Annotated in this window: 39 protein-coding genes and 4 tRNA genes (1 of these 43 running past the window's edge); 7 read left to right on the forward strand and 36 right to left on the reverse strand. The window is 34.5% G+C overall.

Going from position 1 to position 56,170, the window contains the following annotated elements; genetic code table 11:
* On the forward strand, nt 1-104 hold the 3' portion of the coding sequence (locus ACFX5E_RS11810; RefSeq protein WP_379855361.1) for a hypothetical protein. The gene continues 487 nt to the left of window position 1, outside the view; only the last 104 of its 591 coding nucleotides appear in the window; its start codon lies beyond the left edge, outside the window; it ends in the stop codon at nt 102-104.
* Between the two features lie 101 nt (nt 105-205).
* Here the strand turns inward: ACFX5E_RS11810 and ACFX5E_RS11815 are convergent, their stop codons facing one another.
* Nucleotides 206-433 (reverse strand): CDGSH iron-sulfur domain-containing protein, encoded by a 228-nt coding sequence (locus ACFX5E_RS11815; RefSeq protein WP_113665273.1) that lies wholly within the window; start codon nt 431-433, stop codon nt 206-208.
* A 323-nt stretch (nt 434-756) separates the two neighbouring features.
* Between ACFX5E_RS11815 and ACFX5E_RS11820 the strand changes: the two genes are divergently transcribed.
* Complete coding sequence (locus tag ACFX5E_RS11820; RefSeq protein ID WP_379855362.1) at nt 757-5,160, forward strand: HYR domain-containing protein; 4,404 nt, start codon at nt 757-759, stop codon at nt 5,158-5,160.
* A gap of 521 nt (nt 5,161-5,681) precedes the next feature.
* Here ACFX5E_RS11820 and ACFX5E_RS11825 read toward each other — a convergent pair.
* The 6 genes from ACFX5E_RS11825 to ACFX5E_RS11850 form a co-directional block, all read right to left on the reverse strand.
* Complete coding sequence (locus ACFX5E_RS11825; RefSeq protein WP_379855363.1) at nt 5,682-7,214, reverse strand: C40 family peptidase; 1,533 nt, start codon at nt 7,212-7,214, stop codon at nt 5,682-5,684.
* Between the two features lie 710 nt (nt 7,215-7,924).
* Nucleotides 7,925-8,245 carry a panthothenate synthetase gene (locus ACFX5E_RS11830; RefSeq protein WP_379855364.1) on the reverse strand — a complete coding sequence of 107 codons (321 nt, stop codon included), beginning with the start codon at nt 8,243-8,245 and terminating at the stop codon, nt 7,925-7,927.
* Nucleotides 8,246-8,442: 197 nt separating this feature from the next.
* Nucleotides 8,443-10,710 (reverse strand): aconitate hydratase, encoded by a 2,268-nt coding sequence (locus ACFX5E_RS11835; RefSeq protein WP_379855365.1) that lies wholly within the window; start codon nt 10,708-10,710, stop codon nt 8,443-8,445.
* A gap of 123 nt (nt 10,711-10,833) precedes the next feature.
* Complete coding sequence (locus ACFX5E_RS11840) at nt 10,834-13,605, reverse strand: bifunctional aconitate hydratase 2/2-methylisocitrate dehydratase (RefSeq protein WP_379855366.1); 2,772 nt, start codon at nt 13,603-13,605, stop codon at nt 10,834-10,836.
* A 399-nt stretch (nt 13,606-14,004) separates the two neighbouring features.
* Nucleotides 14,005-14,958 carry an AAA family ATPase gene (locus ACFX5E_RS11845; protein ID WP_379855367.1) on the reverse strand — a complete coding sequence of 318 codons (954 nt, stop codon included), beginning with the start codon at nt 14,956-14,958 and terminating at the stop codon, nt 14,005-14,007.
* Between the two features lie 80 nt (nt 14,959-15,038).
* Nucleotides 15,039-16,466, reverse strand: a complete 1,428-nt coding sequence (locus tag ACFX5E_RS11850; protein WP_379855368.1) for a peptidylprolyl isomerase — start codon at nt 16,464-16,466, stop codon at nt 15,039-15,041.
* A gap of 740 nt (nt 16,467-17,206) precedes the next feature.
* On the opposite strand from ACFX5E_RS11850, the gene ACFX5E_RS11855 reads away from it, so the two are divergent.
* Together ACFX5E_RS11855 and ACFX5E_RS11860 are read left to right on the forward strand one after the other, a co-directional pair.
* Nucleotides 17,207-18,646, forward strand: a complete 1,440-nt coding sequence (locus ACFX5E_RS11855) for an alpha-amylase (protein ID WP_379855369.1) — start codon at nt 17,207-17,209, stop codon at nt 18,644-18,646.
* Between the two features lie 189 nt (nt 18,647-18,835).
* Nucleotides 18,836-20,425 (forward strand): peptide chain release factor 3, encoded by a 1,590-nt coding sequence (locus tag ACFX5E_RS11860; protein ID WP_379855370.1) that lies wholly within the window; start codon nt 18,836-18,838, stop codon nt 20,423-20,425.
* Nucleotides 20,426-20,505: 80 nt separating this feature from the next.
* Here the strand turns inward: ACFX5E_RS11860 and ACFX5E_RS11865 are convergent, their stop codons facing one another.
* The 20 genes from ACFX5E_RS11865 to ACFX5E_RS11960 form a co-directional block, all read right to left on the reverse strand.
* A complete protein-coding gene (locus ACFX5E_RS11865; RefSeq protein ID WP_379855371.1) occupies nt 20,506-20,859 on the reverse strand; it encodes a hypothetical protein in 354 nt (117 codons plus the stop codon).
* A gap of 237 nt (nt 20,860-21,096) precedes the next feature.
* Complete coding sequence (locus ACFX5E_RS11870) at nt 21,097-21,408, reverse strand: DUF3467 domain-containing protein (protein WP_379855372.1); 312 nt, start codon at nt 21,406-21,408, stop codon at nt 21,097-21,099.
* Nucleotides 21,409-21,418: 10 nt separating this feature from the next.
* Entirely contained in the window at nt 21,419-25,732 is a 4,314-nt protein-coding gene (gene rpoC / locus ACFX5E_RS11875; RefSeq protein ID WP_379855373.1) for a DNA-directed RNA polymerase subunit beta', read from the reverse strand.
* A gap of 245 nt (nt 25,733-25,977) precedes the next feature.
* On the reverse strand, nt 25,978-29,790 hold the full coding sequence (rpoB, locus tag ACFX5E_RS11880) for a DNA-directed RNA polymerase subunit beta (protein WP_103999665.1): 3,813 nt from the start codon (nt 29,788-29,790) through the stop codon (nt 25,978-25,980).
* A 272-nt stretch (nt 29,791-30,062) separates the two neighbouring features.
* The gene (gene rplL, locus ACFX5E_RS11885) at nt 30,063-30,431 is read right to left on the reverse strand and encodes a 50S ribosomal protein L7/L12 (protein WP_039109063.1); all 369 of its coding nucleotides are present in this window, start codon (nt 30,429-30,431) and stop codon (nt 30,063-30,065) included.
* Nucleotides 30,432-30,521: 90 nt separating this feature from the next.
* Nucleotides 30,522-31,034: a 50S ribosomal protein L10 gene (gene rplJ, locus ACFX5E_RS11890; protein ID WP_073203487.1), complete on the reverse strand. Its 513-nt coding sequence runs from the start codon at nt 31,032-31,034 to the stop codon at nt 30,522-30,524.
* A 22-nt stretch (nt 31,035-31,056) separates the two neighbouring features.
* Nucleotides 31,057-31,746 carry a 50S ribosomal protein L1 gene (rplA, locus tag ACFX5E_RS11895; protein ID WP_379852063.1) on the reverse strand — a complete coding sequence of 230 codons (690 nt, stop codon included), beginning with the start codon at nt 31,744-31,746 and terminating at the stop codon, nt 31,057-31,059.
* A 13-nt stretch (nt 31,747-31,759) separates the two neighbouring features.
* Entirely contained in the window at nt 31,760-32,197 is a 438-nt protein-coding gene (rplK, locus tag ACFX5E_RS11900) for a 50S ribosomal protein L11 (RefSeq protein ID WP_035619182.1), read from the reverse strand.
* 67 nt (nt 32,198-32,264) lie between these two features.
* Nucleotides 32,265-32,816 carry a transcription termination/antitermination protein NusG gene (gene nusG, locus ACFX5E_RS11905; RefSeq protein WP_379855374.1) on the reverse strand — a complete coding sequence of 184 codons (552 nt, stop codon included), beginning with the start codon at nt 32,814-32,816 and terminating at the stop codon, nt 32,265-32,267.
* A gap of 10 nt (nt 32,817-32,826) precedes the next feature.
* Entirely contained in the window at nt 32,827-33,024 is a 198-nt protein-coding gene (gene secE, locus ACFX5E_RS11910) for a preprotein translocase subunit SecE (protein ID WP_073203496.1), read from the reverse strand.
* 18 nt (nt 33,025-33,042) lie between these two features.
* Nucleotides 33,043-33,113, reverse strand: a tRNA-Trp gene (locus ACFX5E_RS11915).
* 56 nt (nt 33,114-33,169) lie between these two features.
* Complete coding sequence (tuf, locus tag ACFX5E_RS11920; RefSeq protein WP_103999660.1) at nt 33,170-34,357, reverse strand: elongation factor Tu; 1,188 nt, start codon at nt 34,355-34,357, stop codon at nt 33,170-33,172.
* Nucleotides 34,358-34,411: 54 nt separating this feature from the next.
* A tRNA-Thr gene (locus ACFX5E_RS11925) sits at nt 34,412-34,483 on the reverse strand.
* An 84-nt stretch (nt 34,484-34,567) separates the two neighbouring features.
* Nucleotides 34,568-34,648, reverse strand: a tRNA-Tyr gene (locus ACFX5E_RS11930).
* 33 nt (nt 34,649-34,681) lie between these two features.
* Nucleotides 34,682-34,755 (reverse strand) — tRNA-Thr (locus tag ACFX5E_RS11935).
* Between the two features lie 90 nt (nt 34,756-34,845).
* On the reverse strand, nt 34,846-35,148 hold the full coding sequence (gene hpf / locus ACFX5E_RS11940; protein WP_103999765.1) for a ribosome hibernation-promoting factor, HPF/YfiA family: 303 nt from the start codon (nt 35,146-35,148) through the stop codon (nt 34,846-34,848).
* Between the two features lie 34 nt (nt 35,149-35,182).
* Nucleotides 35,183-36,076 (reverse strand): tyrosine-type recombinase/integrase, encoded by an 894-nt coding sequence (locus ACFX5E_RS11945; protein ID WP_379855375.1) that lies wholly within the window; start codon nt 36,074-36,076, stop codon nt 35,183-35,185.
* Nucleotides 36,077-36,146: 70 nt separating this feature from the next.
* The gene (gene rpsU / locus ACFX5E_RS11950) at nt 36,147-36,341 is read right to left on the reverse strand and encodes a 30S ribosomal protein S21 (RefSeq protein WP_035670421.1); all 195 of its coding nucleotides are present in this window, start codon (nt 36,339-36,341) and stop codon (nt 36,147-36,149) included.
* A gap of 155 nt (nt 36,342-36,496) precedes the next feature.
* Nucleotides 36,497-37,666, reverse strand: coding sequence for an acyl-CoA dehydrogenase family protein (locus tag ACFX5E_RS11955; RefSeq protein WP_379855376.1), 1,170 nt, complete (start codon nt 37,664-37,666; stop codon nt 36,497-36,499).
* A 53-nt stretch (nt 37,667-37,719) separates the two neighbouring features.
* Nucleotides 37,720-38,604, reverse strand: a complete 885-nt coding sequence (locus ACFX5E_RS11960) for a ComEA family DNA-binding protein (RefSeq protein ID WP_379855377.1) — start codon at nt 38,602-38,604, stop codon at nt 37,720-37,722.
* A gap of 279 nt (nt 38,605-38,883) precedes the next feature.
* On the opposite strand from ACFX5E_RS11960, the gene ACFX5E_RS11965 reads away from it, so the two are divergent.
* Entirely contained in the window at nt 38,884-40,362 is a 1,479-nt protein-coding gene (locus ACFX5E_RS11965) for an amino acid permease (RefSeq protein WP_379855378.1), read from the forward strand.
* Nucleotides 40,363-40,439: 77 nt separating this feature from the next.
* Here the strand turns inward: ACFX5E_RS11965 and ACFX5E_RS11970 are convergent, their stop codons facing one another.
* From ACFX5E_RS11970 to ACFX5E_RS12000, 7 genes are all read right to left on the reverse strand, one after another.
* Complete coding sequence (locus tag ACFX5E_RS11970) at nt 40,440-40,667, reverse strand: PspC domain-containing protein (RefSeq protein ID WP_379855379.1); 228 nt, start codon at nt 40,665-40,667, stop codon at nt 40,440-40,442.
* 63 nt (nt 40,668-40,730) lie between these two features.
* A complete protein-coding gene (locus ACFX5E_RS11975) occupies nt 40,731-42,002 on the reverse strand; it encodes a DUF2851 family protein (RefSeq protein WP_379855380.1) in 1,272 nt (423 codons plus the stop codon).
* A 130-nt stretch (nt 42,003-42,132) separates the two neighbouring features.
* Complete coding sequence (locus tag ACFX5E_RS11980) at nt 42,133-42,615, reverse strand: 3'-5' exonuclease (RefSeq protein WP_379855389.1); 483 nt, start codon at nt 42,613-42,615, stop codon at nt 42,133-42,135.
* A 261-nt stretch (nt 42,616-42,876) separates the two neighbouring features.
* Nucleotides 42,877-44,238: a pyridoxal-phosphate dependent enzyme gene (locus ACFX5E_RS11985; protein ID WP_379855381.1), complete on the reverse strand. Its 1,362-nt coding sequence runs from the start codon at nt 44,236-44,238 to the stop codon at nt 42,877-42,879.
* Nucleotides 44,239-44,444: 206 nt separating this feature from the next.
* Nucleotides 44,445-46,403: a putative porin gene (locus tag ACFX5E_RS11990; protein WP_379855382.1), complete on the reverse strand. Its 1,959-nt coding sequence runs from the start codon at nt 46,401-46,403 to the stop codon at nt 44,445-44,447.
* A 255-nt stretch (nt 46,404-46,658) separates the two neighbouring features.
* On the reverse strand, nt 46,659-48,209 hold the full coding sequence (locus ACFX5E_RS11995) for a RagB/SusD family nutrient uptake outer membrane protein (protein WP_379855383.1): 1,551 nt from the start codon (nt 48,207-48,209) through the stop codon (nt 46,659-46,661).
* Nucleotides 48,210-48,213: 4 nt separating this feature from the next.
* Nucleotides 48,214-51,321, reverse strand: coding sequence for a SusC/RagA family TonB-linked outer membrane protein (locus ACFX5E_RS12000; RefSeq protein WP_379855384.1), 3,108 nt, complete (start codon nt 51,319-51,321; stop codon nt 48,214-48,216).
* 179 nt (nt 51,322-51,500) lie between these two features.
* Here ACFX5E_RS12000 and ACFX5E_RS12005 point away from each other — a divergent pair, with 179 nt between their 5' ends.
* Nucleotides 51,501-52,160, forward strand: coding sequence for a ribonuclease HII (locus tag ACFX5E_RS12005; RefSeq protein WP_379855385.1), 660 nt, complete (start codon nt 51,501-51,503; stop codon nt 52,158-52,160).
* Nucleotides 52,161-52,384: 224 nt separating this feature from the next.
* Here the strand turns inward: ACFX5E_RS12005 and lipB are convergent, their stop codons facing one another.
* Both lipB and ACFX5E_RS12015 read right to left on the reverse strand, forming a co-directional pair.
* Nucleotides 52,385-53,083 carry a lipoyl(octanoyl) transferase LipB gene (gene lipB / locus ACFX5E_RS12010; RefSeq protein WP_379855386.1) on the reverse strand — a complete coding sequence of 233 codons (699 nt, stop codon included), beginning with the start codon at nt 53,081-53,083 and terminating at the stop codon, nt 52,385-52,387.
* A gap of 251 nt (nt 53,084-53,334) precedes the next feature.
* Entirely contained in the window at nt 53,335-54,081 is a 747-nt protein-coding gene (locus tag ACFX5E_RS12015) for a hypothetical protein (RefSeq protein ID WP_379855387.1), read from the reverse strand.
* Between the two features lie 206 nt (nt 54,082-54,287).
* Between ACFX5E_RS12015 and lysS the strand changes: the two genes are divergently transcribed.
* The gene (gene lysS, locus ACFX5E_RS12020) at nt 54,288-55,997 is read left to right on the forward strand and encodes a lysine--tRNA ligase (RefSeq protein ID WP_379855388.1); all 1,710 of its coding nucleotides are present in this window, start codon (nt 54,288-54,290) and stop codon (nt 55,995-55,997) included.
* Nucleotides 55,998-56,170 lie beyond the last annotated feature (173 nt).

Below are 56,170 nucleotides of genomic sequence, written 5' to 3' on the forward strand. Positions count from 1 at the left end.
GTTTTGGCTATTTATTTTTGTTGTTCTACTCCAAGTGGGTGGCTAAATATTACAAGAAAACAGTGCAAAAAAGTGAAGAATTGTTGCAGGAGTTACAGCAGTGACAAATTAGTTGGATTGAATTCAATAACAAACAGTCCCAAAAAAGAAAAAGCTAAATCAGTAACGATTTAGCTTTTCTTTTTTAATTGAATTAAAAACGATATTACTTTGTTTTTACCGGTGGCAAATCAAATGCGGCTGATTCATGCTCAAAACCATTGCGGTGGGAACCATCACAAAAAGGTTTGTTTGCTGATAATCCGCAACGGCAAAGACCCAAAGCCGTTCTTCCTTCTAATCCGTATGTTTTTCCTTCGCAGTCTGTTATTTCGAAATCACCCTCTATTTTGATTGATCCGTTACGATTTATTGTTAGTTTAGTTTTGCTCATAATACTATTTAATTTTTTAGAGTTCAAAGATGCAAAATATATGCTGACAGCTTAGAATTAGCGCTTTTTTTATTATTCAAAAAAACTAATTTACATTAATTCTATATTATTCGAAATAGAATCTAATCCGTCTGCGGAAATTACACCCAAAAGTCAAGCATAATTGAAACCTATCTAATTATCAGTTTTATAGATATAAACCTTCACATTAATAAAAAATAATTGGAATTTTTTCTAAAAATATAACAAATCATCAAACAAATAACAGTATCTTAACATTAGGGGTTATATATTTGGTACTTAAACCAAAACCTTAATAACAAATGAAACAATTTTACCAAATTCGCCATTTTTTGGCCTTTCTAAGTATTTTTTGTTACTTCAGTGGATCCTTATTTGCCCAAGGAACATCTCCTGTACCGCAAAACATACCTTATTTCCAAGATTTTTCTACTTTACCATCCTCATCAATTACTTATCCTTATGGATTTCAGGGCTGGACCGCTGGTTTAGCTCCTGGAAGTTCGTACAACACGAGCGCCACTTTGGTTGCTGACCGAGCTCTGCTAGCCGGTAGTTCGGCTTCAACGACAACTGGTGGCTTTCATAATTACAATGGGAAAATTGGTTTTTTAAATAGCGGCTCTTTAGATTTAACCATCGGATTAGCCATCAATACTATCGGTAAATCTGCTATCGAAGTACAATTTGACGCTATGGTGATTCGCAATCCTTATAATATTCCGCCTGCTGTTGCTAATACAAGAATAAACGAAATGGTTTTGCAATATAGAATAGGAAATACATCGGTGTTCAACACATTGCCTTCTACTTCCTATTTAAGTAATTCTGTAAAACAAACAACTTCAGGAATTACTTCGCCTTTAAATCCTATTACTATTAAAGTGATTTTACCTGTTGAATGTAACAATCAAGAAGTAGTACAATTAAGATGGATTTCTAAACAAAATTCTGGAGGTGGCTCACGTCCATCTTTTGCAATTGATAATATCAGAATCCAAAATGATATTACTCCACCTACAAATATGGTAGGATTTCCGAAAATAGATAATATCCTTTCGGATGGTTTTGATTTCTCTTCCCAAATAAATGAAATTGGTAAAACCTATTTCGTCGTCCTAGCTGGTGGTAGTTCAAAACCAACTCCTACTCAAATAATTGCTGGATTAGATTCAAACGGAAATACAGCGTTTAAGTCTGACTTTTTGGACGTTACAAATGAAAGTATAGTATACACAAAAAACATAACGGACTTATCTTTAGGTACTGACTATGTAATTTATTCTATTTCACAAGATGCTTTTGGAAACATACAAACACAAGCAAATCAGATTAATGTTAAAACCTATAATATTCTAACTCCTAAGTTATTGCCTTCAATAAACAATCTTAATTTTGGATTTTCAGAACAAAATTTTGATTCAAAAACATTAAGTTATCAATTGCAGTATGCAAATCTTACTGATGTAGTTACGCTAACTGCTCAAGGTAATTTCAGCATTTCTAAAAATGCGAATGATACTTTTCAATCGACTTTGACTTTTGACGCCACCGATTTAGCGGTCAATAGCAGCACAACTGTTTATGTGCGATTTACGCCTAATGCACTTGGTGCTTTTTCAGGCTCTATCATCCACCAATCTACTGGTGCTGCCAATAAAACATTACTTTTAACAGGAACAGGGATTAATCCATACCTCCAAAATTTCAATGATGTCAATGTATTAAACAATAGTGGCTGGAAGGCCTATAGCATAAGTGGCGACAAAGTTAAATGGGCTAGCACAACCACTCGTTTTAACAGTTCTCCAGCTGCGGTGTTAATGAACGGATATGCGGAAACCGGAGCAAGTAAAGACTGGTTGATTTCGCCAAGTTTACGTTTGGACAGTTTTGATAAATTTCCTTTATTGTCATTTTATGCCCGTAAATTCTATGCTGGTACCAATTTGAAGTTAATGGTATCTACAGATTATGATGGAATAAGCAATCCGGAGACGGCTACATGGACCGCTTTGGAAGGTGATTTTCCAACTACAACAGGTGTTTTCAAACAATCTAAATATATCAATTTAGAGGCCTATAAAACAAACCATACTTATGTGGCATGGGTTTATGAAACGCCAACGAATGACGCAAACAACTCAGCCGAATGGACCATTGACGATGTTAATATTACTAATGAAGCAACATTTTTGGCTTCAAATCCAAATTTAAATTTTGGAGAAGTAAGTCCAAATACCATTTCAGATAGTCAATCTTTTATTTTCATGGCTGGAGGTTATGGAGATGTAACGATCACAGCTCCTTCAGATTATCAATTATCTGTTGATAATGTAAATTTTGTTTCAAAAGTAGTTGTTTCACAAGCGGAAGCACTTGCAGGAAAAACTATTTATGCTCATTTCGCACCCACTTCTAAAGCCTTAAACCTTTCAGGTTCATTGATAATCACCGCAACTGGATTGAACCAAAAAATAGGTTTCTTTACTGGTTCTTCTTTGCCAAAAACAGAAACTTTTGATATTGTAAGTTACAATTTAGAATTTTTCGGAAGTAACGTTGTTGGTTCCACTGGAAGTGAATTTGGACCAATAGACGATGCGTTGCAAATTGAAAACGTTGCCAAGGTTATGAATAAACTGAACGCGGATGTTTATGTAGTTCAAGAAGTTTCTGATGAGCCTTCATTAGACCTATTGATTCAAAAAATAAGCATTAACGGAAAAACATTTGACAAAAGCGTTTCTCCAGCATGGTCTTATTCATTTGCTCCGGCAGATCCCCTATTTCCACCTCAAAAATTGGTAGTGCTTTACAATACTCAAACTACCAAAGTAAACAAAACACGTGTTATGTTTAGCGATTTGTATGATGACATTCGTGCCGGAAAAACAACATTACCTAATTATCCAAGCAGCAGTTCTAGCTTTTTTGCTTCAGGACGTTTGCCTTATTTAGTTAATGTGGAAACCAACATTAACGGAGTTAAAAAAGAAATAAACCTTATTGATATTCACGGTCGTGCCAATAGCGGAACCGATATTTCAAAATACAACATGCGTAAATATGATGCTGAATTTTTGAAAGACAGTTTGGATGCAGAATATCCAAATGCGAACTTTATGATTTTGGGTGATTATAATGATGATGTGGATGTATCTGTTATTAGTCCTAATCCATCATCATATCAAAAAATGGTAGAAGATACTGATCGTTACAATGCATTAACATTAGAGATCAGTAAAGCGGGAGCCTATAGCTACTTAGGTTCTGGAGGGTTTTTAGATCATATTATTGTATCTAATGAATTAACGAGTGAGTACGTACCGAATTCAGTTGCCGTTTATGACCCAAGATTAGATATTGCTAATTATGTTAATACTACATCTGATCACGGACCTGTAATTGCACGTTTTGAACTTAAAAAGAAGGAACAAACTATCAATTTTCCATCGATTGCTGTTAGCGAAAGTATTACTTCTTATGATTTAACAGCGACTGCAACATCTGGTTTGAACGTTACTTACAGCAGTTCTGACGAGACCATTGCTAAAGTAAATAACAATACAATCCAAATTGTTGGAGCAGGTACTGTTACTATTATGGCAACTCAATCAGGGAATGAGTATTATTCGGCTGCCGCTGATGCTACTCAGTCCCTTACTATAACTGATACTATTTTACCTGTTATCGAAACATTGACAAACATTATAAAAAACAATGATTTAGGTGTATGTGGTGCTGAAGTTAACTTTACAGCTCCAACAGGAACGGATAATTTCTCAGGTGCTTCTACAATTCAAATTGCAGGATTACCATCAGGGACTGAATATCCATTAGGAACTACAACTAATACTTTTCAAGTAACGGATGCTTCTGGGAACAATGCAATAAGCACATTTACAGTAACAGTAACCGATACAGAATTACCTATCATTGCCAAATTAGCTAACATTTCTAAAAACAACGATTCTGGTAAGTGTGGAGCCATTGTTACATTTACTACACCAGTAGCTACCGATAATTGTTCAGGTGCGACTACTTTACAAATTGCAGGATTACCATCAGGAACGGAATATCCATTAGGAACTACAACTAATACTTTTCAAGTAACGGATGCCGCTGGAAATATTGCAACTACTGCATTTACTGTAACAATAAACGATACAGAATTACCTACACTAACCTGTCCAGGAAACATCGTTCAGAAAAAAGAAGGTAAACTACATGGAGTAGCCGTCAATTACGCTCTTCCTCTAGGAAACGATAATTGTAGTGGCTTTACCATTAAGCAAACAGAAGGATTGCCTTCAGGAAGTATTTTCCCATTAGGAGTTACCACTAATACTTTTAAAATAGTTGATGCTTCAGGGAATACTGCCAACTGCTCCTTTACGGTAACAGTTGTACAAGCGATAACTCCAAATAATAGCAATGCTAACCAAGTACTTTCTGTAGTAGCTTATCCTAACCCTGCAACGGATTTGGTCAATATTACTGTAAAAACAGACACACCGAAGAGCATGACATTGAAACTATATGATATTTTTGGAATGTTAGTTGGATCACCTATTGAAATTAATGGTATCACTACTGAAAACACAATTCAAATCAATGTGAGCAATTTCAGAAGAGGCGTTTACGTTTACACATTAAGCGCAGACAACAAAGTCTTATTTGCTGATAAAATAATCAAAAAATAAAACCTGTTTCCTAAGATTAAAAATGCCAGATTCTTTAATGAGTCTGGCATTTTTTATATCTGCATCAAAAAGAACATTTTTTTGTCAAATTATATTTTAGTCTTAGAATTAAAATATTACCTAGCAGGGAGAACTTCATAAAATCCACATTCGTGCTGAGGGTACTAAATAAATTTATTTTTTGGATGATGATTATTGGATTGAGGTAAAGGGCGTGAAACGTTAGTATAAAAGTTTATACCTTTCATAAAAAACATAAACCACTTCTAATCAAAGGTGTGAAAATTGATACTTTTCTATTAAATTATGTAATGTTTACATCCTATTTGTTACGCATCTTTGTATCATAGATTTCAGTTTTCTTTTGAACTAAAATGAAGGCAGACAATCGCACAGCAGCAGCTTTTGGATACTGTAAAAGTTGATAGGTAAAAATGAATTGATAAAAAATAAAAAAACCCCCCAGTTACCTGAAGAGTTTCCATTATATATAAGATGTACAATCTTCTAAAATTTCGTTCTTACAAAACTCTGTTAACCTGAACAACTTTCTTTTTATAATAGTTTTCTTTGGTTGAGGAAATAATTACGCCATTTCCTACTGAAGCATGGATAAATTTTATTTCGCCATCACAAACCTCTACTACCATACCAACGTGGTTAATTTGGTTTCTGCCATTGGTTTTAAAGAAAATCAAATCTCCTTTTTTAGCTTCCTCGGCCTCAACCTTATTACCGAAACCAGACTGTTCTATAGAAGATCGTGGTAACTTAATATCAAATGCGCCAAATGTATTACACATTAAACCAGAACAATCAAATCCAGATTTTGAAGTACCACCAGTTTGATATCTTGTCCCAATATTTTCTGCAGCTTTTTCTATCAGTTGATCTAAAAAATCACTATTTCTGGCCATACTGACAAAACTTTTTATTTCCGATTTTGTAGTTTCAATAGTATTGTTCTCAGCCGTACTGTTTTCATTTTTACTGACTTCATTTTTATTGATTTCAGCATTTACGACAACAGCAATCTCTTCTTTAGGTACATTAGAACTATGAATATTCAATTTGTAACCTACCGGCAGACTCTTTTTAACTTCAGGATTTTGTTTTTCTAATTCTTGAACTGTAATACCATATTCTTTTGCGATTCCGTATTTTGTTTCTTTTGGTAAAACTTCCCGAATAATATCTTCTTGTGTCGTTGAATTTAAAATAGCACTTGGTTGAATTTCGCCTACTATTTCAGCCGTTAATTTTTCTTTTTTTGATTGAGGAACAATAACTTCTTCCTCTTTTGAAGAATCTTTTTTCGATTGAGTATTAGCGATTGTTGCTTCTTCAAGGACAGGCTTACTTTCTTCAGACACAACAGCAACTTCAGCAACTATAGAAGCATTTGTAGGTATATTTATTTTTTGTCCAACTCTAAGGGATTTAACTCCAATTGCAGGATTGACCTTATCTAACTCTTTTAATGATATTCCGTATTTTTTTGCTATTGAATATTTAGATTCTTTTGGTAAAACTTCTATTATGGTAACTTCTGAACTTGAATTTGTATTTTCAGATGTTACTTCTACTTGTGTATTTTGTGAGGTCTTTTTTGAATGAGGAGAAACTGCTATTTCAGTATTTGATTTTGCGTTACCGGGAATTGTGATTTTTTGACCAATTTTCAATCCTGAAGTTTCTAATGTTGGATTAGCTTGGTTTAATTCTTTTAGTGTGATTCCGTATTCTTTTGCAATTCCGTAAAGTGTTTCTTTGACGAGCACTTCGTGTTCTTTTCCGGAGTAGTTTGCTGCAATCTTAGTTTTGGCATTCGTGTTTTTTTCAGCAGAGGTAGGAATTAATAATACCGAATTAAGTTTGAGCAGGTTTTTGGCTTTTGGATTCAGTTTATAAATTTCACTTGGATTTACCTCATATTTCTCTGCTATACTCGAAACAGTTTCCCCTTTTACGATGGTATGCTTCTTGGTTTTTTCCTGTGAAAAAAGAACAATACTATTAAATAAAAACAATGTTATAACTAATTTTAGACTCATATTCATTTTTTTCAAATTACTTACCCCATTTCATTCTACATAGCGATTTCGGGATATAATTATTAAATCTCGCTATGGTTTATTGCTTAACTCATTTGTTTAAAAAAATATAAAAAAAATCTTATCTCTTTTATAAAAAGAGGGCGTAATACATACATCTTAAAAACTTGTGATTTTTGTTCAGATTGCAAAAGCAATTTAAACTGTAACGCAATACAATTCTAATGAATTGCCACGTTGAAAATAAAAAATTAAAAAGAAGATTTGATTCCTACTAGTAATCAAAAAAAATAGTTCTTTTTAAAATTTGATTTTTCTGAATTGCTAATATAACTGATTCAATCAAAAAAACCATGTGTTTTTTTGATTTTAACGTGTTAAAAAAACAAAACGCAGATTTTTTAGCATTTTTTAGTGCTATTCGGAACAGAAAATTTCATTTTTTATAAAATAATTCCATTATCATCTTTTAAAAAAAATCTGAATTTTAGAAAAAAACACGCTTGTTAGTTCTAGCCCTGATGGGAGTAAAAAGCCTTTTGAAGTGGAGTTGCATTTTTTCCTGACAAAAAAGAGCGACCAGAGAAAGCTCCTTTTTTATCTTGGAAAAAAGCAAGTTCACGAAAAAGCTTGAAACGGCCAGCAGGAAATAGCTTCAAAAAAACCACCTCATTTTATATGAAGTGGTGCTATTAATTCTCTTGCTTTCTTTATATTACATGAACATCACTCCACTTTTCAGCAAGTTTAGTGAGGTTAGCCCGCATTAAATCATCGGGAGTCATCGCTATTCTAAATTCGCAATTGGCTTCAAAATTTAAAAACCAAGGTTCAACAATAGATGGTATAGCCGCCGCATCAGGAACTTCAACCACCATAATAGCACCTCGATGACCATCTTGTTCGGAAAAATAAATACTCTCTGGTTTGATATCATCAATCACTCGACTGATGATTTCGCCAGCTGTACCATTTCTAGCCATTGAGTTAAAAGGCTCAATAGGAAAGATAACATTAACTAACATTCTCATTGCAATTGGATTTAAGATTAATAGTAACTAAAGATACAAAATAAAACAATCACCATAATACTTAATTTGCTTATTACCACCACTTTAACCTAAATGTAAATAACCAGAGATGAAAAATTAGTTCTTCGAAGAAAATCCCTTAAACAAAAAACTCCCAAGTAACCTTGAGAGTTTTGAGTATAAAATATTTAATTTACTTATGCATTACTGGCAGCAGCAATCAAGTTTAATGCTGAACCGGCAACGAACCAACCAATTTGTCCTTCGTTATAAGTATGGTTTGCCAAGATGATATCTTTGGTTCCATCAGCGTGAACAAATTCTAACGTTAATGGTTTACCTGGAGCAAAATCAACTAAATCAGTGAAGTTGATGGTGTCATCTTCCTTGATTTTGTCGTAATCAGTTTCAGTAGCAAATGTCAATCCTAAAAGACCCTGTTTTTTAAGGTTTGTTTCGTGGATACGAGCAAATGATTTTACCAATACCGCTTTAACACCTAAGAAACGAGGTTCCATAGCTGCATGCTCACGTGAAGATCCTTCTCCATAATTGTGATCTCCCACAACAATTGAAGGAACACCAGCCGCTTTGTAAGCACGTGCTACAGCAGGAACTGCGTCGTAAGTACCAGTCAACTGATTTTTAACCGTATTTGGCTTTTGGTTGAATGCATTGATAGCACCAATCAACATATTGTTTGAAATATTATCTAAATGTCCACGGAAACGCAACCATGGTCCTGCCATAGAGATGTGATCTGTAGTACATTTTCCGTAAGCTTTGATAAGCAATTTAGCACCTGCGATATTTTTTCCATCCCAAGGCAAGAACGGTGCTAATAATTGTAATCTTTCTGAGGTTTCACTAACGGTTACCTGAATACCTGAACCATCAGCGGCTGGCGATTGAAAACCAGGGTCTTTCACATCAAATCCGTTTTTCGGCAATTCGTCACCTGTTGGCACCTCTAACATCACTTCTTCGCCATCTTCGTTGATCAAGGTATCAGTTAAAGGATTAAAACTTAAATCCCCTGCAATGGCCATAGCGGTCACCAATTCTGGTGAACCTACGAAAGCCAATGTGTTTGGGTTTCCATCAGCACGTTTAGAAAAGTTACGGTTGAAAGAGTGAACGATCGTATTACGTTCTTCTTTATCAGCCCCTTCTCTGTCCCACATTCCGATACATGGTCCGCACGCATTTGCAAATACCGTCGCACCAATCTTATCGAAAGTATCAATAAAACCGTCACGCTCGATTGTATAACGAACCACCTCAGAACCTGGAGTGATCGTGAATTTTGATTTTAATTTTAATTTTTTGTCGGTGACTTGTTTGGCTATTGAAGCTGCGCGAGCGATATCTTCATAAGAAGAGTTGGTACAAGAACCAATCAAACCTACTTCGATTCTCAATGGCCAGTTATTTTTGATTGCTTCCTCTTTCATTTTAGAAATTGGTGTAGCTAAATCCGGAGTATAGGGACCATTTAAATGTGGCTCTAACTCGTCTAAGTTGATTTCGATAACTTGGTCAAAATACAATTCTGGATTTGCATACACTTCAGCATCACCTGTTAAGTAAGGAGCAATTTTATCAGCAGCATCAGCCACATCGGCTCTATTTGTAGAACGTAAATAACGTCCCATTGAAGCATCGTAACCAAATGTTGAAGTAGTAGCACCAATTTCGGCACCCATGTTACAAATGGTTCCTTTTCCAGTACAAGACATAGAAGTGGCACCTTCACCAAAATATTCAACGATAGCACCAGTTCCACCCTTTACAGTAAGAATTCCGGCTACTTTAAGGATTACATCTTTTGGAGCTGTCCAACCGGATAGTTTTCCAGTCAATTTTACTCCAATTAATTTAGGAAATTTTAATTCCCATGCCATTCCTGACATAACATCAACAGCATCAGCACCACCAACACCAATTGCTACCATTCCTAAACCACCAGCGTTTACTGTGTGAGAATCGGTACCAATCATCATTCCACCTGGGAAAGCATAGTTTTCCAGAACTACTTGGTGAATAATCCCTGCTCCTGGTTTCCAGAAACCAATTCCGTATTTATTTGATACTGAAGAAAGAAATTCAAATACTTCATTACTTTGAGTTTTTGCTCTGGCCAAATCGGTTACAGCATCAACTTTAGCTTGAATCAAGTGATCACAATGTACGGTTGTAGGAACTGCAACTTTCTTTTTACCGGCGTGCATGAATTGCAATAATGCCATTTGAGCGGTTGCATCTTGACAAGCAACTCTATCCGGGGCAAAATCTACATAATCGACACCTCTTCCAAAAGCAGTTGATGGTATTCCATCCCAAAGGTGATTGTACAAAATTTTCTCTGTTAAAGTAAGCGGACGGCCAACTATCTCACGTGCTTTATCAACACGAGTTGTCATATTTGCGTACACTTTTTCAATCATTTCAATATCAAAAGCCATAAGATTTATATTATAATTGTTACTATTCTATTTTAGACATACAAGATACAAAAAAATAGAGTATAAAAAAAGCCTGAGTCTAATGACTCAGGCTTTTAAACTATAATTAACTAATTATGTGAATTATTTAACTAATAACTTATGAGAAGGCGCAAACTTAGTTAGATTGATACCTTCAACTGCCGTTTTATATTCTTCTATTGTTGGAGTTCTACCAAGTATTGTAGATAAAACCACAACCGGTGTAGAGGAAAGTAATGACTCTCCCTTTTTACCTTCAGCATCTTCTACGACTCTTCCTTGGAAAAGACGAGTAGATGTTGCCATCACTGTATCTCCTTTAGCTGCTTTTTCTTGGTTACCCATACAAAGATTACAACCTGGACGCTCTAGATATAGCATATTTTCGTATGAAGTACGAGCTGCGGCTTTTGGAACATTATCGTCAAATTCGAAACCAGAGTATTTTTGTAAAATTTCCCAATCCCCTTCTGCTTTTAATTCATCAACAATATTATAAGTAGGAGGAGCTACAACTAGTGGCGCTTTGAACTCTACTTTACCTTCTTGCTCATCAATATTCTTAAGCATTTGAGCTAGAATTTTCATATCTCCCTTGTGAACCATACAAGAACCGATAAATCCAAGATCTACTTTTTTAACTCCACCATAAAAAGAAAGAGGTCTAATGGTATCGTGCGTATATCTTTTAGAAACATCAGCATTATTAACATCTGGATCTGCAATCATTGGCTCAGCAATCTGATCAAGATCAACAACAACTTCAGCATAATACTTCGCATTTGCATCCGGTCTTAGCGCTGGTTTTTCACCCGAAATAATCTCGGCAATTCTCTTATCAGCAATAGCGATCAATCCTTTAAGAACTTGATTTTTGTTATCCATTCCCTTATCAATCATGATCTGAATTCTACCTTTTGCAATCTCTAAAGATTCAATCAGGGTATAATCCTCAGAAATACAGATGGAAGCTTTTGCCTTCATTTCTGCAGTCCAGTCCGTAAACGTAAATGCTTGATCCGCATTAAGAGTTCCAAGGTGAACCTCAATGATTCTTCCTTGGAATACATTCTCTCCTCCAAATGTTTTAAGCATCTGAGATTGCGTAGCATGCACCACATCACGGAAGTCCATGTAACCCTTCATGTCTCCTTTGAATGTTACCTTCACAGATTCAGGAATTGGCATTGAAGCTTCACCAGTAGCCAATGCAAGAGCAACAGTTCCTGAGTCAGCACCAAAAGCAACTCCTTTAGACATTCTGGTATGAGAGTCACCACCAATGATGATAGCCCACTCGTTTACAGTAATGTCGTTAAGTACTTTGTGAATTACATCCGTCATTGCATGATAAACGCCTTTTGGATCACGAGCTGTGATCAAACCGAAGTCGTTCATGAATTTCATCAATCTCGGAATATTTGCCTTCGATTTATTATCCCAAACAGAAGCAGTGTGACAACCTGATTGATAAGCACCGTCAACAATTGGTGAAATCACAGTAGCAGCCATAGACTCTAATTCCTGAGAAGTCATCAAACCAGTTGTATCTTGTGAACCAACAATATTTACGGTAACACGAACATCTGAACCAGCGTGTAAAACTTTACCCGGAGTTGAACCAACTGCGTTTTTATTAAATATTTTTTCTACAGCTGTAAGACCTTGTCCTTCAACAGAAACCTCTTTTGACGGAGCATATACAGGTACAATAGCAATACCAAGAGTCTTTGATGCAAATGTTTGAAGTTTTTTTCCAAATACAATAGCATAAGACCCACCAGCTTTTATAAATTCAATTTTCTGAGGCGTAAATGCGTTAGAAATATCTATCAATTCTTTATCTCCACTATAAAGTTTCTTTGTTTTTGTGTTGATTGTAAGAACAGTACCAGTAGCAACAGAATACACTTCCTCAAGAATAGGATCACCGCTTTCATTGCGAAGAACGTTGTCATTTTCATCTAATTTTTTTACCCAGTTTTTAAGATCCAAACCAATACCACCAGTAACATCTACAGTGGTTAGGAAAATCGGAGAAATACCGTTTGTTCCTGCAACAATTGGAGCAATATTAATAAATGGAACATAAGGACTTGCTTGTTTACCAGTCCAAAGAGCCACGTTGTTTACACCTGACATTCTTGATGAACCAACACCCATAGTACCTTTTTCAGCAATCAACATCACGCTTTTATCAAGATGCTGTGCTTGTAACGCTTTGATTTCATCTTGTGCTTCAGGAGAAATCAAACATTTACCATGCAGTTCACGATCTGATCTTGAATGCGCTTGGTTTCCTGGAGAAAGTAAATCAGTTGAAATATCTCCTTCACCGGCAATAAAAGTCACTATCTTAATTTCTTCTGCTATTTCTGGTAATTTCGTAAAGAACTCAGCCTTAGCGTAGCTCTCTAGAATGTTCTTAGCAGTTTCATTACCGCTTTTGAAAGCCGCTTCTAAACGATCTGTATCTGCTTCATAAAGAAAAACTTGTGTCTTTAAAACTTCCGCAGCAGCTTTTGCTATAGCAACATCATTACCTAAAGCTAAATCAAGTAAAACTGCTATAGAAGTTCCACCTTTCATATGCGACAATAACTCTAAAGCAAAAGCAGGTGTGATTTCAGCAACAACTGATTGACCTAAAACGATTTCTTTTAAAAAATTTGCTTTTACATTCGCAGCAGGAGTAGTTCCCGGAACAACATTATAAATAAAGAAGTTAAGAGAATCTGCTCTGTACTCGTTATTTAAATCTCTAATTTGTTCAATGATTTCGCTTAACAATTCAGCACCATCAATTGGTTTAGGGTGAAGCCCCTGACCTTTTCGTTCTTCAATCTCTTGAATGTAATCCTTATAAATATTCATAATAAAAGTCTTTTCTTGGTATTTTTATTTTTTGTACGCAAATTTAGGAATTAATGCCGAGAATTAAAAAAAATATAATAGATGTAGCTTTTTCAAAAATTATTATTACAAAATAAAGAATTTCACTGCTTTTTATTGTCAATAATTCAATTTTAAATTAAAATAATGAATTATTAATAATTTAAAATCTTTTCTTTGAGAAAGTTGAAATTTAATGATACTTAGGTAGTGATATTTCACAGTGTTTTCAGCTAAGAATCTTTCTAAATTAGCATTTACAACGTTGTAGTTGCATCTTTAAATGCTCTTTTAGGTCAAATTAAAATATTAAGTCAAAAAAAAAAAAAGCCAAACAGATTTTAGAAATTTGTTTGGCTTTTTTCTCAATATTAAAAATTATTACATTAATTTATCGATAATCATCTCTTCAGTAACCCCTTCGGCATCAGCCTTATAATTTTTGATAATTCTATGACGTAAAATTCCGGTAGCCACCGCTTTTACATCTTCAATATCTGGAGAAAATTTTCCATTGAATGCAGCATTGGCTTTTGCAGCCAAAATTAAATTTTGAGAGGCTCTGGGACCCGCACCCCAATCCAAATAATTCTTCACAAATTCGTTTGAAAGTGGATTATCAGGCCTTGTCTTGCTTACCAAAGTCACCGCATATTCAATCACATTATCTGCCACTGGAATCCTGCGAATCAATTGTTGAAAATCAATAATATCCTGTGATGTAAATAATGGATTTATGGTATTATTTAGGTCTGAAGTCGTTCGTTTTACCACCTGTACTTCTTCAGCAAAAGATGGATATTCGAGTTTTATGGCAAACATAAATCGATCCAACTGGGCCTCAGGCAACGGGTAAGTACCTTCCTGCTCAATAGGGTTTTGAGTTGCTAAAACAAAGTAAGGCAAATCTAATTTATAATTTTCACCAGCAATAGTAACGGAACGTTCCTGCATGGCTTCCAGCAAAGCGGCTTGCGTTTTTGGAGGCGTTCTGTTTATTTCATCCGCAAGGATGATATTCGAAAAAACGGGCCCTTTTATAAACTTAAATTTTCGATTCTCATCTAATATTTCGCTTCCTAAAATATCCGATGGCATCAAATCCGGTGTAAATTGAATTCTTTTAAAATCCAGTCCCAATGCAAGGGCAAGGGTATTAACCATAAGCGTTTTGGCTAGTCCAGGAACTCCAACTAACAAGGCATGACCGCCAGAAAAAATACAAAGTAAAATTTGATCCACTACTGCATCCTGACCCACAATGATTTTTGCTATTTCGTTTTTCAGTTCATTCCTTTTTTGAACTAAGTTATGTATTGCAGCTACGTCAGACATTTTTCGAATGTTTATTAAATTAAAAAAGAGTTAGCGATATGAATTCATAAAGCTAACTCTTTTTATTTATTTTAGAAAAATTATTTTTTTAACCAATTATTCGTGAAAGTACAATCTCTGTACTCTCCAATAACTTTAATATAGGTTTCTTTGATTTTCTCATCAAACCATTTTCCAATGGTTTTAATTTGTTTTTCTTTCAATGCCAATTCTTTTATTTTGATATAATCCTTTGCATAATCAGCAGTATGCTCGTCAATTCTGTTGGTTACGGTAATTAACTTGTATTTTTTCTTACCTTGTTCGTCTTCCAATAATGGCAGAGAAACTTCTCCTTCTTTCAAATTTGAAACCTGACTGTACAAACTAGGATCCATTTTGGTTAATTCAAAACGAGTATCTTGTGTTCTAGGATTGATTAAAGCTCCACCGTTTACTTTGGTTTCTTTTTCGTCTGACATAGATCTTGCTGCATCTGCAAAAGTAACTTCCGTGCTTTCAATTTTTTTTCTGATTAATTCAATCTTCTCCTTCGCTTCGTTCATAGATTCTTGCGTGACAGATGGCGTCAATAATATATGACGTAATTCAACTTCTTGCCCTTTTATTTTTTCGATATAAATAATATGAAAACCAAAAGATGTTTCAAAAGGTGCCGAAATTTCTCCTTCAGCAAGACTAAAGGCAACGTCTTTAAACTCTTTTACAAAGGGAGTCTTACGGTTCATTTTGTAATATCCACCATTTGTGCTAGAAGCCGGATCTTGAGAATAAAGAACCGCTTTTGTAGCAAAACTGGATCCTTCTTCACATTCCTTTTTAAAACCATTCAATTTATCAATAACTATTTGCTTGTCGGCATCCGACACTTTTGGAGTCACGATAATTTGCGCCACTTCCATTTCTGCACCAAAAAGAGGAAGATCAGCAGTAGGAATCTTTTTGAAAAAATTTCGAACTTCTTCGGGAGTAATTTCAACTTCGCCGACGATCTTTTTTTGCATTTCTGAAGTCAGTTTTTGCTCTTTTAAGATATCAAAGAAATACGTTCTAAACTCTTCTTCATTATTTTTCTTGTAATACTGTACTACTTTCTCAAGAGATCCTAATTGTTCTGTCATATAGCTCAGTCGGTCATCCATCATCCCTTTTATTTCAGAATCAGATACCTTAATACTATCTTGTATCGCTTGATGCGCATACAGTTTGTCTTCCATTAATTTCCCTAACATTTGACATCTTGTAATGTCTTTTACAGAACCGCCTTGTCCTGAAATTTCCAAATAAGATTTGTCTATATCTGAATCTAAAATGATATAATCCCCAATTGTAGCAATAACACCATCTATCTTTTGCTTTTGATTAGATTGTATTTTTGTAGTCGCAACAACCGCACTGTCTTTAATAATTTCTTGTGCTTTTGTAATCGCACTTGAAAACACTAAAAGAAAAAAAGTTAGTGCAATTTTATTGTTTATGGATCTCATTTTTAATGTTTTTAATGGCATTTTTATAATTTATTATTAGCGTAATGTATAGTTACTTTTTTTATTTAAATCTACTTCAAAATGAACATATTGATTTTGCCCAAATATACACTTTAAGAATCAAGAAACTAATGGAATTCATAATACAATTACTTACAATTCTTTAAATTTAAAAACCAACAAAAATAGCAATTCAATTACATAATACAAGTTTCCTTAGTAGTATTAACAAAAATTTGTAAAACACATAAATTTATTACTTTAAATAGTTCCTAAAAGTCATCAACTTGTCTTATTATTTACAGTAAAAGAAATAAAAAACGATACACATTTATCAATTATTTACGGTTTACATCAACTTTTCCTCTTTTAATTTTTTGAATTTGATTCACGTTCTGTAATTGTCGAATTATTGATTTATTTTATAGTTGCCATTTTACTTAGAAAACCTAAAACCCGTTTCTATAAAAATTAAAATCAAACCGGATTAAAATTATCAAAATCTTCATTTATACCATATTTTAAAAAAAGTTTTTAACACTATTACGTTTTCGTAAAAAAGATTACAAAGCCTAACGTAGGAAATGTTACTATTTATATAAATTAGCGAAACGATTAACAATTTGATTAAAAATTGACATTAAAATTAAATTAATATTATTTTTTAGTAGATTTTTTTTTGGATTTTAATATCAAGCAGAAATCTACTTGATCTATTTAACATTAACCAAATCTATTACCTAACCCTAATTATTAAGTTTATGAAAAAACAAAATTTTAAAATTTACGCATTAACGACCCTACTTATTGGCTTTTATTCGTGTAATTCAAATGATGATGTAGTTACCGATTCTGCAGCAGCTGCTTCGCAATTCAAATTAATCAATGTAACCCATCACGACGGACACCCTTTCAGCACCGGAGCAACAACTTCCTCAACAGGAAGATATGTTGCCAATCCTGGCGGTGGTGTTATGATGCAAGCCTTTTATTGGGACGTTCCCGCTGGTGGAACGTGGTGGAATACAATAGGAACAAAAGTAACCGAATGGTCAAATGCCGGGATCGGATCAATCTGGTTACCTCCAGTATCTAAAGCGCAAAATGGTGCCTTTTCTATGGGATATGACCCTACGGATTATTTTGATTTTGGCGATTACAATCAAAATGGTACAATAGAAACACGTTTTGGTTCTAAAATAGAATTGGTAAGCTTAATCACGAAAGCACATACCGAAAACATGCAAGTGTATGCCGACATGGTTTTAAATCACAATAGTGGTGGACAATTAGAAAACAACCCTTTTACAGGAACACAAACATATACCAATTTTACTGGTGTTGCTTCAGGAAAATTCCCTAGAACCAGTGCAGATTTTTATAAAAACTCGTACGGAAATAATGACGAAGGTGCTTTTGGCGGTTTTCCAGATCTGGCACATGTTGTTCCAAATGTACAAGACTGGCTTTGGAAAAGAGCAGATGGTGTTGGTAAATATTACAAAAACACGATGAAATTTGACGGATGGAGATTTGACTATGTAAAAGGCTTTGGCTCATGGGTAGTGAAGGATTGGAATGCAAATGTCGGCGGATTTTCTGTTGGCGAATTATGGGATTCAAACGTAAACACATTGAATGATTGGGCGAACAATGCCAACAGTTCTGTATTTGATTTTGCTTGTTATTACAAAATGAATGATGCTTTTGACGGTAATAATCTTGCTCTTTTGAATGATGATATGATGTGGAAAAGAAACCCATACAAAGCGGTTACTTTCGTTACCAATCATGATACAGATGAAATCTGGAAAAAAGAATTGGCTTACGCTTATATTTTAACTCACGAGGGATATCCAACTATTTTCTACAGAGATTATGAAGAATGGTTAAACAAAACAAAATTAAACAACCTGATTTGGATTCATAACTACAAAGCAACTGGTACAACTTCTATTTTATATTCAGATAATGATGAGTATGTAGCAAGAAGAAATGGATACAATGGAAATCCTGGATTGGTTGTGTACATCAACAATTCTTCCGTTTGGCAAGAAAGATGGATTCAGACTAACTGGACCAACGCACAAATTAAGGATTTCACTGGTAGTTCAACTTGGATACCAACAACCCAAGCAGATAAATGGGTAAAAATTCAGTGTCCGCCAAATGGATATTCTGTTTGGTCTATCAATATGTAAAACATAAATATTCTAGAGGCTGTCTGAAAAGACAGCCTTCTTTTTTTGATCATTAAATCTTTACAATATCAGTTTTGATTTAAAAGTAAACAGATTACCGCATTCTAAATTGACATAAGCAATTAAGAGTATACTATTTTTTTAATTGGCATTTATAAATAGTACTTTTGCAGCCTATTTATATTATACATGAGCTTTTTAAAAGAAATACAACGTAGAAGAACTTTTGGGATTATCTCACATCCTGATGCCGGAAAAACAACACTTACTGAAAAACTCCTTCTTTTTGGTGGTGCTATTCAAGAAGCGGGTGCTGTAAAAAACAACAAAATAAAAAAAGGCGCTACCAGTGACTTTATGGAAATTGAACGTCAGAGAGGGATTTCGGTTTCTACATCTGTTTTGGCATTCAATTATAAAAACAAAAAAATAAACATTCTCGATACTCCCGGACACAAGGATTTTGCTGAGGACACTTTTAGAACTTTGACAGCCGTTGATAGCGTTATTGTTGTAATTGATGTAGCCAAAGGTGTGGAGGAACAAACTGAAAAATTAGTAGCGGTTTGTAGGTTACGCAAAATTCCAATTATTGTCTTCATCAATAAGATGGACCGCGAAGGAAAGGATGCCTTTGACTTAATGGACGAAGTGGAGCAAAAACTTGGTTTAACAGTTACACCGCTTAGTTTCCCGATAGGAATGGGTTATGATTTCCAAGGAATTTACAATTTATGGGAACAAAATATCAACTTATTTAGTGGAGACAACCGCAAAAACATTGAAGAAACTATTGCTTTTTCGGATGTTAAAAATCCAGAATTGGAAAAAATAATCGGACAAAAACCAGCCGATACTTTGCGTGAAGAATTAGAATTAATTGATGAAGTGTATCCAAAATTTGATCGTCAAGATTATTTGGACGGAAAATTACAACCAGTATTTTTCGGATCTGCATTAAATAATTTTGGAGTAAGAGAATTATTAGATTGTTTTGTTGAAATTGCTCCATCACCAAGACCAAAAGACTCTGAAACTCGTTTGGTTGATCCAAAAGAAGAGAAAATGTCTGGTTTCGTTTTTAAAATCCACGCTAATATGGATCCTAAACACAGAGACCGTTTAGCATTTATAAAAATTGTTTCAGGGACTTTCGAAAGAAATAAACCTTATTACCATGTCCGACAAAAAAAGAATTTAAAATTTTCCAGTCCAAATGCTTTTTTTGCCGAAAAGAAAGAAATTGTAGACATATCCTATCCTGGTGATATTGTAGGTTTACACGACACTGGTAATTTTAAAATTGGAGACACCTTGACCGAAGGCGAAATCATGAGTTTCAAAGGAATTCCAAGTTTCTCTCCGGAGCATTTTAGGTATATCAATAATGCGGACCCAATGAAAGCTAAACAACTCGATAAAGGAATTGATCAGCTGATGGATGAGGGAGTTGCTCAGTTATTTACGTTAGAAATGAATAACCGAAAAATTATTGGAACTGTAGGTGCGCTTCAATATGAGGTAATTCAATATCGATTGGAACACGAATATGGTGCAAAATGTACGTATGAAAATTTCCCGGTACACAAAGCATGTTGGGTAAAACCAAACGATTCAAAAAGTGATGAGTTTAAAGAATTTAGAAGAATCAAACAAAAATTCTTGGCGCATGATAAATACGGACAATTGGTGTTTTTAGCCGATTCTGATTTTACGATTCAAATGACACAAAATAAATATCCAAATGTTAAGTTATTCTTTACGTCGGAATTTGAATAATTTCTAAAATACTATTTCATAAAAAAAACGCTAATTATCAAATTAGCGTTTTTTTATGTTTGGTTATTTATATCTAAAATTTATACAATTGTACTTTCTAAATTTATGGCTTTCTTCAAAAAAGCTTTAATTAACAAACGATTTGGAGCCATTCCAGAAGTCATGATTTGTTTCTTAGTATTGACACTCTCAGTTGAAATAGTTCTGTTAGGATCTTGTTTTGAGCCCATAAACCAAAGAACAAAATCTATGTTTGAAGAAACCGAAGTGTTTTCTTGTTTTGCAATAGTGTTACTTTCAATTACATTGTTCACAACTTCAATCTTTTCTATAGTTTGTCCAAAAACAGAAACATTACAAAACAAAGCAAAAACTACCATTATAAAAATAGTTGTGATTTTATTGTTCTTGTCTTGTTTAGAAAAGTTGCTCATAAAATAATTCTTTTACAAAAGATAACTGCTATCTTTTATTCTTGAGCGAAACTAGGCCTTTAAAATAGCAGTAAAAAATATTTTCGATGAACAGCCTTTTTATCGGTTAAACTACAAAATCAGTATTTTTTGGTTGTTACTTATCAAAGTATTCCTTCAAATCAAATCAGAAATCACAAAAAAATTGGCATAAAAAAAGGCTCCATTTCTGGAGCCTTTTCTACTATTCTATTACAATTAAGCCTGACCTGCAGGACCAAAATTAAGAGGAATTGGAGGTTGTTCAGTGTCTTTTATCTCGCCATGAGCAGATTCAAAACGTTGAATATTTTCTCCAATAGCCTTCAATAGTCTTTTGGCATGCTGTGGTGTCAAGACGATCCTTGATTTTACTTTAGCCTTAGGAATACCTGGCATAATACTTACAAAATCTAAAACAAATTCAGAAGAAGAATGATTAATTATAGCCAAGTTGGAATAAATTCCTTCAGCCGTTTTTTCATCCAACTCAATGTTGATTTGCTCTTGTTGTTGATTAGAATTACTCATATACCTTAAATTAATAAATGTATTCCTCTTTGTTAGCCATCATATCATTATAATCTTCTTTTGAACCTACAATTGTATTGTCATATTCTCTCATACCAGTTCCGGCAGGAATTCTATGACCTACAATTACATTTTCTTTCAATCCTTCTAAGTAATCGATTTTACCTGCAACAGCAGCTTCATTCAATACTTTAGTAGTTTCTTGGAACGATGCAGCAGAGATAAACGATTTAGTTTGAAGTGATGCTCTTGTAATACCTTGTAAAACTGGTGTTGCAGTTGCAGTAACAACATCACGAGCCACAACAAGATTTTTATCTGTACGTTTCAATAAAGAGTTTTCATCACGCAACTCACGAGGCGTAATAATTTGTCCTTCTTTCAATGCACTAGAATCTCCAGCATCTTCAACTACTTTCATACCATATAATTTATCGTTTTGAACGATGAAATCTTTAGTGTGAATCAATTGATCTTCTAAGAATAATGTATCACCTGGATCTTGTACTCTTACTTTACGCATCATTTGACGTATTACTACTTCAAAGTGTTTGTCGTTAATTTTTACCCCTTGCAAACGGTATACTTCTTGAATTTCATTAACCAAATACTGTTGAACAGCTGCTGGTCCTTGAATTCTTAAAATATCGTCTGGAGTAATTGCACCGTCAGATAAAGGTACACCTGCTCTTACGAAGTCATTTTCTTGAACTAGAATTTGGCTTGATAATTTAACCAAGTATTTTCTAATGTCACCAAATTTAGATTCGATAACGATCTCACGGTTACCTCTTTTGATTTTTCCAAAAGAAACAACACCATCAATCTCAGAAACAACAGCTGGGTTTGAAGGATTACGAGCTTCTAACAACTCTGTAATTCTTGGTAAACCTCCTGTAATATCTCCTGATTTAGAAGAACGACGTGGAATTTTCACCAATACTTTACCTGCTTTAATTTTCTCCCCGTTTTCAACCATCAAGTGGGCTCCAACTGGTAAGTTGTAAGAACGAATCAATTCATTGTCTTTACCGTAAACCAATAAAGTTGGAATTAATTTTTTAGCTCTAGATTCAGAAATTACTTTTTCTTGGAAACCAGTTTGCTCATCAATTTCAACCATATATGATTGACCTTGCTCTAATTCTTCGTAAGCAATTTTACCAGTAAATTCAGAAACGATAACTCCATTATATGGATCCCATTTACAAATTACATCTCCTTTAGCAACAGATTGACCGTCTTTAACGAAGATACTTGAACCGTAAGGGATATTATTAGTACTTAATAAAATACCAGTTCTTTCATCAATTAATTTTAACTCAGTAGAACGAGATACTACAATATCAACTGCATTACCTTCGCTATCTTCACCTTTAACCGTTTTTAAATCTTCGATTTCAAGTTTACCATTAAATTTCGTAATGATACTTGATTCTTCAGATATACCACCCGCAACCCCACCAACGTGGAAAGTACGTAATGTTAACTGTGTACCAGGCTCTCCAATAGATTGTGCTGCAATAACACCAACAGCTTCTCCTCTTTGAGTCATTTTTCCGGTAGCTAAATTTCTACCGTAACATTTAGCACAAATTCCTTTCAATGCTTCACAAACAAGAGGCGAACGAACTTCCACTTTCTCAATTGGAGAAGCTTCAATTTGTTTCATCAATGCCTCAGTGATTTGCTCACCAGAACGAACAAGTATATCATTAGTTAAAGGATTAATTACGTCTTGCAATGCAACACGTCCTAAAATTCTTTCTCCTAAAGTTTCAACTATTTCTTCATTCTTTTTCAATGCTGATACTTCAACACCTCTAAGAGTACCACAATCGTCAATGTTAACAATAACATCTTGAGACACATCATGAAGTCTTCTTGTTAAATATCCTGCATCGGCCGTTTTCAAAGCAGTATCCGCAAGACCTTTACGCGCACCGTGAGTAGAGATAAAGTACTCAAGGATAGAAAGACCTTCTTTAAAGTTAGACAGAATCGGGTTTTCAATAATTTCACCACCACCAGCAGTAGATTTTTTAGGCTTAGCCATCAAACCACGCATACCGGTTAACTGACGAATTTGTTCTTTGGAACCCCTTGCTCCAGAATCAAGCATCATATACACAGAGTTGAAACCTTGTTGGTCTTCTCTAATGTTTTTCATTGCCAATTCTGTCAATTGAGCATTTGCTGAAGTCCATACATCAATAACTTGGTTGTAACGTTCGTTATTAGTAATAAGACCCATATTATAATTTACAGAAATACCTTGAACCTGTTCTCTGGCGTCTGCAATTAATTTAGGTTTTTGTTCTGGAATTCTAATATCACCAAGAGAGAATGACAATCCACCTTTAAAGGCAAATTTGTAACCCATATCTTTCATGTTATCCAAGAAAGCCGCAGTTGTAGGTACATCGGTAGCGCTTAAAACGTGTCCGATAATATCTCTAAGGTTTTTCTTAGTCAATACATCATTGATATATCCAGCTGCTTCCGGTACTACTTCATTAAATAATACACGACCGGCAGTAGTTTTAATAATTTGGTAAACTAAGTCACCTGCTTCATTAAAATGTTTTGCTCTAATCTTAACAGAAGCATTCAATTCTAATCTACCTTCATTCAAAGCAATATTTACTTCTTCAGCAGAATAAAAAGTGATTCCTTCTCCCAAAATTTTAAGCTCAGGTGTAGATAAACGTTCTTTGGTCATATAATATAGACCCAAAACCATATCCTGAGAAGGTACCGTAATTGGAGCTCCATTTGCAGGATTCAGAATATTATGAGAACCCAACATTAATAGTTGTGCTTCCAAAATAGCTTCTGGTCCTAAAGGCAAGTGAACTGCCATTTGATCCCCATCAAAATCCGCATTAAATGCAGTACAAACTAAAGGGTGCAATTGGATTGCTTTTCCTTCAATTAATTTTGGTTGAAATGCTTGGATACCTAATCTGTGCAAAGTAGGAGCACGATTTAGTAATATTGGGTGACCTTTGATTACATTTTCAAGGATATCCCAAACTACAGGCTCTTTCTTATCTATTATTTTCTTAGCTGATTTAACCGTTTTTACAATTCCTCTTTCTATCAATTTACGGATAACGAAAGGTTTGTATAATTCGGCTGCCATATCTTTTGGGATACCACATTCAGATAATTTCAATTCTGGTCCAACAACAATTACCGAACGAGCAGAATAATCCACACGTTTTCCAAGTAAATTTTGACGGAAACGTCCTTGTTTACCTTTAAGGGAATCAGATAATGATTTTAATGGTCTGTTTGATTCTGTTTTTACTGCAGATGCTTTACGAGTATTATCGAAAAGTGAATCTACAGATTCCTGTAACATACGTTTTTCGTTTCTTAAGATAACTTCTGGAGCTTTAATCTCCATTAACCTTTTCAAACGGTTGTTACGTATAATTACACGACGGTATAAATCATTTAAATCTGAAGTTGCAAAACGACCTCCATCAAGTGGCACAAGCGGACGCAATTCTGGCGGAATAACTGGTACCACTTTCATAATCATCCATTCCGGACGGTTCTCACGGTTCAAGTTAGACTCACGGAAAGATTCAACAACTTGCAATCTTTTTAACGCTTCAGTTTTACGTTGTTTAGACGTTTCATTGTTAGCATTATGCCTTAATTGGTAAGACAATTGATCTAAATCAATTCTTGCTAATAAATCCATAATACACTCTGCTCCCATTTTGGCAACAAATTTATTAGGATCAAAATCATCAAGATACTGGTTGTCCGCAGGGAGAGTATCTAAAATATTTAAATATTCTTCTTCTGTCAAGAAGTCTAGTCTTTGTACTGATTCACCTTCTGCATTTTTAGCAATACCTGCTTGGATTACTACGTATCTTTCGTAGTAGATAATCATATCTAATTTCTTAGATGGAAGACCAAGGATATAACCAATTTTGTTTGGAAGAGAACGGAAATACCAGATATGAGCTATTGGCACAACTAGATTGATGTGACCTACTCTGTCTCTACGTACTTTTTTCTCAGTAACTTCAACACCACAACGGTCACAGATGATTCCTTTGTAACGTATTCTTTTGTATTTACCACAAGCACATTCGAAATCTTTAACTGGTCCGAAAATTCTTTCGCAGAAAAGACCATCACGCTCTGGTTTGTGAGTTCTGTAGTTGATTGTTTCAGGTTTTAATACTTCACCTCTTGACTCTTTCAAAATAGATTCAGGAGAAGCAAGGCCTATTGAGATTTTATTAAACCTTTTTACAGGGTTTTTATCTTTATTGTTATTATTTCTATTATTCATCATAGCTTTTACTATTGATTTATTTGCAATTAAAAATTGATTTTAGATTTATGACTTAATTAAATCATTAAACTATCACCTCGAATTACTTCTCTAAACTTCAAATAAAAATTTTGAAGTGCTATTTACTAAACCTTTTGGGTCTTAATAAAAAATCGGAACGGGTTACGGGTATAAATCCTAAAAACTTTTATAAATGCCAAAGTAGAGACGCGATTAATCGCGTCTCTACAGTGACAAATTATTATTTATTCTTCTAAACGAATGTCAAGTCCAAGACCTTTCAATTCATGCATTAATACATTGAATGATTCAGGTAATCCTGGTTCTGGCATAGATTCTCCTTTTACGATTGCTTCATAGGTTTTAGCTCTACCGATAACATCATCAGACTTCACAGTCAAGATTTCTCTAAGAGTACTTGATGCACCATAAGCCTCAAGTGCCCAAACCTCCATCTCTCCAAAACGTTGACCTCCAAATTGAGCTTTACCTCCAAGTGGTTGTTGAGTAATCAACGAGTATGGACCTATAGAACGTGCGTGCATTTTATCGTCAACCATGTGTCCAAGTTTCAACATGTAGATAACTCCTACTGTTGCCGCTTGATGGAAACGCTCTCCTGTACCACCATCATATAAATGTGTATGTCCAAAACGTGGTACTCCAGCTTCGTCAGTCAATTCATTAATTTGATCTAAAGTTGCTCCGTCAAAAATTGGTGTAGCAAATTTTCTACCCAAATTCTGTCCAGCCCAACCTAAAACAGTTTCATAAATTTGACCAATATTCATACGTGAAGGTACACCTAATGGGTTCAACACGATATCTACTGGTGTTCCGTCTTCAAGGAAAGGCATATCTTCATGACGAACAATACGAGCAACAATACCTTTGTTACCGTGACGTCCTGCCATTTTATCCCCAACTTTCAGTTTACGTTTCTTAGCAATATAAATTTTAGCTAATTTCAAAATTCCAGCTGGTAATTCATCACCAACAGTAATTGTGAATTTCTCTCTACGTAATGCTCCTTGTAAATCGTTCAATTTAATTTTATAGTTATGAATTAAATCATTAACCATTTTATTAGTAGCATCATCAGCTACCCATTGACCTTTACTTAAGTGAGCAAAATCTTCAACAGCATAAAGCATTTTTTGAGTATATTTTTTACCTTTTGGTAAAACTTCTTCACCCAAATCATTCATTACACCTTGAGATGTTTTTCCGTTTACAATCAAGAAAAGTTTTTCAACTAATTTGTCTTTTAATTCAACAAATTTAACTTCAAACTCCATTTCAAGTGCTCCTAAAGCATCCTTGTCCTGAGTACGTTTACGTTTATCTTTTACTGCTCTTGCGAACAATTTTTTATCTAAAACAACACCATGTAAAGAAGGAGAAGCTTTTAATGAAGCATCTTTTACATCACCTGCTTTATCCCCAAAGATTGCACGAAGCAATTTCTCTTCCGGAGTAGGATCTGATTCCCCTTTTGGCGTAATTTTTCCGATAAGAATGTCACCAGGTTTAACCTCGGCTCCAATTCTAATCATACCATTTTCATCTAAATCTTTAGTAGCTTCTTCAGAAACGTTCGGTATATCGTTCGTTAATTCTTCGTTACCTAATTTAGTATCTCTAACTTCTAATGAATAATCATCAACGTGAATAGAGGTAAAAATATCGTCACGAACTACTTTTTCAGAAATTACAATCGCATCCTCAAAGTTGTACCCTTTCCATGGCATAAACGCAACTTTCAGGTTTCTACCTAAAGCTAATTCACCATTTTGAGTAGCATAACCTTCTGACAATACTTGTCCAGGAACCACCCTATCCCCTTTTCTTACGATAGGTTTTAGATTGATACTTGTACCTTGATTGGTTTTTCTAAATTTAATTAGATTGTATGTTTTTTCATCAGGCTCAAAACTTACCATTCTTTCTTCCTCAGAACGATCGTATTTGATAGTGATAATATTTGCATCTACATATTCAATAACTCCATCTCCTTCAGCGTTAATTAAAACTCTAGAATCAGAAGCAACTTGACGCTCTAAACCAGTTCCAACAATTGGAGCTTCAGGGCGAATTAATGGTACGGCCTGACGCATCATGTTAGATCCCATCAAGGCTCTATTCGCATCATCATGTTCTAAGAAAGGAATCAAAGAAGCTGAGATAGAAGCAATCTGGTTTGGCGCAACATCGGTATAATCTACTCTTGTTGGTTCAATTACCGGGAAATCACCTTCTTGACGTGCAATTACGTCTTCGGCAGTAATTTTTCCAGTAGCATCCATTTGAATGTTTGCCTGAGCAATCATCATTCCTTCTTCTTCTTCTGCGCTTAAGTAAACTGGAGTAGACACTAAATCTACAGTTCCATTAGTTACTTTACGGTAAGGTGTTTCGATGAAACCCATTCCGTTTACTTTAGCATAAACACCAAGAGATGAAATCAAACCAATGTTTGGTCCCTCAGGAGTTTCAATTGGACATAAACGTCCGTAATGCGTATAGTGAACGTCACGTACCTCAAAACCTGCTCTTTCTCTCGAAAGTCCACCTGGTCCTAGTGCAGATAATCTTCTTTTGTGCGTAATCTCGGCTAGTGGATTCGTTTGATCCATAAACTGAGACAACTGGTTTGTTCCAAAGAAAGAGTTGATAACAGATGATAATGTTTTAGCATTAATCAAATCTATTGGTGTAAACACCTCGTTATCTCTAACGTTCATACGCTCTCTAATAGTTCTGGCCATACGAGCTAAACCAACACCGAATTGTTGAGACAATTGTTCACCAACTGTTCTAACACGACGGTTTGATAAGTGATCAATATCATCAATCTCTGCTTTAGAGTTGATTAATTCGATCAAATATTTTACAATGGTAATGATATCTTCTTTGGTAAGCACTTGCTTTTCCATTGGAATATCTAAACCAAGTTTCTTGTTCATTCTATAACGACCTACTTCACCTAAGTTATAACGTTGGTCAGAGAAGAACAATTTATCTATAATACCACGAGCAGTTTCTTCATCAGGCGGTTCTGCGTTACGCAATTGTCTGTAGATATGTTCAACAGCTTCTTTTTCAGAATTTGTTGGATCTTTTTGAAGCGTATTGTGAATGATGGCATAATCCCCTTGATTAGCATCTTCTTTATGCAACAAAATAGATTTAACGTTAGAATCAATGATTTCTTCAACATTATCTTTATCGATAATGGTATCTCTATCAAGGATTATTTCGTTACGTTCTATAGAAACTACTTCACCAGTATCTTCATCTACGAAATCTTCATGCCATGTATTCAATACACGAGCAGCTAATTTTCTACCGATATATTTTTTAAGTCCTGTTTTTGAAACTTTAATTTCCTCTGCAAGATCGAAAATCTCTAGGATATCCTTGTCTCTTTCGAATCCAATTGCACGGAATAAAGTTGTTACAGGTAATTTTTTCTTTCTGTCAATATAAGCATACATTACGCTGTTTATATCTGTAGAAAATTCTATCCAAGAACCTTTAAAAGGAATTACCCTAGCAGAATATAATTTTGTTCCATTTGCATGGAATGATTGACCAAAGAAAACACCTGGTGATCTATGTAATTGAGAAACAACTACACGCTCAGCACCATTAATAACAAAGGTACCACTCGGTGTCATATAAGGAATTGTACCAAGATAAACATCTTGAACAATAGTTTCAAAATCTTCATGTTCTGGATCTGTACAATATAGTTTTAACCTTGCTTTTAAAGGCACACTATAGGTAAGTCCTCTTTCTATACATTCTTGAATTGTATAACGTGGTGGATCTACAAAATAATCAAGGAATTCTAATACAAAGTTATTTCTTGTATCAGTAATTGGGAAGTTTTCCATGAAGGTATTGTAAAGCCCTTCGTCGCCTCTTTCGTCAGATTTAGTTTCTAATTGAAAAAAATCTTTGAACGATTTAACCTGAACATCTAGAAAATCTGGATAATCAGGAATATTTTTTGTTGAGGCAAAATTCAATCTTTCGGTCTGATTTGTTATCATCAATGGACAAAATTTTGATTAAAAAGTAATTTTTTTGTATAAATATTGATCTATTTATACTTTTCATTTACAACCATTACATCTTTAAAAACCAATTTAAGATAACTACTTTCTTATTATCTGTTAATTTTTTTTCCTCGTAATGGGTAAAATGAACTTATTTTAAAAGACTACTATGTACTAATACAAGGTAGACTTTTGTTATACGAAAAAGGGTTTAGGTCTTTGGATGTACATCCAAGACCTAAACCTAATTCCCAAAAAGAGTTAAACTATTTAAGTTCAACCTCAGCTCCAGCTTCTTCTAAAGATTTTTTAAGCCCTTCAGCTTCTTCTTTAGAAACACCTTCTTTTACATTACTAGGTGCGCTATCAACTACATCTTTAGCTTCTTTCAAACCTAAACCTGTAAGTTCTTTAACTAATTTTACAACTGCTAATTTAGAAGCACCTGCTGCTTTTAATACAACTGTAAATTCTGTTTGAACGTCTTCAGCAGCAGCTTCACCACCACCTGAAACTACTACAGCTGCAGCAGCTGGTTCGATTCCGTACTCATCCTTTAATATTGTTGCTAATTCGTTAACTTCTTTTACCGTTAGGTTAACTAATTGTTCTGCGAATTGTTTCAAATCTGCCATTTTTTCTATCGTTTTAAAATGATTTGTAAAAATATAATTTATTTATTGTGCGCTTTTTTAAATAAAAACTAGAGCAAGACTCTATTCTTATTATGCTTCCACTTCTTCTGTAGCCTCTTCGCTTTTTGCGAATTGGTTTTGAAGAGCAGAAATAACTCTTTGTGCTGGTGACTGCAATAATCCAATAAGTTCGCCAATAAGCTCTTCTTTAGATTTAATAGTTGCTAATGCATCTAATTGATCATCTCCAATATAAATTTCAGCATTAATATAAGCTCCCTTCAATACAGGTTTAGCTGATTTTTTTCTGAAATCTTTTATTATCTTACCAGGAGCGTTTGCTATGTCAGAAATGAATATAGCACTATTACCAGTCAATACTGAAGGTAAATCTCCATAATCATTAGCTGAAGCTTCCATTGCTTTTGCAAGCAAAGTATTTTTAACAACTTCTAATTTTATACCTGCTTTAAAACACGCTCTTCTCAAGTTTGAAGTAGTCTCTGCATTAAGTCCAGAAATATCAGATACATAAACAATGTTTGTACCAGCTAACTGTGCAGTTAAAACTTCAATCGCGATTGATTTTTCTTCTCTAGTCATACTAAAAATTTTTAACTACCAATTATACTGCTTTAGGGTCCAATGCAATTGCAGGACTCATAGTGCTAGTTAGGTAAATACTTTTGATGTAAGTTCCTTTAGCCGCAGTTGGTTTAAGTTTGATTAATGTTTGAATAATTTCGTGAGCATTGTCAACAATTTGTTCAGCTCCAAAAGAAACTTTACCAATTCCTGCATGCACTATACCAGTTTTGTCAACTTTAAAGTCAATTTTACCAGCTTTTACCTCTTGAACAGCTTTTGCAACATCCATAGTTACAGTCCCTGTTTTAGGGTTAGGCATTAAACCTCTAGGTCCTAAAATACGACCTAATGGACCTAATTTACCCATAACAGAAGGCATAGTGATAATTACATCAACATCTGTCCAACCGTCTTTTATTTTTTGTAAATAATCGTCAAGACCTACATAGTCTGCCCCCGCTGCCAAAGCTTCCGCTTCTTTGTCTGGAGTAACCAATGCTAATACTTTAACGTCTTTACCAGTTCCATGAGGTAATGTTACCACACCTCTAACCATTTGATTCGCTTTTCTTGGATCTACACCCAAACGAACTGCGATGTCAACAGACTCATCAAATTTTGCAGAAGAAACTACTTTTATTAATGCCGCAGCATCTTTAAGAGAATATAGTTTGTTCTTTTCAATTTTTGAAGCAGCCTCTTTTTGCTTTTTTGTCAATTTTGCCATGTCTTTCTCTTAATTAAAAAGGAGAATCTCCTGATACAGTTATACCCATAGATCTAGCTGTTCCAGCAACCATACTCATTGCAGACTCCATAGTGAATGCGTTTAAGTCTGGCATCTTGTCTTCAGCAATAGCTCTAATTTGTTCCCAAGTAACACTAGCTACTTTTTTACGATTAGGCTCACCAGAACCAGATTTTAGCTTTGCAGCTTCCATTAACTGAACTGCTGCCGGAGGAGTTTTTACAACAAAATCAAATGATTTGTCTTTATACACAGTAATTTGTACTGGGCATATTTTGCCGGGTTTATCTTGAGTTCTAGCATTAAATTGCTTACAGAACTCCATGATGTTTACCCCAGCAGCTCCTAAAGCAGGTCCAACCGGTGGCGATGGATTCGCAGCACCTCCCTTAACTTGTAGTTTAACTACCTTACTAATTTCTTTAGCCATTTTTTAAAAAATTTAACATTACAATCATTGGAAGCGATTGCAATGGATATTATAGATGTAACAAAAATTATACTTTTTCAACTTGCATAAAACTCAACTCTAACGGTGTTTTTCTTCCGAAAATCTTAACCATTACCTCAAGTTTACGCTTTTCTTCGTTAATTTTTTCAACAGTACCGTTGAAACCATTAAACGGACCATCAACAACTTTTATAGTTTCCCCTAAGTTGAATGGTATAGATCGAGTATCTGTATTCACAGCTAACTCATCCACTTTACCTAACATTCTGTTAACTTCAGAAACACGTAACGGAACTGGTTCTCCATTTTTTGTTTCACCTAAAAAACCAATAACGCTTGTTATAGACTTAATAATATGAGGGATTTCACCAATTAGGTTCGCTTCTATCATTACATAACCCGGAAAATAAACTTTATCCTTGATTATTTTTTTTCCTTCTTTAACAGTAACCACTTTTTCAGTAGGAACCAGAACTTGCGAAACATAATCACCCATCCCTAATCTTGCGATTTCAGTTTCGATGTATGCTTTCACTTTATTTTCTTGTCCACTTACTGCTCTAACGACATACCACTTTTTTATATTACTATCTGCCATAACAAAAAAATTATGCTTTTATCCAGTTAAAAAATCCAGCTAATGCTTTTGCGAAAATTTCATCAACTCCCCAAGTTGCCAAAGCGAATACTACTGAAAATACAGCAACAACAATCGTTAGACGTTGTACTTCAGCCCAAGCTGGCCAAGTTACATTTGACTTTAACTCCTCAAATGCTTCTGATATGTAATTAACAACTTTTGTCATTGTGATTTAGTTTATTTGCACGGGCGGAGGGATTCGAACCCCCATCAACGGTTTTGGAGACCGCTATTCTACCCTTGAACTACGCCCGTAGTTAAAAGCCAGCAACAACCAAAGCGGTTACTGGCTTTAAAATTTATTTATAGGATTAAGCTACTATCTCAGTTACCTGACCAGCACCTACTGTTCTACCACCTTCACGGATAGCGAAACGTAAACCAACATTTAATGCAATTGCACTAAGCAATACAACATCAATTGTTAAGTTATCCCCAGGCATAACCATCTCTACACCTGTTGGCAAAGTAATGATACCTGTTACGTCAGTTGTACGTACGTAAAACTGTGGACGGTAGTTATTATGAAATGGTGTGTGACGACCACCTTCTTCTTTTTTCAAGATATAAACCTCAGCTTTGAAAGTAGCGTGTGGTTTAACTGAACCTGGCTTACAAATAACCATTCCTCTTTTGATGTCTTCTTTTTGAATACCTCTTAAAAGAATACCTACGTTATCTCCAGCTTCTCCTCTATCAAGGATTTTACGGAACATCTCAACTCCAGTAATAGTAGAAGTTAATTTTTCAGCTCCCATACCAATGATTTCAACCGGATCTCCTGTATTAGCAACACCTGTTTCGATACGACCTGTAGCAACAGTTCCACGACCGGTGATTGAGAATACATCTTCAACAGGCATCAAGAAAGGTTTAGCAACGTCTCTTACTGGCTCTTCGATCCAAGAATCAACAGCTGCCATCAATTCAAGAATTTTTGGTACCCAAACTGGATCATTATTCAATCCACCTAAAGCTGAACCTTGAACAACAGGACCATTATCTCCATCATATTCGTAGAAAGATAACAAGTCTCTGATTTCCATCTCAACTAATTCAAGTAATTCCTCATCATCAACCATATCCACTTTATTCATGAATACAACCATTCTAGGAATACCTACCTGACGACCTAAAAGGATATGCTCGCGTGTTTGTGGCATAGGACCATCAGTCGCAGCAACTACAAGAATAGCACCATCCATTTGAGCAGCACCTGTAACCATGTTTTTTACGTAATCCGCGTGACCTGGACAGTCAACGTGAGCGTAATGACGATTAGCAGTTTCATACTCAACGTGAGATGTATTAATTGTAATACCTCTTTCTTTTTCTTCTGGAGCATTATCAATTTGATCAAATGATTTTGCTTGACAGTAACCTGCATCAGACAATACTTTTGTAATTGCCGCAGTTAATGTCGTTTTTCCGTGATCCACGTGCCCAATTGTTCCAATATTTAAATGGGGCTTGTTACGGTTAAAATTTTCCTTTGCCATTTTACTTAATTTTTAATCTTAGTTATATATTAATTTCTATTTCCTACTTACTTGAGCCAATGTCGGGAATTGAACCCGAGACCTCTTCCTTACCAAGGAAGCACTCTACCCCTGAGCTACACCGGCAGAATCCTTGATGTCAGAATTTGATTTGAGATTTCAGATTCAAAAAAAATTTAAAACCTTAATTTCAACATCTACTTTATTCTGTGGGGAGAGCAGGATTCGAACCTGCGAAGTTTACACAGCAGATTTACAGTCTGCCCTCGTTGGCCGCTTGAGTATCTCCCCTACTTTTCCTATTGTCAAACCGTTACAGTTTTGAGCCGGCGGAGGGACTCGAACCCACGACCTGCTGATTACAAATCAGCTGCTCTAGCCAACTGAGCTACGCTGGCGAATCAATAAAAAAAGTCCGCTATTTCTAACGGACTGCAAATGTAGAGATTTTATCTCTGATTCAAAACATTTTTTAAAAAAAATTTATATTAAATGTGTGAACTTATCTTTTCTTTCCTTTTTACCAACAATCTTTCCAAAGATTCAGCACAAAGCTCCACTGCTTCTTCAAAAATTTTACACTGCTTTTTAACTACAAAATCATCTCCCGGAACATTAATTTTTATCTCGGCAATTTTATTCTCTTTATCGCTTGTCTTTTCAACTTTCAAAAAAACATCTGCCGACACTACTTTATCGTAATATTTTTCCAATTTGTCCATTCTTTCTTGAACAAAATCTACCAGTTTTTTGTCAACAGTGAAGTTAACCGCTTGAACATTTACCTTCATAATCATTTTTTTTTAATAGTTAAACATTTCCGAATTACTTCTGATTCCTTGGATGCGCATCTTTATATACTTTTTTCAGTTCTGATAAACTATTGTGCGTATAAATTTGCGTTGATGCCAGACTGGAATGTCCCAATAATTCTTTTACCGAATTCAAATCAGCTCCATTATTTAATAAATGAGTAGCAAACGTATGTCGCAATATATGCGGACTCTTTTTTACTTTCTCGGAGACAGCACTAAAGTAAGAATTTATTAATCGATACACAAAGGTATCGTTCAATTTTAACCCTTTTTTTGTGAGAAAAAAAAAATCATTATCCACGATAGATTCCAAACACAATCTCTCTTTTATATACAACGAGAATTGCTCTGTAATTATTGGCAAAACAGGAAGTATTCTTTCTTTATTTCTTTTACCAAGCACCTTAATCGTATTGCCGGACAAATTAACATTTACGCTTTTAAGATGAATCAACTCTGTCCTGCGCATTCCGGTGGTGTAAAATAAATCTATAATGAGTTTATTTCTTATTTCTTCAAAACCTACTGCATTTTGCATGTGGCTTAACACATTCAGAACTTCTTTTTCAGAAAATGGAATTTGAAGGGTCTTAGGAGTCTTTAGCGCTTTGTGTTTCAATAGCGGACTAACTTCAATTTGTTTTGTTTTTAATAGAAATTTGTAAAATGCTTTTAAGGATGCGATTTTTCTATTAACAGATACATTTGACAAGTTATCATCCACAAGCGACACAATCCAACTTCTAATTTGATTGTAGTTTACCTGACCTATATTTTCCTGATCAAATTGAAGGGTGTTGAATGTTTCGAAGTACCCTAAATCATTCAAATAGGCATTTACGGTATGCGGAGAATATTTCTTCTCCATTTGTAGATAATCCCGAAATGCGTCTTTATTATTCATAAAAAAACCGTTAGCATCAAAGTTATAAAACTTTTAATGACTAACGGTAAATTATTTTAATAGATATTGACTAACTCTCTAAGTTATCTCTCATATTTTGGATATAAGCCGCTTTTTGAATTTTGATTCTATTAGTTACTGAAGGCTTAATAAAAGCAGTACGTGCTCTTAGTTGACGAACAGTTCCTGTTTTATCAAATTTTCTTTTGTAGCGTTTTAACGCTCTATCGATATTTTCTCCGTCTTTAATTGGTATAATTAACATAATATAGACACCCCCTTTCTTTAAGTGTGCAAAAGTAAACAAACTTTTGAATTATGAGTTATGAATTGAGATTTATTTCAAAAAGAATAAAAAAGCCAAGCTACAATTTCTTGTTTCTTGGCTCTATATTCTATTTTCTATTTTCTAAAAAGCTGTTATTCCACAGCTGGCTTATAATTTTGTTTATCAATTATCATTTTCGATAAAATCTCCTTGAGGATTTCTGAAGTCCCACCTCCTATTGGTCCCAAACGACTATCTCTAAATAAACGTGCTAATGGATAATCTTCCATATAGCCATAACCTCCCAACATTTGCAAGCAACTATAAATGGTTTCATCAGCCACTTTAGTAGATTTTAATTTGGCCATAGTAGCCTCCTTAACCACATATTCTCCTTTGTCTAATCGGGCTACGGCAGCATAATTAAACACTTTACAATGCTCAACATCTGTTGCATGCTCTACTAATGTATGTCTTAACGCCTGAAACTTATCTATTGTTCTGCCAAATGCTTCTCGTTGTGACATGTATTCTATTGTATACTCAATTGCATACTCAGCTCTTGCGTGAGCATTTATTGCCATAATTAAACGCTCTAAGGCAAAATGTTGCATAATATAAGGAAATCCTTTCCCTTCTTCACCCATTAAATTTTCTACAGGAATTTCTACATCATCAAATGCAATCTCTGCTGTATCTGAAGCTCTCCAACCTAATTTATCCAGTTTTACAGTGGAAATTCCTTTAAGGTTACTATCCATCAAAAACATGCTAATCCCTTTATTTCCAAGATCCGGACTCGTTTTGGCAGCAACTACATAATAATCGGCATAAACACCGTTCGTTATAAATGTTTTAGAACCATTAATAACATATTTATCACCTTTTCTCACAGCAGTAGTACGCATACCCGCAACATCACTTCCTCCAAAAGGTTCCGTAATGCACAATGCTCCTATTTTATCTCCAGAAATACTTGGCACTAAATAGTCTTGTTTAATTCGCTCATCACCTTCCGCATTCAAATGCGTCATTGCTAAATAAGAATGTGCCCACATAGCAGCGGCAAAACCAGATGATTTTATTTTTTGAAGTTCTTCCAGAAAAATTACCGTGTAAAATAAATCTAAATTCAATCCGCCATAAGCCTCGGGATAATTTATTCCGAAAAAGCCCATTTCTCCAAACTTTTTCCATACAAAACGCTCAATTGTACCCGTTTTTTCCCATTTTTCAATATGAGGCACAACTTCTTTAAGTAAAAAATCTTGTAAACTTGCTCTAAACAATTGATGTTCTTCTGTGAAATATATTGAATTCATATAATTAATTAATTTTTTTATTGACTTTTAATAAATTGAAGTTCTGCTTCAAATTAAAAGTCCAAATATAAAGCAATTATCTTTGCTTTATCAACAGGAAAACCCTTAATTTTTGTTAAATCCTCAATATTTTTAATATCTCCATTCATACTTCTATACGTTACTATTTCTTTTGCCAATGGATATCTGAAATAAGAAAATTGAGAAAGTTCTTTTAAAGAAGCGTTATTGATGTCTATTTTTTTAAAATTCGGCATCATCGAAACCTTAAAATGAGTGTTCAAATTCTCAATAACTTCGGGCGATAATCCCCAAACATCTTTCATCTGTTCCATAGAAACGAATCCTCCAAGACTTTCTTTTAGTTTTAAAATCCGAAGTGAAATTGCCTCGCCTATTCCATAAATTTTAATCAAATCTTCTTTAGTGGCTTGATTTATATCGATAGAAACTATTTTTTCTTTTTTGGCGAAAGCCTTATTTGGATATTTCTCATAGACCTTAAACTGTTTTTTATTATTTACCCAATCCGGGAATTTAAAAAAGGGAGCTATGACATTTAATAACGAATCCGAAACCTGAGTTACGTTTTGAAATTCTTTAGCTGAATTAACGTACTTATTCTCTTTCCTAAAAGCTAGAAGACGATCAATCTCCTTAACAGACATTCCCAGCTTATAGCCTTTGTAGTCTGTAATGAAATTGGGATTGAAAAGATAAATTTTAGGCGACTCTTTTTTTTCTTCCATTTTCATGGAATCAATTTGAGATTGCAGCGAAAGCCATTTTTGTTTCTCGGGAAATTCTTTTGCCAAAACACTAAAATCGCCAAAAAAATAAAGCATTTGTAAAACGATAATAATTCCGAACAACACAAAAATACCTTTTCGCTGTTCTCGGGAAAAAATAAAGTATCCACTTATTGTTTTAAAGGCCATACTTTGTGATTAGGTTACTATTATCTGATTTCATTTTTCAAAATCTAAAAATAGGAAATATTTTACGTCTTTAAAAAATATTCGAAAGACAAAAATGACATTTATCAAAACCAAATGCATTTATAGGTTCGTTTATTCTGAAAAAAAGCATCTTACAAAAAGGCCAAAGGCTATAAAACATTGCTGAATTATAATTTTATGACTTAAATCCTAATTATTATTTTTATTTTTTATAAAAAACAATACATTTGGTGCTTAATAACAAAAAAACCATAAAACATGTCTATTTGGAAAAGAAAACCATTGGCTCAGCTTTTAGCAGAAGCAGCCGATTCTGAAAAGGGATTAAAAAGAACATTAACCGCCTGGTCGTTAATTGCATTAGGCATTGGTGCCATAATAGGTGCAGGATTATTTGTAAGAACTGCAATGGCGGCTTCACAAAATGCGGGTCCATCAGTAACAATTGCATTTATTGTTGCAGCAATTGGATGTGCTTTAGCCGGGTTGTGCTATGCCGAACTTTCTTCTTCAATTCCTATTTCAGGTAGTGCTTATACGTATACTTATGCTACTATGGGTGAGTTTTTAGCTTGGATCATTGGTTGGGATTTAATTCTTGAATACGCTGTAGGAGCTGCAACTGTAGGAATCGCCTGGAGTGAATACCTAAATAATTTACTGATCAACGTACTCCATGTGAGTCCAATTCCATATTCATTATCCCATTCCCCATTTCAAACTGATGCGGTAACCGGAGAAAATGGAATGATCAATTTACCAGCCTTATTTATTGTTGGAGTAATCAGTTTATTATTAATAAAAGGAATCCAAGAATCAGCTTTTGTAAACGGAATTATTGTAGTTGTAAAAGTTGTCATTGTAGTATTGATTATCATTGTTGGCTGGAACTTCATTAATCCAGCAAATCACACTCCTTACATACCAGCAAGTTCTATTTTTACCGATGAACACGGTATCGATCATAGATTTGGAGGATTTTGGGGAATAATCGGAGCTGCAGGAACTGTATTCTTTGCCTTTATCGGTTTTGACGCCGTAAGTACAGCAGCACAAGAAACCATAAACCCTAAAAGAAATATGCCAATAGGTATTCTAGGGTCTTTAGCGGTTTGTACTGTATTATACATCCTTTTCGCTCACGTATTGACTGGGGTTGCAACTGTTGAAGATTTTAGAACAGGTGGAAAAGAAGCTTCTGTGTCGTTCGCAATTACAAAATATATGATTGGATATTCATGGTTAGGACAATTAGTGACTATTGCCATATTAGCAGGATTCTCTTCTGTGATTTTGGTCATGTTACTTGGACAATCCAGAGTATTTTATGCCATGGGTAAAGACGGTTTATTACCTAAAGCATTCAGTGATTTACATCCAAAATACAAAACACCATACAAAGCAAATATTGCAATTTTAGTAATTGTTGGATTATTTGCTGCTTTCATTCCAGGAGATATCGTAGGAGATATGACAAGTATAGGAACATTATTTGCCTTTTCACTTGTGTGCGTTTCTGTTATTATCCTGAGAAAGAAAGAACCTAACATGGTAAGAGAATTCAAAACTCCTTTTGTTCCTTTAGTGCCAATTTTAGGAGTCATCACTTGTGTGTTAATGATGGCTGGTTTAGGCTGGACAAACTGGTTAAGACTTTTTGCATGGATGGCTTTAGGTGTTATAATCTATTTTTTATACGGAAAGAAAAATAGCGTATTAAACAATCCAAAAAAATAATCTTCTTTTATAAATTAAAAAGGGACTATAAAGTACATCAACTTTATAGTCCCTTTTTTTATGCAACTAAATTTCATTTACAAATCAAAAACCGAAGTTCGTTTAGCTCGGATTAAATCTTTGAGGCGAATCCAAAAAGCCAATGTCAAATAAACCGCAAACCACAATCCTACCGTAACAAATGATAAGTATATAAAAAATAATCTTACGCTACTGGCACGCATTCCTAATGTGTCAGCTAAACGCGACGAAACATGAAAACCATGTTTTTCAAAAAAGAACTTCAGTTTAATTACTGCTGACATTTTATGAGTTATGAATTATGAGCAAAATTACAAAATTATCCAATTGACTCGTTTTCTAATTCACTAATTATTTTTAAGCAACTCCATCCCAACAGCACATTCTAAACATTTACTTTTATTGCAATACTCATTTTTGAGTTGCAACAAAGATTGGGTCTCAAAAGCACTTTTAGCTTTTATTCCAAAAAAACAAAATTTATCTACAATGGCATTTTTCTCCGGAGCGACTTCATTTAAAATACGTATCAAATCCTCAGAAATTTCCTTTCCCTGACTTTTTGCAAAAGCAAACTGAAGTGGAATTATAGTATTTATAACAATCAAATCGATGAAAGATTTAGAAAGTGGTTTCTTCTTCTTCGGACTTTCTTTATCAAATTGATAATGATTTAACCAATAGTCTGAAGCGGAGACTCGAAACACTTCATAAATATCTCTTAACGAATTCAATGTATTTATTTTCGAAAATAAATTCTGCTGACCGTGGTATAAATTAGCTAATTGTGACAATCGAATCGTCGGAAAATTATCAGGGCGATGTTTAAAAAACTGAACTGGCTCTATGGAATTTTTCTCTATTTGATATTTATGCAATAAATAGTAATACCTGAATTTCAAATCTTTAAAATAATTATCTTCTTTTTCTGAATCCAATAATCCGGCAGTTCCAAAAAGCAAGGCTTCGAGGTTTTCTATTTCAAAACTTTCTTTTCTTATGATGGAAAAAGGAATAGATTGTGCTATTTTCAAAAAGATTTCTCCATTGGTATTCAAACCAAAATTCTTGGCTAAAAGACAGAACAACACCGCTTCCCAATCTTGATTGGTTTGTTCCAATAAATCGAATATAGGTTGGGATTTCCTTTCTAATCGCTCAAAAAACAAACGTTCTTGCCAGTTTTTCAAAATAAATTCATCGATATTTACGAGTTGTTTTTCACAAAAAATCCATGATTTTGGGGAAATCAGCGATTGATAGTTTTCGATAGTCTCCTTTTTAACGTGTTTTTTGAGTTCTAAAACTGGAATTTCGGTATTATTGCTTCTAAAAATTTCCGCATCATGTTCCCAAACAACGTGGAGGATTACGTTTTCATATGCTGAATCCCTCTCATGATGATGCACGTACCAATCTGAAGATTTAAGATGAATTTCTACATTTCCAGCCCATTTTTGATCTCCAATCGTAATTTGGGCATTAAAAAAATCAGGACCTGCTAATTCTAAATATTGTCCAACATTGATAATTGTGATTTCCTCTTCATTAAAAGTTTTCAAATTTAAGGCATCAAACTTCTTGAACTTCCAGAGATAATGGAGAAAATCTTCTTTCATGTTATGATTTTTAGATAATAGCTTAAAAATGAAAGACTAAAGTACTAAAAAAACCAACAACTTACCTTACAAAACAAAAACAATATTCAAGTCAACACTCTAATTTGGATTGCTTCGTTCCTCGCAATGATTAGCGGAGTAAATATAATTTGGCGCAAGCCCGAGCATCAGATAAAGCTTCATGATGATTGAGTTGAATTTTCATTTCTCTACAACAATCACTTAATTTGGTTGGTGTTAGTCCTTTGGCTTTATATATTTTCACGGTGCATTCCCAACGAGATGCCAAATTCAATTCATCATAATCCAAGCCATAAAGCGCCATCGATTTAGCCAAAACATTTCTGTCAAAACTCTCGTTATGAGCAACAACGACTCTATTTTTCAACCGTTTTTGTATTTCAGGATATACTTGTGCGAATGATTTTGCATTCACCGTATCTCGCGGATATATTCCATGAACTTGAATCGTAAAAGGAGAATATAGATTATTAGGCGGCTTGATTAAGGTAACAAACTCATCTACAATTATTCCGTTTTCTACGGTAACAATTCCCACGGAGCAGGGATGAAAAGCAGTTGCAGTTTCAAAATCTATGGCGGTGAAGGTCATGTTTATTTCAGATTTTTGAATAGTGATTTTTGATTTCAGAGTTACAAAAATACAATCATTTATAGAAGTTGAAAGCATTCAACACCTTTCTTTTTATTTATTCTTGCCTATTTTGAGTCACCGTTTTTTTCAACAAGGGAGAAAATTTGCAACGCAGTAGAATTTTACAAAGCCAAACCATGTCGTCTTAAAAACCAAAAACCTACAAGGTTAAAAAAAACCTTGCAGGAGTATAGTATGAATTAAATTCGTGGTTAACCCTTATTTTATCGAACCAATAATATCATATTTCGTGATAATATGGTGTCTTCCGTTTCCTAAATCAATCAAAACAGCTTCGTTTTCTTTGTTGAATAGTTTAGAAACTTCTTCGATTGGCGTACCTAATTTTACAATTGGGTAGGGCTTTCCCATGATTTCTCTAATAGGTCTTTCGGCTGAATTTTTGTCTTCTACATAACTTTTAAACAAATCACTCTCATCAACAGAACCTACAAATCCTGTGATATCAATCACCGGAATTTGAGAAATTTTGTATTTACGCATTCTTTCTATGGCATGCGAAACTAACTCTTCGGTACGAACTACAATTAATGGTTTATCGACATGGTCTTTGATGACATCTTCGGCCTTTGTGATTTCTTCTTCCAGAAAACCACGTTCGCGCATCCAATCATCATTAAACATTTTACCCACATAACGGCTTCCTGAATCATGGAAAAGAACCACAACGACATCTTCTGGCTTGAAATGTTCTTTGAGTTGCAACAATCCTTTTATTGCTGCACCCGCTGAATTTCCTACAAAAATCCCTTCTTCAAGAGCTATTTTACGGGTATAAACCGCTGCGTCTTTATCAGTTACTTTTGTAAAGCCGTCAATTAGAGAGAAGTCAACATTCAGAGGTAAAATGTCTTCACCAATTCCTTCAGTAATATAAGAATAGATTTCATTTTCGTCGAAAATTCCCGTTTCATGGTATTTTTTAAAGACAGAACCATAGGTATCAATTCCCCAGATTTTAATATTTGGATTTTTCTCTTTCAAGTATTTTCCAACTCCTGAAATTGTCCCTCCGGTTCCTACACCAGAAACAAAATGAGTAATTTTACCTTCTGTCTGTTCCCAAATTTCAGGTCCTGTTTGCTCATAATGTGCTATCGCATTTGATGGATTATCATACTGATTTACGTACCAGGAATTAGGTGTTTCTTCCGCCAGTCTTTTAGAAACTGAATAATAAGAACGTGGATCTGTTGGTTCCACATCAGTTGGGCATACCACTACTTTTGCACCTACAGCACGAAGAATATCCATCTTCTCTTTGGATTGCTTATCTGAGATTACACAAATCAATTTGTATCCTTTTATGATCGCCACTAACGCTAATCCCATCCCTGTATTTCCTGAAGTCCCTTCAATAATAGTCCCTCCTGGTTTTAATCTCCCGTCAGCTTCGGCGTCTTCAATCATTTTTACAGCCATTCTGTCTTTTACAGAATTTCCCGGATTGAAAGTCTCCACTTTAGCGAGTACTAATGCATCAACACCGGCAACCACTTTATTAAGTTTCACTAATGGCGTGTTGCCAATTGTTCCTAATATATTTTCTGCGTACTGCATTTTATTATGATTTTAAGATTGTGATTTGTTATAAATACGAGTGCAAAGATAGCATTTTGTTATAAAATATTCTCGTTTACGGAATTTTGCGTTCGTGATAATAGCGGCATCCTTTGCTTGCTTTCTTTAGCAAGTAAAGATATAGCGGATAGCACGATAAAACGCCAAAAAAAGTACGTAAAGCCGCTAAAGCATTTTTCGTAATATCAATTGAAGAAATTCCAAACTAATCCAAAACGGATTGTAAAATCACGGTACGGGTTATTAGGTGACGAATAAAAATTGTTTCCTGTCAAAGAAGAATTAAAATGTTCTGCTTTCAAATAAATTCTGGTTCTTTGAATTTTTGCGTTGATGAAAAAATCAAGGTTGGGATAGTTTCCAATCTCTTTTTTATTTTGAACAAAAAATTCGCCAATTACCGGATTGTATTCGTTCCCAAAGTATTTCGTGAAATAATTCAGTGAAATACCCGTTTGCAAGAACAACGCATTCTTTTTGAAAAAATAACCCGAGTAGTAAAACGTATTTCTGGTTACAATCTCCGGTACATTTAAGATGTTATCTTGCTGACCCACTTTTTGATATAAAATCGTATTATCTAACGCAAAACTCCCAAATTTAAATTCTTTGTTGGCTTTAATGGATAAATAATTTATGGTCCTGTCGTATTGTGTTGGCGCAACTATTTGGGCTAGGGCCAGTACTTGAGCATCCGTTGAAACATCGGCAAAATAAAGATGATCATTTAATATCGAATACTGCAGCGAAGCATTAACCCAAGGCGTAATTGCATTGGCAGATATCGAATTTATTTTTTCATTCTTGAAATCATTGGACCAGTTGTATTGAACGTAACTGCTTTGGTACAAATCATAATTGTTATTTGGCAACTTGTTTATGTTTTGATATTGAAATGTCAATTCCGTTTCATCATTGGAATCATATTTCAACTTAGCCTCTAAATTAGACAACGATTGATTCGTAACGGATCTTGAATATAGAAATTTTCCATTCCACTTATTTTTTTGATACTCATATTGCCCACCAATATTATTTATATTTTGGCTTAAAGAACTTGGAACCGTTTTATTATCAAAAATCAAAATTTGATTGTAATAATAATTCGATCTAAAATCATCTGCAAAAAACTGGAATTTCCCTAAAGTTGTATTTTCATAGATTAGTCCCATCTTATTATACATTTTATTGTAATGGGTTTGATCATTTATGCCACGATCTTTAAAAGATTCTCCAAATCGGTAAACGGTTGTTCCTCCTACAGCAGATGGAACTGTGGCTTGATTGTATTCGAAAAACTTATTTTCGTAATTAAACTGATGGTTTACATATAAATTATTTGCTCCTTTTGTGGTATTAATTCTGAAGCTGTGATCTAAAAAAACTCTTTTGCCTTTCAGAAATGATTTAGCATCATTCAAAAAAACTTCCAATCTTTGTCTGTTATTAAAATTTGGGTCATCGCTTTCAAAATCACTATTTGTTGTGATTCCGCCATTTTCATAGTTTAAAATATCCTGGTAAGTATAATGCGCATTGGAATAGTACCTTTTATTTTTAGTGTTGTAACTTACAGTGAATCTGAAATTTCCTGTACTTGACAATTGATTTATATATTGCCCCTCAGAACGCAAGCCTTTATAAGCAATAGAAAAATTAAGATTTTCAGAGGTATTTAAAGTAATAAATGAATCTGCCGACTGGCCTTTTTTGACTGTGGTTTTAAAATATAATTCCGTAGCAGGAGTTGCCACAGAGCTGTATCGTATCTGATTTGCTTCCAGGAAATTAAAATGTTTTGCTTTGAATCCAAATTCTGGAAAAGGGGAAAAATCCGTTAAACTATATTGCAACGTATTATAAGTCTGTCCATCGTTAGCGAAAGCTAAAAGCCCAAAAGTATCTTTTCTTAAATAATTATGACTGTATTCTCTTTGAATGCTCAACGCAGTATCAATATAAGTGGTGTCCCGATCTATGGTAATAACGCGGTACTGATCTATAGTGGCGAGAGGTTGTTGTGGCTTTTTTATAGAATCCGAGCTGTTGTATTTACTGTTAGAGTCTAAAGTTTTGCTGTTTTTCTCCTGAGAAAACAGCAAAGTGGAGAATGATATAAAAATAAAAAAAAAGAAAATTCTCATTTGAAAGGGATATAATTAGTGACTTTTGTAATTGTATTTTAGCAAAGGTAAATCAATAAAAAAAAAATACAACATAGACCAGAACATTATCGTTTTGATTTCATATTTTTTTTTTAAAAAATTGAAATTTTGTTTATCAAAACAAACATATTTCACTGGTTAATAAAGTTAATTCACTTAAAAAATTTATAAAAAAAAACCTTTCACAATCAAAAATGACTGGAAAGGTTTTCTTTATAAAATTATGAATTTAAACTACCAACCAGGATTTTGCTGACCAGCTAAAATTGGATTAGTTGTTGTTACTAATAATGGTATTGGCCATAAGAATCTAAAATCACTTCCAGGAATAGCAGCATTTGTTCTTGGACCTGTGTACGGTGTCCCCAAAGTAAATGAACCCGCAGGAGGATTACCATTAGCTAATTTAGCAGGAATTCCATTAATTGGAAACAAATCATCGCCTTGTAATCTGTGAATATCTGACCATCTTCTACCTTCACAAATAAATTCTATTCTACGTTCTTTTAATATTGCACCAACTAAATCTGTTGCTGTTGCAAAACTTGCTGCCGTGTAAGCTTGAGTAGCTGGAACAGCTAATGATCTATTTCTAACTCTATTCAACTGAGTCAAAGCTGATGTTAAATCTGGTGAAGTTTTTCTAGCATTGGCTTCTGCCATATTCAAAAGTACTTCTGCGAAACGAATTACTGGAGCGGGATCAGTTGAATTTGTAATATCAGTATATTTGTTTGTTAAAACATTACCAGAATTGATCGTTGTCATCACACCATTCTCTCTTCTTTTGTCATCATTTAACCACATCACATCTCTCCAAATGATTGGACTAATGCAAATTAAAGCTCTATTTTTATACATTGAAGCCAGAGCACCATTAACACCTGGGTTTTGACCAGCTGTAGCACCATGTTGAATTGAAAAAATAGTCTCAACATTAGTGCCTAAAGTAAATGCTGCCGCTGGAGTTGGAGCTAAAGAAAGTGCAGATAATTTCGACCCTTCAAGTATCACATTATTCCAATCTCTTTTTTGTAAAAACACTCTAGTTTTGAAAGCGATAGCAGCTTCTTTTGTTGCACGAAATTTATTTGTACCAATAAGGTTGCTCTCAGCAAAATTCAAATCAGCCAAAACTTTAGTATAACACTCAGCTACTGTATTTCTTCCTTGCGCTTTTTCGCTTTCTACTTCCGCATCGGTATCAACACCTACTTCTCTGTATGGTAAACCCGGGTGAGTTGCACCAGCAGTAAAATTGTAAGGTCTAGCAAAATAATTTAACATTTCAAAATGTGTAATTGCTCTTAAAAATCGTGCCTCTGCGATGTAACTATTCCCAAGTTGAGCAGTAATTACATTTTTACTCACTGCATCAGTTACTCCTTCTATAATTAAATTACATCTGTTAATTAATCTGTAACCATCTACGAAATAATAAACGTTGTTTGCAGTACCAGCATCATATGTACCTGTATATGTTAACTGAAAAAATCCAGCCAAATTAATAACATCTTCTCCTCTATTATCTCCTTGTTGTACAAAAGCCGCTCCCCAAATATAACCTCGACCACTATTTGGATTATTAGCAGTATTGTTATAAATACCAACCGAAGCTGCATTGTACATACCGTTCATTGAAGCAGTTATCAATGTAGGAGTTGTAAATGCGACATCAGATGCTACCGCATTTATAGGAGTTAGTCCCAGTATTTTCTCATCTGAGCAAGAAAACAATCCCATTACTAGCATTACACTAGTTACTATTTTTATGTATTTTTTCATTTTTTTATAAATTTACGTTAATACCAATTGAAAAAATTCTTGCTCTTGGTGTACCGTTTAAATCAACTCCAGAAGTTTCTAATTCCGGATCTAATCCTTTGTATTTGGTTATTAAAAATAAATTTTGAACTTGAGCAGACAATCTCACACCTTCAACACTTATTTTTTCAGTTAAAAGTTTTGGAAATGAATATCCTAAACTTATGTTGTCTAAACTAATAAAGTCAGCATCTTCGACAAAACGAGTTGTTAAATTACTTGCTTGATTAATAAATGGATTTTGATTAGCAACTAATCTAGGCGTAACTCCGTCACCAGGATTTGTAGCACTTTGCCATCTACCAAGGATTTCTGTGCTATTGTTGCTTAAACCTAAATTAAGTAAATCTCTTCTTGTACCATTAAAAACTTTATTCCCACCGCTAAAGCGAATCAAAAAGCTAAAATCAAAATCTTTGTAGCTCATTCTTGAACTAAATCCACCAAAATAAGTAGGAAGGGAATTCCCTTGAATCTTTTTATCTGCTTGAGTTAAAGTTGATGCAACTGCTATGTTAGTTGGATCGGCTGGATTAAATACTTTGTAATTAGCTGTTGCTATATTTCCTTGCACCAAGGTGCCATCAGCTTTATAATAAACCGGATTACCGTTTGCAGCATTTACTCCCCAATATGTAAATCCATATAATGAGTTTAGAGATTCTCCTTCACGGATAATGATATTTGGCTGAATATTTATATCTCCTGAACTTCCACCAATGATATCGGCACCATTATTAGGCAAATTGTAAACTTTATTTTTCTGCAAAGTTAAATTTGCATTGACATTCCACTTGAAATCTTTAGTGTTTATAACACTATAATCTACTCCAAATTCATAACCTTTATTCAATACATTTGCAGCATTTCTATCTATTGCATTTCCTGGAACACCTAATGAAGGGTCTATCGGAAATTGAAGTACTACATCTTCAGAGGTATTCTTGAAATAATCAAAGTTTAAAGTCAAACGATTATTAAATAAAGACAAATCTACTCCATAATCAATTTTAGTACTTGTTTCCCATTTCAAATTTCTGTTTGCAAAAGTTGTAAATGCAATACCATTATTTGGTCCGTAAAATGAAGGAGAATATGTACTCAAATAAGGATAATTACTCCTACCCACATTTGTGTTACCCGTTAAAGAGTAAGAACCTCTGATTTTGAATTGTGAAATGACACTTTTAAAATCTTCCATAAAACTTTCATTCGCAATATTCCAACCTCCAGAAACACCAGGAAAACTTTGGTAGCGAATGTCTGAATTAAATTTCGATAGTCCATCACGTCTTATTGTCCCTTGAACAAAATATCTTTCTTTATAATTATAACTTGCTCTTCCGATATAAGAAATAATACCTTCTTCATTAACTCCACCCCCTGATTCTTGAGTACCAAAAGCCCCTGTTACAACATTTTCATTAAAAAATGGATCAGTTATGTTTGTACCAGTAGCAAAAAACCCTTCATTTCTCTCTTTTTGAGCTTCATAAACTGCTGTCAAAGATAGATTATGGTCATCACTAAATGTTTTATTGTATGACAAAACATTTTGAACATTCCAACGAGTTAAAGTATTACTATTATTACTTAAGCGTCCATTAGTTCCACGTCCATCACCATGTAATGGATTCCAATATAAGAATCCGTTTGTTGAGGCATTATCAACTCCAATTTGGAAACGATAATTTAAACCTTTTAAAATATTAGCAGATACAAAAGCACTTGATATAATTCTAGTTACCTTAGATTCAAACTTGTTATTTGCTAATACGTAGCTGATATTTGACAAGTTATCAGTGGCCTGAGTCAGGTTTGTTCCCTGACCAATATTTCCAGATGTATTAAGGTTAAAACCTGTTGGGTTTGTTGCATTAAAAGGAGAAGTATTTGGCAACTGTCTTATTGCACTAAAAATATTTCCTGAAATAGAGTTCCTTCCAGTGTTTAATCCAAATGTATTAGTTTTAGTAACCCCAATGTTAGCTCCGACCGTTAACCAAGACATTACTTCATGTTCTAGATTTGACCGTAGAGAATAACGATCTAAACTGTTTGACTTCGCAATACCATCTTGAGTGGAGTAACCTAAAGACATGAAATATTTTGTTTTATCAGAACCTCCATTTAGAGACACAGAATGGTCACTTTGAAAAGCCCCTTTATTTAACACCTCACTTTGCCAATCAGTATCAAAATTACTTCCGGCTGCCCAAGCTGCTTGACCTGCATTTGTTCTTTTTTCGTTATTAATAACCAAAAAATCAGCAGTTTTAAGTAAATCAAATCTTTTTGTTGCAGAGGCAAATCCAGTAACATTACTATAAGATACTTTCATCGTACCTTTTTTACCTCTTTTCGTAGTAATTAAAATCACACCATTTGCAGCTCTAGAACCATAGATTGCTGTAGCAGCACCATCTTTTAAGACTTCAAATGATTCAATATCATTTGGGTTAATATCTGCCAAACCATTTGTGTCTGCAGAACCTCCAATGTCTCCAGAATAAATTGGCAAACCATCCACTACATACAAAGGTTGAGTACCACTATTTATTGTAGCTACACCTCTAATTCTAACTCTAGGTGCTACACCTAAAATTCCGTTTTGAGTCGTAACCTGAACACCCGCAGCTCTTCCCCCTAGCTGACTTTCAAAACTAGGTGTAATTAATCCTTTGATATCATTACCATTAATTTTGGAAATAGAGCTAGTAAGATCTTTCTTTTTCTGAACTCCATAACCTACAACTACTACTTCTTCCAATGCATTACCTTCTTGCTCCATTCTAACACTAATTGTCGCAGAAGAACCAACATTTACTGTAATCTCTTTCATCCCAAGAAAAGAAAAAACTAAAGTTTCCCCTTCTTTTGCTCTAATGGAATACTTACCATCAAAATCAGTTTGAGTACTGCGCTGTTTTGCTCCTTTAATAATAACATTTGCGCCAGGGATAGGCCCCGAAATATCGGAAACTACACCCGTAATTGTTTTCTCTTGTGAAAACACAAATTGCATTGACAAAGCCAATAACAATGAAAAAATCCATTTGAATTTTAATCTCATTTTAAATTATTTTGAATTAGTTATCTGGCAAATCTCACGATAAATAATTAATTAACCTAAAATTAACGTTAAAAAATATACTTTTAACATTTGTATAGCGTTTTGTGTGCCGTTTTATGAAACATGTATTAGCTAATGAATTAAAAAAAAAATATTTTCTTTCTATATTTGCCAAAAAAATGCTCGAAAGTAATTTTTCAAAATACATACTCGAATCAGGAACTGATGAAGCAGGTCGTGGTTGTCTTGCGGGACCTGTAACTGCAGCGGCTGTAATATTGCCACACGATTTTGAAAACGCAATACTAAATGACAGTAAACAATTATCAGAAAAAATTAGAGAAAAATTAAGACCTATTATTGAGCAGCAATCCATTTCATTTGCAGTAACACATCTTGAGCCTATGGTAATTGATGAAATCAATATCCTGAATGCATCTATAAAAGCCATGCAGGAAAGCATTCTAAAACTCCATCCAAGGCCGGAATATATTATTCTCGACGGAAATGCACCACTGATTCACAAAAAAGGTATAAAAAATCGTGGAGGAAAAATTTTTACCGAAGTTGAACTCGAAATTTTAAATTCGATTCCAAATACCAGTATCGTAAAAGGTGATTCTAAATTTATGAGTATTGCCGCGGCCTCCGTTTTGGCAAAAACGTACCGCGATGCGTATATGAACCGCATTCATGAGGAATTCCCGATGTCTAATTGGAAAAAAAACAAAGGTTATCCCACCAAAGAACATCGGGAAGCCATCCGAAAATATGGCGTTACAAAATACCACCGAATGACGTTTCGATTGTTGCCAGAACAGCTAAAATTGGAGATTTAGATTTGTTTGAAGCAACATCAAAACACACCCCCAGCCCCTCTCAAGAGGGGAATTCGACCCTGTTATCATGAACCTTTGGTTTTTATACAGAATCCGAGACGTTCTTATAATTCTTTTTATTTGATGTTATTTTTAGAATTCAGCCGATATTGTTTAGCAAAACATTCCTTATACGCACTTCTGACTCCCCTCTGGAGAGCGGCTGTGAGTGTGTCTTTAGTTTTTTATTCAAACTTAGATTCAAATAAATCTGCAAAATGTTTCAGGATTTTCTCCTTCACTTCTGCTTCATTTACTTTTTCAACTCCGAGTTCTACGTTTAAAGAAGTTACGGCCTTACCACGAATCCCACACGGAATGATATTGTCAAAATAACCCAAATCAGCATTTACGTTTAACGCAAATCCGTGCATAGTTACCCAACGGGAAGCGCGAACGCCCAGCGCACAAATTTTTCTGGCAAATGGAGTTCCTGCGCCTAACCAAACTCCGGTTTCGCCTTCGCTTCTACCACAAGCAATTCCATATTCTTCAAGGGTAAGAATAATAGCTTCTTCCAGAAAGCGCAAGTATTTATGAATATCCGTAAAGAAATTTTCTAAGTCTATAATTGGATAACCCACAATTTGTCCGGGTCCGTGATACGTAATATCGCCACCACGGTTGATTTTGTAGAAAGTCGCTCCTTTGGCTTCCAATTGTTTTTCAGATAAAAGTAAATTACTCAAATCGCCACTTTTCCCCAAAGTATAGACATGAGGATGCTCCACAAAAAGAAAGTAATTTGGCGTTTCTAGGCTGAGTTCTTCTCTGCGATTTAGAATTTTCAAGTCAACGATTCCTTTAAACAATTGTTCTTGGTATTCCCAAGTTTCCTTGTAATCTTTAGTTCCTAAATCTTGAAGTTGGATGGTTTTGTTCATTTGTAATTGCGAGGAGTTGCGAGGCACGAAGCAAAGCAATCTTTTTTCGGTCCGTTATTTTTGATTGGTAAAGGTACAAAGTTTTGAGTTTACTGTTTTTCCTGCAAGGTTTTTTTTAACCTTTTGGGTATGCTATAAAAATTAAAACTTATAAATTATGAATAACTAGTCTTCGTCTAAAACTAATTTTTATTATTGCGCTGAAAGCGATACCTACAAGGTTTGAAAAAACCTTGTAGGATTGACATTTATTAATTGACTTCATCTGTTTCCAAAACCACCTCCAGATTCGTACTCTCCGGATTTACTAAACAATCTGTTATTAGAAATTGCAATTCCAATGATTTTTTGTCTTCGCTTATTTTTGCATTTGTATTCGAAACCGATTTTATTTTCCGAGGAAAATGATATTTTAAAACATAGAGCTGATTGATTTTAAAATTGGCTGCTCGGGTTTTCAGGTCTGAAATTTTATCCTGCTGTTTTTTTAATTCGACAGGATCTGTAATTTTCACTATTCTTTTAAAAAGACTTTCGTCAAAAGCATAATTCACACTATAATAATGTTCTTCGGCAACCAGTGCGTAATTGTTTTCAATATCATCTGCATATTCTTCGGTTTTGTATAAATCCGCAACTTCGGCTATTTTAGTAAAGTTTTGATTGATTGTTGTTCGAAATTCTTTCTCGTAAGAACTTTTCTTGATGTGAACTTTTACGTTTGAAAACTTTTGAAAAACAGCTTTTTCGGATGCTGGAAGTTTTGCAAACGTCTCCGCATATTTCGCTATAAAATCCTTGAAAACGTAAGTGGTATCCTCGAATTTTTCTTCTTTGGAATAATTTTCGCCCACTAATTGCATGTAACTGTGTTCGTCGCGCAGTGATTCGGTTTCTATTTTTCCGGATCCGTCTTGGTTTAAATAGATGGTTTCGGTAATTTGGCAACTTGTTGTTAGAATGGCCAAAAGTATAAAGACGTAAATTTTATTTTTCAATTTTTATGATTTTGAATGGTGATTTTTTACCAAATGTAAAATAATAACTACAATCCCTAGCCCAGATTACAGTGGAAATCCTTTTTATTTTTTAAGAAAAAATAAAAAGATTGTAACGGAAAGCTGGAAATAGCTCCAAAAAACCTTTAGCACTTTGTTACTTTGCTACTTATACAGTATCTTTGCGCTCTTAAAAACAGCATAAAATGGCATTATCCGAACAAGAAATATTACGTAGAGAAGCACTTACCGAATTACGCAATTTAGGCATTGAGCCTTATCCAGCAGCCGAATTTATCACAACCGCTTATTCCAGCGAAATCCTAGCCGATTTTGAGAAGTACGAAGGAAAAGAAGTTGTTTTAGCCGGGCGTTTGATGGGTAAGCGTATCATGGGGAAAGCATCATTTGCAGAATTGAAAGATGCTGAAGGACGTATTCAAATCTATGTTTCGAGAGATGATATTTCGACGGACGAGGAGAAAACAATGTACAATGTAGTTTTCAAAAAACTATTGGATATTGGCGATTTTATTGGGGTTCGCGGAACGGTTTTTAAAACGCAAGTGGGTGAAATTTCGGTTCATGTTTATGGATTGACAGTTTTGGCGAAAGCCTTGAAACCACTTCCTGTTGTAAAAACGGATGCCGACGGAAAAACACACGATGCTTTTGCTGATCCGGAACAAAGATACCGTCGTCGTTACGTGGATTTAACCGTGAACGATCACGTGAAAGAAACGTTTATCAAAAGAACAAAATTGTTCAATGCGATGCGTTCTTTCTTTAATGATAAAGGATATTTAGAGGTGGAAACTCCAGTTTTACAACCAATTCCCGGTGGTGCTGCAGCGCGTCCTTTTATCACACACCACAACTCGCTTGACATGCCATTGTACATGCGTATTGCGAATGAGTTGTACTTAAAAAGATTGATTGTTGGTGGTTTTGATGGGGTGTATGAGTTTTCGAAAAACTTTCGTAATGAAGGAATGGACCGAACACATAACCCAGAGTTTACTGCCATGGAAATATATGTAGCCTACAAGGACTACAACTGGATGATGAAATTCACCGAAAACTTGTTGGAACATTGCGCCATTAGTGTAAACGGAACCAGTGAAGCAACTTTTGGAGGACATACGGTGAACTTCAAAGCTCCATATGCAAGAGTTACGATGACAGATTCTATCAAACAATTTACTGGATTTGATATTTCAGGAAAAAATGAAACAGAGTTATTTGACGCTGCCAGAGGGATGGGAATTGACGTGGATGCCACGATGGGTAAAGGAAAATTGATTGATGAAATTTTTGGCGCTAAATGCGAAGGAAATTATATTCAGCCAACTTTTATCACGGATTATCCAAAGGAAATGTCTCCATTGTGCAAACAGCACCGTGACAATCCGGAATTGACAGAACGCTTTGAATTGATGGTTTGTGGTAAAGAAGTAGCGAACGCTTATTCTGAATTGAATGACCCGATTGACCAAAGAGAGCGTTTTGAAGAGCAAATGAGATTGTCTGAAAAAGGAGACGATGAAGCAACCGGAATTATCGATGAAGATTTCTTAAGAGCTTTAGAATACGGAATGCCGCCAACTTCTGGATTAGGAATTGGAATGGACCGTTTGATGATGTTTTTGACCAATAATGCTTCTATTCAAGAAGTGTTGTTGTTCCCACAAATGAGACCAGAGAAAAAACAAGTTCAAATTGAATTGGAAGATGATGAGAAACTGATTGTCGCCATCTTGAAAACGAATGACAACAAAATGGATTTTGGATTATTGAAAATCAAATCGGCATTGAGTGGTAAAAAATGGGACAAAGCCATGAAAAACTTATCTTCTTTAGGAATGACTGAAGTAGTTGTTGAAGGAGAAAGCAAAGCATGTAGATTGAAAGAGTAACTTACTGCATTTGATTATATAAAAAAAGGAGCTGCAATCGAAGCTCCTTTTTTGTGTACTACTTTCAACTAATTAATGCAACTTTAGGGAAAAGATAAAGATATTTTTTCAAAAGAAAGGACTTTAAAGTCCTCTCTCTCGAATGGAATAAATGTTCTTTATTTGCTCCTGAC

The sequence above is a fragment of the Flavobacterium xylosi genome, from assembly GCF_042787345.1.
Classification (GTDB): domain Bacteria; phylum Bacteroidota; class Bacteroidia; order Flavobacteriales; family Flavobacteriaceae; genus Flavobacterium; species Flavobacterium xylosi.

What these genes read in the sequence shown, in the direction of transcription:
- ACFX5E_RS11815 (WP_113665273.1), bottom strand. Translation starts at nt 433, where the DNA reads ATGAGCAAAACTAAACTAACAATAAATCGTAACGGATCAATCAAAATA.
- ACFX5E_RS11820 (WP_379855362.1), top strand. Translation starts at nt 757, where the DNA reads ATGAAACAATTTTACCAAATTCGCCATTTTTTGGCCTTTCTAAGTATT.
- ACFX5E_RS11825 (WP_379855363.1), bottom strand. Translation starts at nt 7,214, where the DNA reads ATGAGTCTAAAATTAGTTATAACATTGTTTTTATTTAATAGTATTGTT.
- ACFX5E_RS11830 (WP_379855364.1), bottom strand. Translation starts at nt 8,245, where the DNA reads ATGAGAATGTTAGTTAATGTTATCTTTCCTATTGAGCCTTTTAACTCA.
- ACFX5E_RS11835 (WP_379855365.1), bottom strand. Translation starts at nt 10,710, where the DNA reads ATGGCTTTTGATATTGAAATGATTGAAAAAGTGTACGCAAATATGACA.
- ACFX5E_RS11840 (WP_379855366.1), bottom strand. Translation starts at nt 13,605, where the DNA reads ATGAATATTTATAAGGATTACATTCAAGAGATTGAAGAACGAAAAGGT.
- ACFX5E_RS11845 (WP_379855367.1), bottom strand. Translation starts at nt 14,958, where the DNA reads ATGTCTGACGTAGCTGCAATACATAACTTAGTTCAAAAAAGGAATGAA.
- ACFX5E_RS11850 (WP_379855368.1), bottom strand. Translation starts at nt 16,466, where the DNA reads ATGCCATTAAAAACATTAAAAATGAGATCCATAAACAATAAAATTGCA.
- ACFX5E_RS11855 (WP_379855369.1), top strand. Translation starts at nt 17,207, where the DNA reads ATGAAAAAACAAAATTTTAAAATTTACGCATTAACGACCCTACTTATT.
- ACFX5E_RS11860 (WP_379855370.1), top strand. Translation starts at nt 18,836, where the DNA reads ATGAGCTTTTTAAAAGAAATACAACGTAGAAGAACTTTTGGGATTATC.
- ACFX5E_RS11865 (WP_379855371.1), bottom strand. Translation starts at nt 20,859, where the DNA reads ATGAGCAACTTTTCTAAACAAGACAAGAACAATAAAATCACAACTATT.
- ACFX5E_RS11870 (WP_379855372.1), bottom strand. Translation starts at nt 21,408, where the DNA reads ATGAGTAATTCTAATCAACAACAAGAGCAAATCAACATTGAGTTGGAT.
- rpoC (WP_379855373.1), bottom strand. Translation starts at nt 25,732, where the DNA reads ATGATGAATAATAGAAATAATAACAATAAAGATAAAAACCCTGTAAAA.
- rpoB (WP_103999665.1), bottom strand. Translation starts at nt 29,790, where the DNA reads ATGATAACAAATCAGACCGAAAGATTGAATTTTGCCTCAACAAAAAAT.
- rplL (WP_039109063.1), bottom strand. Translation starts at nt 30,431, where the DNA reads ATGGCAGATTTGAAACAATTCGCAGAACAATTAGTTAACCTAACGGTA.
- rplJ (WP_073203487.1), bottom strand. Translation starts at nt 31,034, where the DNA reads ATGACTAGAGAAGAAAAATCAATCGCGATTGAAGTTTTAACTGCACAG.
- rplA (WP_379852063.1), bottom strand. Translation starts at nt 31,746, where the DNA reads ATGGCAAAATTGACAAAAAAGCAAAAAGAGGCTGCTTCAAAAATTGAA.
- rplK (WP_035619182.1), bottom strand. Translation starts at nt 32,197, where the DNA reads ATGGCTAAAGAAATTAGTAAGGTAGTTAAACTACAAGTTAAGGGAGGT.
- nusG (WP_379855374.1), bottom strand. Translation starts at nt 32,816, where the DNA reads ATGGCAGATAGTAATATAAAAAAGTGGTATGTCGTTAGAGCAGTAAGT.
- secE (WP_073203496.1), bottom strand. Translation starts at nt 33,024, where the DNA reads ATGACAAAAGTTGTTAATTACATATCAGAAGCATTTGAGGAGTTAAAG.
- tuf (WP_103999660.1), bottom strand. Translation starts at nt 34,357, where the DNA reads ATGGCAAAGGAAAATTTTAACCGTAACAAGCCCCATTTAAATATTGGA.
- hpf (WP_103999765.1), bottom strand. Translation starts at nt 35,148, where the DNA reads ATGAAGGTAAATGTTCAAGCGGTTAACTTCACTGTTGACAAAAAACTG.
- ACFX5E_RS11945 (WP_379855375.1), bottom strand. Translation starts at nt 36,076, where the DNA reads ATGAATAATAAAGACGCATTTCGGGATTATCTACAAATGGAGAAGAAA.
- rpsU (WP_035670421.1), bottom strand. Translation starts at nt 36,341, where the DNA reads ATGTTAATTATACCAATTAAAGACGGAGAAAATATCGATAGAGCGTTA.
- ACFX5E_RS11955 (WP_379855376.1), bottom strand. Translation starts at nt 37,666, where the DNA reads ATGAATTCAATATATTTCACAGAAGAACATCAATTGTTTAGAGCAAGT.
- ACFX5E_RS11960 (WP_379855377.1), bottom strand. Translation starts at nt 38,604, where the DNA reads ATGGCCTTTAAAACAATAAGTGGATACTTTATTTTTTCCCGAGAACAG.
- ACFX5E_RS11965 (WP_379855378.1), top strand. Translation starts at nt 38,884, where the DNA reads ATGTCTATTTGGAAAAGAAAACCATTGGCTCAGCTTTTAGCAGAAGCA.
- ACFX5E_RS11970 (WP_379855379.1), bottom strand. Translation starts at nt 40,667, where the DNA reads ATGTCAGCAGTAATTAAACTGAAGTTCTTTTTTGAAAAACATGGTTTT.
- ACFX5E_RS11975 (WP_379855380.1), bottom strand. Translation starts at nt 42,002, where the DNA reads ATGAAAGAAGATTTTCTCCATTATCTCTGGAAGTTCAAGAAGTTTGAT.
- ACFX5E_RS11980 (WP_379855389.1), bottom strand. Translation starts at nt 42,615, where the DNA reads ATGACCTTCACCGCCATAGATTTTGAAACTGCAACTGCTTTTCATCCC.
- ACFX5E_RS11985 (WP_379855381.1), bottom strand. Translation starts at nt 44,238, where the DNA reads ATGCAGTACGCAGAAAATATATTAGGAACAATTGGCAACACGCCATTA.
- ACFX5E_RS11990 (WP_379855382.1), bottom strand. Translation starts at nt 46,403, where the DNA reads ATGAGAATTTTCTTTTTTTTTATTTTTATATCATTCTCCACTTTGCTG.
- ACFX5E_RS11995 (WP_379855383.1), bottom strand. Translation starts at nt 48,209, where the DNA reads ATGAAAAAATACATAAAAATAGTAACTAGTGTAATGCTAGTAATGGGA.
- ACFX5E_RS12000 (WP_379855384.1), bottom strand. Translation starts at nt 51,321, where the DNA reads ATGAGATTAAAATTCAAATGGATTTTTTCATTGTTATTGGCTTTGTCA.
- ACFX5E_RS12005 (WP_379855385.1), top strand. Translation starts at nt 51,501, where the DNA reads ATGCTCGAAAGTAATTTTTCAAAATACATACTCGAATCAGGAACTGAT.
- lipB (WP_379855386.1), bottom strand. Translation starts at nt 53,083, where the DNA reads ATGAACAAAACCATCCAACTTCAAGATTTAGGAACTAAAGATTACAAG.
- lysS (WP_379855388.1), top strand. Translation starts at nt 54,288, where the DNA reads ATGGCATTATCCGAACAAGAAATATTACGTAGAGAAGCACTTACCGAA.